Below are 57,671 nucleotides of genomic sequence, written 5' to 3' on the forward strand. Positions count from 1 at the left end.
AACTCCGAATACCTACAAGTGCCGAGCATGGGAGACACACGGCGGGTGCTAACGTCCGTCGTGAAAAGGGAAACAACCCAGACCGTCAGCTAAGGTCCCAAAATCCTGGTTAAGTGGGAAACGATGTGGGAAGGCTTAGACAGCTAGGAGGTTGGCTTAGAAGCAGCCACCCTTTAAAGAAAGCGTAATAGCTCACTAGTCGAGTCGGCCTGCGCGGAAGATGTAACGGGGCTCAAACCAGGTACCGAAGCTACGGGTATCACCTTAGGGTGATGCGGTAGAGGAGCGTTCTGTAAGCCTGTGAAGGTGAGTTGAGAAGCTTGCTGGAGGTATCAGAAGTGCGAATGCTGACATGAGTAACGACAATGGGTGTGAAAAACACCCACGCCGAAAGACCAAGGTTTCCTGCGCAACGTTAATCGACGCAGGGTTAGTCGGTCCCTAAGGCGAGGCTGAAAAGCGTAGTCGATGGAAAACAGGTTAATATTCCTGTACTTCTGGTTATTGCGATGGAGGGACGGAGAAGGCTAGGCCAGCTTGGCGTTGGTTGTCCAAGTTTAAGGTGGTAGGCTGAGATCTTAGGTAAATCCGGGATCTTAAGGCCGAGAGCTGATGACGAGTTGTCTTTCAGACGACGAAGTGGTTGATGCCATGCTTCCAAGAAAAGCTTCTAAGCTTCAGGTAACCAGGAACCGTACCCCAAACCGACACAGGTGGTTGGGTAGAGAATACCAAGGCGCTTGAGAGAACTCGGGTGAAGGAACTAGGCAAAATGGCACCGTAACTTCGGGAGAAGGTGCGCCGGTGAGGGTGAAGGACTTGCTCCGTAAGCTCATGCCGGTCGAAGATACCAGGCCGCTGCGACTGTTTATTAAAAACACAGCACTCTGCAAACACGAAAGTGGACGTATAGGGTGTGACGCCTGCCCGGTGCCGGAAGGTTAATTGATGGGGTTAGCGCAAGCGAAGCTCTTGATCGAAGCCCCGGTAAACGGCGGCCGTAACTATAACGGTCCTAAGGTAGCGAAATTCCTTGTCGGGTAAGTTCCGACCTGCACGAATGGCGTAACGATGGCGGCGCTGTCTCCACCCGAGACTCAGTGAAATTGAAATCGCTGTGAAGATGCAGTGTATCCGCGGCTAGACGGAAAGACCCCGTGAACCTTTACTATAGCTTTGCACTGGACTTTGAATTTGCTTGTGTAGGATAGGTGGGAGGCTTTGAAGCGTGGACGCCAGTCTGCGTGGAGCCAACCTTGAAATACCACCCTGGCAACTTTGAGGTTCTAACTCAGGTCCGTTATCCGGATCGAGGACAGTGTATGGTGGGTAGTTTGACTGGGGCGGTCTCCTCCTAAAGAGTAACGGAGGAGTACGAAGGTGCGCTCAGACCGGTCGGAAATCGGTCGTAGAGTATAAAGGCAAAAGCGCGCTTGACTGCGAGACAGACACGTCGAGCAGGTACGAAAGTAGGTCTTAGTGATCCGGTGGTTCTGTATGGAAGGGCCATCGCTCAACGGATAAAAGGTACTCCGGGGATAACAGGCTGATACCGCCCAAGAGTTCATATCGACGGCGGTGTTTGGCACCTCGATGTCGGCTCATCACATCCTGGGGCTGAAGCCGGTCCCAAGGGTATGGCTGTTCGCCATTTAAAGTGGTACGCGAGCTGGGTTTAGAACGTCGTGAGACAGTTCGGTCCCTATCTGCCGTGGACGTTTGAGATTTGAGAGGGGCTGCTCCTAGTACGAGAGGACCGGAGTGGACGAACCTCTGGTGTTCCGGTTGTCACGCCAGTGGCATTGCCGGGTAGCTATGTTCGGGAAAGATAACCGCTGAAAGCATCTAAGCGGGAAACTTGCCTCAAGATGAGATCTCACTGGAACCTTGAGTTCCCTGAAGGGCCGTCGAAGACTACGACGTTGATAGGTGGGGTGTGTAAGCGCTGTGAGGCGTTGAGCTAACCCATACTAATTGCCCGTGAGGCTTGACCATATAACACCCAAGCAATTTGCGTCGAACGACCAGATTGCGGTGACTGTGGAGATGACACGAACCGAAAGTTCGCAGCAAGACAACCCACAAACATCACATACCCGATTCGCTGGAGTGCCTCCCAAGGGCATCCCGGCTACAGAATTTCTTGACGACCATAGAGCATTGGAACCACCTGATCCCATCCCGAACTCAGCAGTGAAACGATGCATCGCCGATGGTAGTGTGGGGTTTCCCCATGTGAGAGTAGGTCATCGTCAAGATTCAATTCCGAAACCCCTATCTGCGTGAGCAGGTAGGGGTTTTGTCTTTTGTACGGCATTTTTTGTAAGACCCCTCCTACTTATCAATTCAACATTCAGCTGTCTCTTACAGGCGGGGCAGATCCGGCTGGCTCAACTCGCAAAGCCACATCTGATAAGGTTGACCCTTGATTCACGCTCACCTCAAGGACTTCGCCCATGTCGGCTGTGTCACCTCTTATCCCCGGTTTCATGGTCGTACACGGCAATCGTCTGGACGAACTGCGCAGCCTTGTCGTGAGCTGGATGCGCCTGTACCCACTGCGTCCTCTGGAAAATGAAATCATCCTGGTGCAGAGCAACGGTATCGCCCAGTGGCTCAAACTCGCGCTTGCCGCGGACGAAGGCCCGGATGACGAGGGCGGCGTAGGTATTTCTGCGGCGGTAGACGTGCAGTTGCCGGGTAGTTTCATGTGGCAGTTGTATCGAAGCGTACTGGGGCAGGACCAGATCCCGTCGTCCTCGCTGCTCGACAAGGCGCCGCTCACCTGGCGCTTGATGCGTCTTTTGCCGCAACTGATTGACCAGCCCCATTTCGAACCCCTGCAGCGCTTCCTGCTCGACGACAACGACCTGCGTAAGCGCTACCAGTTGTCCGAACGTCTGGCAGACCTGTTCGATCAATACCAGGTTTATCGTGCGGATTGGCTGCAGGACTGGGCGGAAGGCAAGCATCAGCTGCGCAATGGCAGGGGGCTGAGCAAACCTCTGCCGGCAGGCAATTGTTGGCAGGCGGAGTTATGGCGGGCACTGCTGCAGGATGTAGGCTCCGAAGGCATGGCGCAAAGCCGTGCAGGGGTGCATCAACGTTTCATGGAAGCTGCGGCGGCGCTCGACAAGCCGCCGGCAGCGCTACCCTCGCGGGTCATCGTGTTCGGTATCTCTTCGTTGCCTGCACAGGGTCTGGAGGCACTGGCGGCGCTGGGCAGATTCAGCCAGGTGTTGTTGTGCGTGCACAATCCCTGCAGGCACCACTGGGCAGATATCGTGGCGGACAAAGACCTTCTGCGTCATCAATACAAACGTCAGGCTCGCAAGCAGGGCATGCCAGCGGTTCTGGACACCGACAGCCTTCATCAGCATGCACACCCATTGCTAGCTGCCTGGGGCAAGCAAGGCCGTGACTACATCAATCTGCTCGACAGCTATGATGATCCCGCCAGCTATCAGTCGGCGTTTCAGGATGGTCGCATCGACCTCTTCAGCGACAGCGAGCCACAGCATTTACTGGGTCAGTTGCAAGACGACATTCTGGAGCTGCGCCCTTTGGGTGAAACTCAGTCCACCTGGCCAAGCGTGGATATCAAGACCGACAAGAGCATCCGCTTCCACATCGCTCATGGTGCACAGCGCGAAGTGGAAATCCTTCACGACCAGTTGTTGGCACGGTTCAGTGCCGATGCCGGACTGCGCCCCCGTGACGTGATCGTGATGGTGCCGGATATCGACAGCTATGCGCCGCACATTCGCGCAGTGTTTGGCCAACTGGACCGGGAAGACCGCCGATTCATTCCCTTTACGCTGACCGACCAGGGGCAGCGCGGGCGAGATCCTCTGCTCATAGCGGTCGAGCACCTGCTCAAGCTGCCGGACAGCCGCTTCCCCGTGAGCGAGATCCTCGACCTTCTGGACGTACCTGCCCTGCGGCGTCGGTTCGCGATTCAGGAGCGTGATCTGCCGACCTTGCGTCGCTGGATCGAAGGCGCAGGCATTCGCTGGGGCCTTCACGCGGCGCACCGCCAGCACCTGGGCTTGCCGATCGAGCTGGAACAGAACACCTGGCGCTTTGGGCTGCGGCGAATGTTGCTCGGCTATGCCGTCGGAACCGGTGTGGGCTGCAGTGATATCGAGCCCTACGACGAGATCGGCGGCTTGGACGCAGCGCTTATCGGCCCTCTGGCAGCGCTGCTGGATGCCCTGGAGGTAGCCTGTCAGCAACTTGATCGTGCGGCCAGCCCGGCCGAGTGGGGTGTGCGTCTGCATCAGATGCTGCAGTTGTTCTTCACTGCCGACACCGAGCATGACGAGTACCTGCTCAACCAGCTCGAAGAGCTGCGTGAAGAGTGGCTGCAAACCTGCGAAGCCGTGGGGCTGGTCGAAGCATTGCCGCTGACGGTGGTGCGTGAAGCCTGGCTCGCGGGGCTGGATCAGGGCCGCTTGAGCCAGCGTTTTCTGGCGGGCTCCGTCAACTTCTGCACCTTGATGCCGATGCGCGCGATTCCATTCAAGATCGTGTGCCTGTTGGGCATGAATGATGGCGATTACCCTCGGGCGCAACCGCCGCTCGATTTCGATCTGATGGGCAGCGATTATCGCCCGGGTGACCGTTCGCGGCGCGAGGATGATCGCTATCTGTTGCTGGAAGCGCTGCTCTCGGCGCGCGAACAGCTGTATATCAGTTGGGTGGGGCGCAGTATCAGAGACAACAGCGAACGACCGCCCTCGGTACTGGTCGGGCAATTGCGAGATCATCTGGCCAGTGGCTGGAGGCTGTCGGGCGATGAGGCGCTGGACAATTCGGCCAGCGGGGAGAAGCTGTTGCAGGCACTCACGCTGGAGCATCCTCTCCAACCTTTCAGCGCTCGGTATTTTCATCAAGGCAACCCGGCTCTTTTCAGCTTTGCCAGGGAGTGGCAGCACTTGCATGCGCAAGTAGCGGCACCCCATGCGCAGTCGCCTCTGCAGGCTCATCGTCAGGACGAGCCGCTGAGCGTGGCTCAGTTGCAGGACTTTCTGCGCAATCCTGTCAGGCATTTCTTCAGCCAGCGGCTGAAAGTCTTCTTCGAGTCGGCGGAAAAGCCTGTGGCCGACATCGAGCCTTTTGTGCTCGATGCGCTGGAGCGTTACACGCTCAGTGACAGCCTGCTCGGTGCCGGCATGGCCAGTGCCGACGCCATTGCCGAGACGCTGGAAAGCCATGCGCGCAAGTTGCAGGGCAGCGGCCTGTTGCCCATGGCCGAATTCGGCACTCGGTTGCGCGAGGAGTTGATCGAGCCACTGCCCGATCTGCTCGAGCGCTACCGTCAGTTGCTCGTCATGTGGCCGTCGCGACTGGACAGTGCCCTGCCGATCACTTTCCAGGCCCAGGGTGTCGTACTGGAGGGATGGCTGGCGGGTGTCTACCAGCGTGAAGACGGCAGCTACCTCAGCGTCTCGACGATTGCCAACGCCATTGGCGGCGTGCGCTCGCGCAAATGGCATCGGCTGGTACGCCCTTGGGTCTTGCACCTGGCATCCTGCGCCGTTGGATTGCCGCTGACCACCGCGGTAGTTGCCAGTGACGATACCCTGCTGCTCGAGCCACTGCCCCTGGACCAGGCTCGGAACGCCCTGAGCGATCTGCTGCTGGCCTGGCAAGCGGGCATGACCCGGCCCCTGCCGGTAGCCGTGAAAACGGCCGTGGCCTGGCTTTCGCACACCGATGAGGAAAAGGCTTTGTTGGCAGCACGCAAAGCGTACGAGGGCGATGGTGTGACGAGTAATGGCGAGCGTCGGGAGGCGATGGCACTGATGCGCCAGTTCGCTGATTTCGATGCCTTGATGGACGGGGAAGAATTCGAAGGCTGGGCGCAAGCCTTGTACCAGCCCATGCTGGAGGCGCCCTGGAGATCGGTCGATGACAAGGAGGCTCGCTCATGACATCGCTCGAACGTCCACTGGCATTGGCTTTTCCACTGCGTGGCAGCCAATTGATCGAAGCCAGTGCCGGCACCGGCAAGACATTCACCATTTCCGCACTCTATCTGCGTTTGATACTTGGCCATGGTGGAGACATCAACGGCTTCGGACGCGAACTGCTGCCCCCGCAGATCCTGGTAGTGACCTTTACCGATGCCGCAACCAAGGAGCTGCGCGAGCGCATTCGGATCCGTCTGGCCGAAGCCGCGCGGTTTTTCCGAAGCGAAATAACGGCACCGGATGCGCTCGTCGAGCAGTTGCGCGACGAATTCGAACTTGGCCAGTGGCCGGCCTGTGCCAGCCGACTGGATATCGCTGCCCAGTGGATGGACGAGGCTGCCGTTTCCACGATTCACAGTTGGTGCCAGCGCATGCTGCGCGAACACGCGTTCGACAGCGGCAGCCTGTTCACCCAGAGCCTGGAAACCGATCACAGCGAACTGCTGGGCGAGGTGGTGCGCGACTATTGGCGGCGGTTCTATTACCCGATGCATGGCGCTGCGCTGGATTGGGTGCGGGCTCATATTGGCGGGCCTGCGGCATTGCTTGGTCGGGTGCGGGGGCTGTTCGCGCATGTACAGCAAGATCCATCGGGCGATGAGCCCGGCCAGTTGATCGAACGCTGTCTGGCCGAGCGCGAGCGAGCGCTGGTCGAGCTCAAGACACCTTGGCCGCAGTGGGCCACCCAGTTGCGTGAAATCTGCCTGCAGGCGGTGGCGGCCAAGGCAGTCGATGGCCGCAAGATGCAGGCACGCTACTTCGAACCCTGGTTCGAAAAGATCACCGCCTGGGCTACGGATTCAGATCAGCACGACCTGGATATTGGTACCGGTTTTACCCGCTTGACCCCCGACGGCATGGCCGAAGCCTGGAAAGGCGATGCGCCGGAGCACGCCGGCTTGCACGCGATGGTCGAGCTGCCTGCGGCACTGGCGGCCTTGCCGACGCCTGAAAGCGCGGTTCTGAGGCATGCAGCGCAGTGGATCGGCGCGCGCTTCGAGGAAGAAAAGCGCCGGCGTGCCGAGATGGGCTTCGACGACATGCTGGTGCGGCTGGACCGGGCCTTGCAGGGCTCCGGTGGTGAACAGTTGGCCGAGCTGGTTCGTGAACAGTTTCCCGTGGCCCTGATCGATGAGTTTCAGGATACCGATCCGGTTCAGTACCGCATCTTCGAGCGCATTTACCACATCGAGCGAAACGAGCAGGAGACCGGCCTGTTCCTGATCGGTGACCCCAAGCAGGCGATCTACGCCTTTCGGGGTGCCGATATCCATACCTATCTGCAGGCGCGTCGGGCGACCGAGGGCAGGCTGCATACGTTGGGCACCAACTTCCGCTCTACCCAGGCCATGGTCGGCGCGGTCAACCATATGTTCATGCAGGCCGAGCAGCGTGCGCAGGGGCGAGGTGCATTCCTGTTCCGCCAAGGCGATGACAACCCTGTGCCATTTCTGGATGTGCGGGCCCAGGGGCGCAAGGAGTCCTTGATCGTGGACGGGCAGGCCGTACCGGCCTTGACGCTCTGGCATCTGCCCAGCGACCAGCCCATTTCCGGCGTCGCGTACCGCAAGGCGCTGGCCAGTGCCTGCGCGGCGGAAATCGTGCGCCTGTTGAATGCAGGGCAGGCTGGGCACGCCGGTTTTAAGGTACGGGAAGGCAGCGCCAGCGGTATTCGGCCGGCGGATATCGCCATTCTTGTGCGCGATGGCAAAGAGGCCCAGGCCGTGCGTGCAGAGTTGACCGACCGGGGGGTCCGCAGTGTGTACCTGTCGGACAAGGACTCGGTATTTGCCGCTCAGGAGGCCCATGACTTGCTCGCCTGGCTGAAGGCGTGCGCCGAGCCTGACTCGGAGCGGCAACTGCGCGCTGCCTTGGCGAGCGTCACACTGAACCGCTCTTTGCACGAGTTGGAGCAATTGAACCTGAGCGAGCTGGAATGGGAAGCGCGGGTCATGCAGTTCCGTGGCTATCGAAACATCTGGCGCACCCAGGGCGTGCTGCCGATGCTGCGCCGCCTGCTGCACGATTTCGACCTGCCACTGGCGCTGATCGGCCGTGACGATGGCGAGCGTATCCTGACCAACCTGCTGCACCTGTGCGAACTGTTGCAGCAGGCGTCCAGCGAACTGGACGGCGAGCAGGCGCTGATCCGTCATCTGAGCGAACAGCTGGCACTTTCCGGCAGCGCAGCGGAGGAGCATATCCTGCGTCTGGAAAGCGACGAGCAGTTGGTCAAGGTGGTGACTATCCACAAGTCGAAGGGGCTCGAGTACGCACTGGTCTTCCTGCCTTTCATCTGCAGTTGCAAACCGGTCGACGGCAAGCGATTGCCGTTGGTTTACCACGACGCGGCTCACCGCGTGCAATTGACGCTCAACCCTACATCCGAACAGGTGGCCTTGGCCGACGACGAACGTTTGGCCGAGGACCTGCGCTTGCTTTACGTGGCCCTGACCCGGGCTCAGCACGGCTGCTGGCTCGGCATCGCCGACCTCAAGCGCGGTACGACCAAGGAGTCGGTGTTCCATCGTTCGGCCATCGGGTACCTGCTTGGCGGCGGGCAGCCGCTTGCCGATGCAGGCCAGCTTGCGAGTTGGCTGCAGGCGTCGAGTGCAGGGTGCGCAGACATCGTGAGTGTGCCAGTGCCAGAGGTGGACGATAGCCGTTACGTACCCTTGCGCAGCGACGCCGCGCTGCTCAAGGTGCGCCTGCCAAAGCGCAGTGCGCGGGAGAACTGGTGGATAGCGTCCTACAGCGCGTTGCGCATCAGCGACACGTTGGGCGCGGATGATGACCAGGCGCCCGACAGCGCTCTCGAGCAGAAACTGATGGACGATGAGCGCCTGGACGCGCAGGTGCCGCGCGAGGTGCCGGCCACCAGTGGCGACATTCACCGTTTTCCCCGTGGCCCCGGGCCGGGCACTTTTCTGCACGGCTTGCTGGAATGGGCAGGGCGCGAAGGTTTTGCCAGCGTTGCCGCGGCCCCGGAGCGACTGGCCGACAACGTCGCGCGGCGTTGCAGTCGGCGCGGCTGGAGCGGCTGGATCCCTACCCTGGACGATTGGTTGCGGCGCTTCATCGACGAGCCATTGCAGCTTGGGTCCGAACGAGCCCCGGTACGCATGGCCGATCTCGACCAATACCAGATCGAGATGGAGTTCTGGTTCGCCAGCCATAAGGTCGATGTAAGCCGGCTCGATACCCTGGTGCGCCAGTACACGCATCCCGGCGTGCTTCGAATGCCAGCCGAAGGCGCCATGCTCAACGGCATGTTCAAGGGCTTCATCGACTTGTGTTTCGAGCACCAGGGGCAGTATTACGTTGCCGACTACAAATCCAATTGGCTGGGTCCGGATGATGCCGCCTATACCCACGCTGCGATGACCGAATGCATCCTGGCCAACCGCTACGACCTGCAATACGTGCTGTACCTGCTCGCCTTGCACCGCCAGTTGAAGGCGCGGCTGCCAGGGTACGACTACGACGAACACGTGGGCGGTGCGGCGTTCGTGTTTCTGCGCGGCCTTGGGGCGCCCAGCCAGGGTGTGTACTTCACCCGGCCACCCCGTGAGCTCATCGAGGAGCTCGATACGGTGTTCAAAGGCGGACGCCGTGATGTCCAGGCCGACCTGTTCGAGGAAAGTGCACCATGACCCGCTCGTTTGCCGACCTGCTGCCCACCCCTCTGGATGCACACAGCCTTGCTCAGCTGCAGCCCCGCACACATACGGCCGACCTGTTGGCGTTGCTCGAGCGCTGGGTGGAGCGCGGTTGGCTGCGTGCGCTGGACAAAGCCTTCGTAGCGTTTCTTGCCGACCTCGACCCACAGGGCGACCCTCTGGTACTGCTCGCTGCCGCCCTCGCCAGCCACCAGCTGGGACACGGGCATGTCTGCCTGGATCTGGCGGCGACGCTGCAGGCACCGGATTTTGCCTTGTCCCTGCCACCCGAGGGCGACTTGCAAGGAGGCGTGGCCCTGCTGCCATCGCAGTTGCTTCAGGGCCTGGGTGCCGAGGCCTGGCTGGCCAGCCTGGCGAACAGCTCCTTGGTGGGGGGCGCCGATGACCCTACAGGCAGCTCACCTCTGGTGCTTTCAAGCCAGCGCCTGTACCTGCGTCGTTACTGGGCGTACGAGCGGCGTATCGGTTATGCGCTGCGTCAGCGGCTGGACGCGCGCGAGCCGGTACCGGAGGACCTTGCACAACGGCTGACGCAATTGTTCGGGGCCACCGACGGGGCTCGGATCGACTGGCAGAAACTGGCTTGCGCGCTGGCCGTGCGGGGTGCTTTCAGTATCGTTACGGGCGGCCCGGGAACGGGCAAGACCACCACGGTGGTGCGCCTGCTGGCACTCCTGCAAGGGCCCGCAGTGGCCCAGGACAAACCGTTGCGTATCCGGCTGGCAGCACCGACCGGCAAGGCGGCGGCGCGACTGACCGAGTCGATCAGCTTGCAGGTGCAGAGCCTGCAGGTGGACGCCGCAATCAAGGCGCGTATTCCGACCGAGGTGACCACGGTTCATCGCCTGTTGGGTAGCCGTCCGGGCACGCGGCATTTTCGTCATGATGCAGCCAACCCTTTGCCCTTGGACGTACTGGTGGTGGACGAAGCCTCAATGATCGACCTCGAGATGATGGCCAACCTGCTCGATGCGCTGCCGGCCCATGCCCGACTGGTGCTGCTGGGCGACAAGGACCAGTTGGCCTCGGTCGAGGCGGGTGCGGTGCTGGGCGACCTGTGCAGCCAGGCCGAGTCCGGCTACTACAGTCCGGCGACGCGCGCCTGGTTGGAGCAGGTCAGCGGCGAGGACCTCGCACGCAGCGGGCTGCTCGAAGGCAACGAACGTGATAACGCCCTCGCGCAGCAGGTGGTCATGCTGCGGCACTCGCGCCGATTCGGCGAGGACAGCGGCATTGGCCAGCTGGCAGCCAGGGTCAATTTGCAGGACGCCGACGGCGCGCGTGCCTTGCTGCAGGAAGGCCAGTATCCCGATGTTCATTGGCTGCCGCTCAAGGGCGAGCACGATGTGGCGTTGCTGCGCCTGCTGCTGGACGGACACGGTCGCGACGCCGACGGACCACAAGGCTACCGACGTTATCTGGAGCAGATCGGTACCTCTCGGCCGCCGGCCGACACGCGTCTGGAAGATCAAGCCTGGGCCACCTGGGCCCGTGGGTTGCTTAACGCGTTCGATGAGTTCCAGTTGCTGTGCGCCGTGCGCAAGGGGCCTTGGGGTGTGGAAAGCCTGAACGCCCGCGCGACCCAGGCCTTGACCCAAGCGCGTCTCATTGAGGGTGGCCAACCCTGGTACGAGGGCAGGCCCGTATTGATGACACGCAACGACTATGGCCTGGGCTTGATGAACGGCGACATCGGCATTGCGCTGATGCTGCCCGAGGGTGGCGAGCGCGATCGAATGGTGCTGCGCGTGGCCTTTCCGCGCAACGACGGGCAGGGCGGCATCCGCTTCGTGCTGCCAAGTCGCTTGAATGACGTCGAGACGGTCTATGCGATGACGGTGCACAAATCCCAAGGGTCGGAGTTCGCGCACACGGCGCTGATCCTGCCTGATGCCTTGAATCCGGTGTTGACCAAGGAGCTGATCTATACGGGTATCACGCGGGCCAAGCATTGGTTCACCTTGATCGAAACCCGAAAGGGTGTGTTCGAAGAGGCTGTGCGGCGCAGGGTCAAGAGACTCAGTGGGCTGATGCTTGAGTGGAAGTCGTGAGACGTGTGTGACGCGGCTTGCGCCGCTGCTACAGGGGTTGCGTGGTGCGCGAGTGTCCCATCAGCAGTGCAGCGTTGCGGTCGGTGACGTCACGGATGTAATCCCACAGCAGGATGATCCGCTTGAGTTTCCTCAGGTCCTCCCGGCAGTACATCCAGAACTGCCGAGTGATATCGACTTCTTCGGGCAGGACTTCCACCAGGCGTTCGTCCTGGGCGGCGAGGAAGCACGGCAATATGACCAACCCATGCCCCTGGAGCGCTGCGGTGTACTGGGCAATCACGCTGGTGCTGCGCAGCCCGGCGTTGACGTTGGGCAGCAGTTTGTTCAGGTACAGCAGCTCGGAGCTGAAGGCCAGGTCGTCGACGTAGCTGATGAACCGGTGCTCGCTGAGTTGAGCGCTGCTTTCGATGGGGGGATGACGATCCAGATAGGTCCGCGTGGCATACAGCTTGAGCCGATAGTCGCAGAGTTTGCAGCAGACGTAGGGCCCATGTTCGGGACGCTCCAAGGCGATGACGATATCGGCTTCGCGTTTGGACAGGCTGATGAAGTGCGGCAGCGGCAGGATATCGACCGAGATGGCCGGGTAGGTGTCGACGAAATGGCTGAGCTGCGGGGTGATGAAGAAGCTGCCGAAGCCTTCGGTGCAGCCCATGCGGATATGCCCTGACAGCGCCACGCCGGACCCGGAAACCTGCTCGCAGGCCATGTGCAGGGTGCTTTCAATCGACTCGGCCGAAGCGAGCAGGCGCTGCCCTTCGGCAGTGAGGACGAAGCCTGTGGTCCGCGACTTCTCGAACAGCAGGGTACCCAAGGCATTTTCCAGCGAGCCGATGCGCCGCGATACGGTGGTGTAGTCCACGCCCAGGCGCTTGGCCGCGATGCTGGCCTTGCGCGTACGAGCCACTTCGAGAAAGAACTTGAGATCGTCCCAGTTCAGGTTGCTAAGGTCTTTTTGCATGTTGGACCGGCTTTATTGTGAGTTCTTGTTAGATGTTTGCAGCATCTATACTCCATCGCAGAACCGTCTCGCCACAACAATAAATACGCGGAGGTCATCCATGAACGTGTCCGTTCAACCGAATGCCAGCAAGATCGACGATGTAAAACTGCTGATCGATGGGCAGTGGGTCGCCTCGACCACCCAGGAATGGCGCGACATCGTCAATCCGGCCACCCAGCAAGTGCTGGCGCGGGTGCCCTTCGCCACGACCGACGAGGTCGATGCCGCAGTAGCCGCAGCGCAGCGTGCATTCAAGACCTGGCGCCTGACGCCACTGGGTGCGCGCATGCGCATCATGCTCAAGCTGCAGGCATTGATCCGGGAACATTCCAAGCGCATTGCGCAGACCTTGAGTGCCGAGCAGGGCAAGACCATTGCCGATGCCGAGGGCGATATCTTCCGCGGCCTGGAAGTGGTCGAGCATGCCTGCTCCATCGGCAGCCTGCAGATGGGCGAGTTCGCCGAGAACGTCGCCGGTGGCGTCGATACCTACACATTGCGTCAGCCCATCGGTGTGTGCGCGGGGATCACGCCGTTCAACTTCCCGGCAATGATTCCGCTGTGGATGTTCCCGATGGCGATCGTCTGCGGCAACACCTTCGTGCTCAAGCCTTCGGAGCAGGATCCGCTGTCCACGGTCCAGCTGGTGGAGCTGGCATTGGAGGCGGGCGTGCCGCCGGGTGTATTGAACGTGGTGCACGGTGGCAAGGACGTCGTCGATGCGCTGTGCACCCATGCCGACATCAAGGCGGTGTCGTTCGTCGGTTCGACCGCTGTCGGCACCCATGTGTATGACCTGGCCGGCCGGCATGGCAAGCGCGTGCAGTCGATGATGGGCGCGAAGAATCACGCCGTGATATTGCCGGACGCCAACCGCGAGCAAACGCTCAACGCCCTGGTCGGCGCCGCCTTCGGTGCAGCCGGGCAACGTTGCATGGCCACATCGGTCGCCGTGCTGGTGGGCAAGTCGCGCGAGTGGATTCCCGATATGAAGGCGCTGGCGCAAAAGCTCAAGGTCAACGCTGGCAATGAACCGGGCACCGACGTCGGCCCGGTGATTTCCCGCCGTGCGCTGGAGCGCGTGACGGCCTTGATCGACAGTGGCGTCGAGGAAGGCGCGACGCTGGAACTCGACGGTCGCGGTGTGCAGGTGCCTGGCTACGAGCAGGGCAACTTCGTTGGCCCGACCTTGTTCAGCGGTGTCACCACGGACATGCAGATCTATACCCAGGAGATTTTCGGGCCGGTGCTGATCACCCTGGAGGTGGATACCCTCGACGAAGCCATCGCTTTGGTCAATGCCAACCCGTTCGGCAACGGCGTGGGTTTGTTCACCCAGAGCGGCGCGGCGGCGCGCAAGTTCCAGAGCGAGATCGACGTGGGCCAGGTAGGCATCAACATCCCGATTCCCGTGCCGGTGCCGTCGTTCAGCTTCACCGGGTCGCGCGGTTCCAAGCTTGGCGACCTCGGGCCCTACGGCAAGCAGGTGGTGCAGTTCTACACGCAGACCAAGACGGTCACGGCGCGCTGGTTCGACGATGACAGCGTGAACGACGGCGTCAACACCACCATCAACTTGAAATAGGGCATTGCCATGAACATTGCTTTCATAGGCCTGGGCAACATGGGCGCGCCCATGGCGCGCAACCTGCTCAAGGCAGGCCACACGCTGCATGTGTTCGATCTGAACCAGGACGTACTGGCGGAATTGGCGCAGTTGGGCGGCCACGTCAGTGCTTCGCCCAAGAACGCCGCTGCCCAGGGCGAACTGGTGATCACCATGTTGCCGGCAGCGGCGCACGTGCGCAGCGTCTACCTGGGTGAGGAAGGCGTGCTTGCTGGCATTCGCGCGGGTACGCCAGCAGTGGATTGCAGCACCATCGATCCGCAGACTGCGCGCGATATCGCTGCCGCAGCCTCCAGGCAGGGCGTTGATCTGGCCGATGCGCCTGTGTCGGGCGGCACCGGTGGCGCTCAGGCGGGTACCTTGACCTTCATGGTCGGTGCGTCGGCGCAATTGTTCGGCCAGCTGCAGCCGGTGCTGGCGCAGATGGGCCGCAACATCGTCCACTGTGGCGAGGTCGGCACCGGACAGATCGCCAAGATCTGCAACAATCTGCTGCTGGGCATCTCCATGGTCGGCGTGTCGGAAGCCATGGCATTGGGCAATGCCCTGGGCATCGACACACAGGTGCTGGCGGGCATCATCAACAGCTCTACCGGGCGTTGCTGGAGTTCGGACACCTACAACCCCTGGCCAGGGGTCATTGAAACAGCGCCCGCGGCCCGCGGGTACAGTGGGGGGTTCGGCGCCGAGCTGATGTTGAAGGACCTGGGGCTGGCTACCGAAGCGGCGAAGCAGGCACGCCAGCCGGTGATTCTGGGTGCCGTAGCCCAACAGCTGTATCAGGCAATGAGCTTGCGGGGAGAGGGGCAGCTGGATTTTTCTGCGATCGTGAAGGCGTATCAGCGTCCTGCCGAGTAACACGGTCGCATAGCAAACGGGGGAGGGTGCGCGGTGCAGCGGACGCGGCTTGCGCCGCTGCTACACGCGGATTTCCAAATGGGCGCAAGGGGACTAGACTCGGCTGATAGCTGAATCGATTCACCGCATGATCCATAACTCCAAGAAAGGGCCCCCCCATGAAACTGCTTCCCCTCGCCTGTGCCATCTCCGCACTCACCCTCAGCTCCCACGCTCTGGCCTGGGACTTCGTGTTGCTGGACAGCGACAAGCCTGCGCAGAACCAGCGCATCACCAGCGAACAGTTGGGCGTCAAGGTCGACAAGCCGTTCTCCATCACGATGCGCACCCTGCACGGGGGTCGCCAGGAAGGTGTCAGCCTGATCGACATCGATAACGGCACCATGAAGCTGACGCTGGTGCCTACACGGGGCATGAACGTGCTCCACGCCCAGGTGGGCGACGCGCGCATGGGCTGGGATTCGCCCGTCAAAGAAGTGGTCAATCCGGCCTTCATCGAGCTCAACGGCCGGGGAGGCCTGGGCTGGCTGGAGGGCTTCAACGAACTGGTGACGCGCTGCGGCTACGAATGGGTCGGCCATCCGGGCATGGACAACGGTGAGCTGCTGACCCTGCACGGTCGTGCCGCGAACATTCCGGCCAGCAAGGTCACCGTACATATCGACGAGGCGCCGCCGTATGCGATTCATGTGCGTGGCGAGCTGCAGGAGCAGGCCTTCAAGAAGGTCGATTTCACCGCGCAGACCGAGCTGGTGACCGAACCCGGGACGGCCCGTTTCGTGCTCAACGACACCTTGACCAACAACGGCGACTACCCCAAGGAATACCAGGCGCTGTATCACAGCAACTTCAGCACGCCGTTCCTGGAAGAGGGCGCGCGTTTTGCGGCGGCGGTGAAGCAGGTGTCGCCTTTCAACGACAAGGCCAAGGCTGATCTGGGCGATTGGCAGACCTATCGCGCACCCACCAGGGACTATGACGAAACCGTGTACAACGTGGTGCCCTATGGCGACGCCAAGGGCGACACCCTGACCGTGCTGCACAACAAGGCCGGCAGCCTGGGCGTGGCGGTAGGTTTCAACGTCCAGCAGTTGCCGGTGTTTTCGTTGTGGAAGAACACCGACACGCAAGGCCAGGGCTATGTGACCGGGCTGGAGCCGGGCACCAGCTTTTCCTATAACCGTCGTTACCAGCGGCCTCTGAATCTGGTCCCGACCATCGAGCCCAAACAGCAGAAGCACTTCAGCATCAGCTACAGCCTGCTGGCGGACAAACCGGCCGTGGACAAGGCGCTGAAAACCATCGAGACGATTCAGGGCGAGCGTCAGACCGAAGTGCGGCAGACGCCGCTGGTGGACCTGACCAAGGAGTAGCAACAGCGTTGGCGGCAACCGAAAAACCATGTTCCGCGACGGTGGGACCAGAACCTGGTCCCGCCAATAACCACGCAACAATGGCCATTCATTCGTGACTCTCAAGCAAGAGAGATTTGCGCGCTGCCCGCTTACTCCACACGGGCAAGGCCTCTAGACTGCGGCCATCGACATTTCTCGCACAGTCAACGAGGCCACATTCATGAAAAAGATTCTCCTGCTCAACGGCGGCAAGCAGTTCGCCCACTCCGACGGTCGCTACAACCAGACCCTGCATGACGCCGCCGTGGCCTACCTGGACCGCGCCGGCTTCGACGTGAAGCAGACCTTCATCGACGGTGGCTACGACATTGCCGAGGAAGTGCAGAAATACCGCTGGGCCGACGTGGTCATCTACCAGATGCCGGGCTGGTGGATGGGTGCGCCGTGGACCGTGAAAAAATACATCGACGAGGTGTTCACCGAAGGCCATGGCAGCTTGTATGCCAATGACGGCCGGACGCGTTCCGATGCGTCGCAGCGATATGGCAGCGGTGGTTTGCTCAAGGGCAAGCAGTACATGATTTCGGCCACTTGGAACGCGCCGCAGCAGGCGTTCGACGATCCGGCCGACTTCTTCGAGGGCAAAGGCGTGGACGCAGTGTATTTTCCGTTCCACAAGGCTAACGAATTTCTCGACATGACCGCTTTGCCGACCTTCCTCAGCGTCGACGTGATGAAGATGCCGAACATCGACAACGATGTCGCGCGGTATCAGGCGCACCTGGCCAAGGTGCTGGGCTGACGGCACGCTCGCCAGGGGCAGGGATTGGTGTATGTTTCGCAGGTCCTGGTAGATCCGATGAGGCCTGCGTTGAAATCTCGATCCGATGAGCTGCAAGTCTTCGTCGCCGTCATTCAGAGCGGCTCCATTTCTGCCGCCGCCGAGCAGTTCGGTCAGACCCCTTCGGCGGTCAGCCGCACCTTGTCCAAGCTCGAGGCCAAGCTGGACACCACCTTGATCAACCGCACTACGCGGCGCATGGACCTGACCGAAGAGGGGCGGTTTTTCTTCGAGCAGGCCAAGGAGATCCTGGCGCGCATGGACGAGTTGGAAGAGCGCTTGGCGCTGCGTCACCAGACGCCGGCCGGGCGCTTGCGCATCAATGCCGCGTCACCGTTCATGCTGCACGCGATCGTGCCGTACGTGGCGGAGTTTCGTCAGCGCTACCCGGACATTCTGCTGGAGCTCAACAGCAATGATCTGATCATCGATCTGATCGAGCACAGCACCGATGTCGCCATCCGTATCGGGGTATTGGCCGACTCTACCCTGCACGCCCGGTCGCTGGGTTGCAGCCCGCTGAACATCCTCGCCAGCCCCGCCTACCTCGAGCGCCACGGCGTGCCGGAAACGGTCGAGGCCTTGAGCCAGCACGTGCTGCTGGGCTTCACCCAGACCGAAACGCTCAACCACTGGCCGTTGCGCCATGCCGAGGGCGATCGACTGCAGATCCAGCCACGCATGGCGGCATCCAGTGGCGAAACGTTACGGCAGCTGGCGCTGGAAGGGCAGGGGATCGTCTGCCTGTCGCACTTCATGACCCACGAAGACATTCGCCAGGGGCGCTTGCAGGTGGTGCTGGCCGATGCCAACAGTGGTTACCGCCAGCCGATCAATGCGGTGTACTACCGCAACTCACAGCTGGCATTGCGGATTCAGTGCTTTCTGGACTTCATCCAGGACAAGTTGGCGGCCTACGCCTGCTGAAGCGGCGGGGGATGGATTGCGCCGCTTTCGATACGCCGCTTACCATGACGCCTGATCGCCATTCCCGGGACTCATCATGAAGCGCATCGCATTGCTCGCCGCCCTCGTCACTCTGGCCAGTTGTTCCAGCAAGGGGCCTGACGACGGCAGCCTTGGCAACGAACAGGCGCAGGACATGTTCAAGGAGGCGATGTCGCAGCCGCCCGTGCCGCAGAGTGTGCTGCGCAACGGTGATCGCCTGAGCTTCATGTTGCTGCAGCCCAAGACCGACACGTCGCCGTTCGGCTTTTTGCTGCAAGTCGAGGCGGCGTGTTCCAGCCCCAGCGCCAGCCTGATCTATCTGGACGGGGTGAAACGCATCTATTTCGCCAGCCCCGATGGCAAGTATGCGCCGGCCCGTCCGATCCCGGCTGCGCAGGTAGCGGCGTTGAATGCCAATCCCGCTTTCCAGCGCGCCTGCGCCGCCACTCCCCAGCCCGATTGGCGAGTGCTGTTGGGCAAGGGCGATGAACAATGGGTGCTGATCGACCGTAACAGTTTGGCTACCGTCGAGGGGCAGTTGCAGTTCTGGGCGGCCTACGACTCGCCGACCATCGGCCACGATCAGCCACACAACGCGCCCTATGCACAGAAACGCGAGCGCTATGCCCTGGACTGCGCCAAGCAGACGTTCAGCCTGCTGGCCGGGTATGACCTGGATGAGCACAACACGGTGACCGATGGTGGGGTGTTTTTCGAGCCCAAGACTTACAACGTGAAGGACAGCGACCCGGATTATCGACGGGTGTTCGACGCTGCCTGCGGCAAGCCCGAAGGCCTGGCCGGATTGCCGGCGTTCAAGCCGCGGAGCAAGGCTCCGTTGGTGCTGGCCACCCCGCGCGTGCAGGCGCCGGCGCTGTCGGCGGTCAAGCAGTTGAACCTGCCGAAACCGGCAAAGGTGCTGAAACGGGTAGTGGAAACCGGTACGGCCCATCTCAAAGGGCAGAGCGCACCGTTCACCGAGGAAAAATCGTTCAGCCAGGACAAGGCGTCGGGGCTGCTCTCGGTGCGCACCAAAGGCAGCAATTTCGAGGGGCAGGCGGTGAGCTTTCGCGGCTTGGTCGCGTTGGCCCAGCAAACCGTCTACAGCGGCGAAGCGCCGATGGTGGACAACGTCGGTTTGAATGCCATTGCGTTCAGCGGGGACTGGAAGAACATGCCGGTGGGTGCGCAGCTGGGCTATGTGACCGATGGCAAGATGAGCAACAGCGTGGTCGGCGAGTACGGCAAGCCGCGTCAGGCGTTCGACTGCCGTGTCGAGCAGCAGTTGCCCGCGACCCAGGTCAATGGCCGCTTGAGCGGTCAGGCGAAGAAGCTGCGCTGTGCGCACCTGGAAGACAACCTCAAGCGGGTGGAGACGCTGTATTACCTGGAGGATTACGGGTACTTTTTCCGCGCGGGTGTGGACCCGAACGCGTTCTTTCATGAAGAGCGGGTGTTGAAGGAAGTGGAGTGAGCGGGTTGGGTCGTGTTGCGGCCGGACGCGGCTTGCGCCGCTGCTACAGGGGATCGGTTTCCGTAGCAGCGGCGTAAGTCGCGTCAGGATGTGAGCGTGCTTTCTTAGACGCGGAAATGGCTGACCATCATCTGCAACTGGTTGCCCAGGCGTGCCAACTCGACGCTTGAGGCGGCCGTTTCTTCACTGGCGGCGGCCGTCTGCTCCGATACATCGCGCACGTTGATGATGCTGCGGCTGATTTCCTCGGCAACCGAGCTTTGCTGTTCGGCTGCAGCTGCAATCTGCTGGTTCATCGCCTGGATGCTGGACACCGTGCGGGTAATGTTCGCAAGCGAAGTGCCGGCGCGGCGTGTCAGCTCGACACTGCTGTCAGTCAGGCCACGGCTGCTCAACATCACACTGGCCACCTGTTGCGTGCCCATCTGCAGACCGGCCACCAGACCTTCGATTTCCTCGGTGGATTTCTGCGTACGCTGGGCCAGGCCGCGAACCTCATCGGCCACCACGGCAAAGCCACGTCCGGCCTCGCCTGCGCGGGCCGCCTCGATGGCTGCGTTGAGGGCCAGCAGGTTGGTCTGCTCGGCGACTGCCTTGATCACGTCCATGACGCTGCCGATCTTGTCGCTTTCCTTCTGCAGGGCGTTCATCGCTTCGGTGGAGCGACGGACTTCGTCGGCCAGTTTCTCGATCTGCGCGATGGCTTCGCCTACCACCTTGTCACCTTCACGCGCTTCGTCGTCAGCGGTGGTGGCGGCCACCGAGGCCTGTTCGGCGTTGCGCGCCACTTCCTGAACGGTCGCGGTCATCTCGTGCATGGCGGTGGCGACCTGATCGGTTTCGACTTTTTGGTTGTTGACCCCGGCACTGGTCTGTTCGGTGACGGCGGATAATTCTTCGGCAGCGCTGGCGATCTGGGTGACGCTGTCGCGGATGCCGCCGATCAGCTCGCGCAGGGTTGCGCCCATGCGCTGAATGCCTTGTTGCAGCACGCCCAGCTCGTCCTTGCGGGTGACTTGCAGGTTCTGACTCAGGTCGCCGCCGGCAATGCGCTCGACAACTTCCAGGGTCTGCTGCAGTGGGCGGGTGATCTGGCGGGTAATGATCCACGCGGCAAGGATCCCGAAGATCAGGGCCAGCAGCGCGGCGCCGATCTGATAGCTGCGCGCTTCGGCGCTTTCGGCATCGCGCCGCTGGATCTGGATCTTGTACAGCTCGTCGCTCAGGCGGACGATTTCAGCGCCTTCCACGGTCATCTCGGCACGCGCCGTAGCGATGTTGGCGATTGCCGCCTTGAAGCCGGCGACTGCAGTGCGGTAGTTACCCAGCGCGGCGTTGAGTTGCTGGAAGCGGGACTGCTCGGTGGGCAGGCGGGCGGACAGCTGCTGCAGCTCGGCCACGGCGCGGTCCATCTGGGCGAAGGCGGCCTGTTCGGATTTTTCATTGACGTTGCTGGTATAGGCGAGCACGTCGTAGCGCGTCTGCTGGATCAGTTCACGGACGCGGGTGATGGCCTGGAATTCGTCGAAGCGCAGGTCGCCGTCGGGCACTGCAAGCACTGCCTGATTGATCTGGTTGACCAGCTCGGTGGCAGCCGTCGCCGTGGCGGTCATGTTCTGCCGCGCGACATTGCTGGCCTTGTAGCCGTCGCGCATCTGGTTCAACGACTTCTGATACGCGTCGATCTGCTCGGACTGGGCCTTGAGGCGCTGCAGGTTCTCGGGGCTCTTGAAGCCGTCGATCAGTTTCTTCTGCTGGGTCTCGAAAGCGTCCAGTTGGGTCTGCACGGTTTGCGCAGACGCATCATCGCCGTTGGCCAGCATGTACTGCAGGCGCACGATGCGCAGCTTGGTCAGGCTGTTGTTCAGTTCGGAAATGTCGCTCATCCAGTTGCTGCGCTGGATCAGGCTGCTCAAGCTGGTCCAGCCGGTCAGCGCCAGCAGCGCGGTCAATACCAGCACCAGGCCAAAGCCCAGCGCAAGTTTTCGGGTAACGCTGATATTGCCGAACCAGCCGTTCATAAATGTGCTCCTGACAGTAAAGGATCAGACCTGGACGACCGTCGTTGTGGTTATGGGTGGTCGCCATGAAAAGGTCTTCTTGATCCCCCCATATCGGCACCTTGTCGCAGAGCTGAAACAAAAAATCGGATCACCGAGGCAAAAAAAAACGGCGCGATCGAGATCGCGCCGTCTGGCTGTTGCGGCCGTTGCATCAAGCGATCGGCTGCGAACTCCACTCACCGTTCACCAGGCGTTGCAGGCCCAACGGGTTGGCATTGCGCAGCGCTTCGGGCAGCAGCGCGTCCGGGTAGTTCTGGTAGCAGACCGGACGCAGGAAGCGGTCGATCGCCAGGGTGCCGACAGAGGTACCGCGCGCATCCGAGGTGGCTGGGTAAGGGCCGCCGTGGACCATGGCGTCGGACACTTCCACACCGGTCGGGTAACCGTTGACCAGAATGCGGCCGACTTTCTGTTCCAGCACCGGCACCAGCCATTGGTACTTGACCAGGTCGGTGGCCGGTTCGCCGATCAGGGTGGCGGTCAGCTGTCCGCGCAGCGATTGCAGCGCGGTCTTGAGCTCGGCATCGTCGGCGACTTCGATCACCACGGTGGCCGGGCCGAACACTTCTTCCTGCAGCAGTTCGTCGCCATTGAGCAGCAGGCTTACATCAGCCTTGAACAGCTGCGCCTGAGCCTGTTGGCCTTCCTGCGGGTTACCGGCCAGGTGCGTGATGCCTTCATGGGCCAGCAGGTGTTCGACACCTTTGCTGTAGCTGCGCAGACCACCGGCATTGAGCATGGTTTGCGGCGCCTGGGCAGCCATTTGCGTTTGCAGCTGCTCGAGGAAAGCGCTGAAGGCCGGCGAGCGAACGCCGATCACCAAGCCCGGGTTGGTGCAGAACTGGCCACCGCCCATCACCACGGACGCCGCCAGTTCCTTGGCCACGGTTTCGCCGCGGGTGGCCAAGGCGTCCGGCAGCAGGACGACCGGGTTGATACTGGACATTTCAGCGAACACCGGGATCGGCTGGGCACGCTCGGCGGCCATTTTGCACAGCGCATTGCCGCCGTTCAGCGAGCCGGTGAAGCCGACCGCTTGAATGGCCGGATGCTTGACCAGCGGCTCGCCGACGCCGGCACCGAAGATCATGTTGAACACGCCCTTGGGCATGCCGGTCTTTTCTGCAGCACGGATGATGGCGGTGCCGACCAGATCGGCTGTCGCCATGTGCCCGCTGTGGGCCTTGAATACAACCGGGCAACCCGAGGCCAGCGCGGCGGCGGTGTCGCCACCGGCCGTGGAGAACGCCAGGGGGAAGTTGCTGGCGCCGAACACGGCAACCGGGCCGACGCCGATGCGGTACTGGCGCAGGTCGACGCGCGGCAGCGGCTTGCGGTCGGGCAGGGCGAGGTCGATCCGGGCACCAAGGAAGTCTCCACGGCGCAGCACTTTGGCAAACAGGCGCATCTGGCCGCTGGTGCGACCGCGTTCGCCTTGGATGCGGCCGGCAGGCAGGGCGGTTTCCTGGCAGACGACTGCTACGAAATCATCACCCAGCGCATCGAGTTCGTCAGCGATGGCATCGAGGAATTCAGCGCGGCGAGCGGGGCTCAGCTGGCGATATTCCAGGAAAGCGTCGTCGGCGGCCTGGCAGGCGGCGTCGACTTCGGCATCGGTGGCTTGGTAGAAGCTATAAGGAAGCGCCTCGCCAGTGGTGGCGTCGACACTCTTGAGTTTGGGCTCGCCACTGGCGCTGCGGTTGCCGCCGATGAAGTTGTGACCGAGGATGTTAGGCATTGTTGTCTCCGTGTCCTGTGGGCGGGTTGTTAACAGACATCATACAACTTGAGCATATACCGGGCAAGTTGCCCCCCGAACCCCCTACTGTAGCCGCCTCGGCCGCAGATGTGGTGAATCAGGCAGACCGCGGTGAGCCCGGACGCGGCTTGCGCCGCTGCTACAGAGGCCTGTCGTGGTCGATTCGCAACCCCTGTAGCAGCGGCGCAAGCCGCGTCGGCGGTCTATGCGGTGAATCAGGCAGACCGCGGTAAGCCACATCGGCATTCGCGCCGAAAGAAAGCAAATAGCCAGCACGCAAGGTAGCGGCGAACAGGGCCTTGGAGGTAAGGTGAGCAATGGTGCATCAATGGCGATGACGCGCGTCGCCCCATGAAGAGAACGAGAGGCCATGCCGCCCATTCCCCTGCTGATCTGCGATGACTCGAACATGGCCCGCAAGCAGCTGCTGCGCGCCCTGCCAGCGGATTGGGACACCACCATCACCCAAGCGGTGAACGGCCGCCAGGCGCTCGAGGCGATTCGCGAGGGCAAGGGCGATGTCATGTTGCTCGACCTGACCATGCCCGACATGGACGGCTACCAGGTCTTGGCAGCACTGCGTGAGCACGGTTTGCGCTGCAAGGTCATCGTCGTCTCCGGCGACGTGCAGGATCAGGCTCTGCGCCGGGTACGCGAACTCGGTGCGCTGGCCTTCATCAAGAAGCCGGCCGAGCCCGACGAGTTGCGCCGAGTCCTGCTCCAGGCCGGCCTGCTGGAAAAGACTACCGGCGGCCCCTTGCGCGGCGGCAGCGACAGCACCATCCACATCGGCTTCATCGACGCTCTGCGCGAGGCCATCAACGTTGCCATGGGCCAGGCTGCTGCCATGCTGGCCAAGGTGCTCGGCGTGTTCATCCACTTGCCCGTACCCAACGTCAACCTGCTCGAAGCCAGCGAGTTGCACATGGTCCTGGCCGACGTGCAGAGTACACAGCCGATCACGGCAATCTGCCAAGGCTTCATCGGCGGCGGCATCGCCGGTGAAGCGATGCTGATCTTCCACGACTGCGACATCGCCGACCTGGCTCGACTGATGAACCGCAGTGCGCTGGACTACTCCGACCAGGAAATGCTTCTGGACCTCTCGTCGGTCATCATCGGCGCCTGCCTCAGCGGCCTGGCCCAGCAGTTGGACGTGATGTTCTCCCAGAGCCATCCGCACCTTCTCGGCGACCACGGCGCGATCGACGACCTGATCGAAGTCGGCAGGCACCGCTGGAAAAAGACCCTGACTGTCGAAATCAGCTACGCGCTGGAAGGCCACTGCATTCATTTCGACTTGCTGTTGCTGTTCACCGAAGACTCGGTGCAGTTGCTGCGCGACAAGCTCGACTACCTGATGAACTGAGCCATGAACAGACCTATCGAACTGGACGAATTTCACTGGCTCCTGGCGATCACGCAGAGCATCGACGTTGGCGTGGTGGTGCTCGACAGCGACTACCAGGTGCAGGTCTGGAACACCTTCATGGAAAACCGCTCCGGCGTGCAACCCAGGGACGCCATCGGCCAGGCCTTCTTCAGCCTGTTCCCGGAGATCGACCGCGAGTGGTTCCGCAAGAAGGTCAGCAGCGTGGTCACCCTCGGCACGCCGGCCTTCACCATCTGGGAACAACGCCCGTACCTGGTGCGCTTCAAGAACTATCAGCCGATCACCGGGCACGAAGCGTTCATGTACCAGAACACCACCATCCTGCCGTTGCGCTCCACCAACAGCGAGATCAAGCACATCTGCGTGGTCATCTACGACGTGACCGACGTGGCCACCAACCGCCGTCAGCTGCAGGCGTCGAACCTGCAACTGCAGAAGCTTTCCAGCACCGATCGCCTAACCGGGTTGTACAACCGTGGTCACTGGGAGGAAGCACTCAAGGTCGAGTACGCACGACACGGGCGCTACGGCCACGCGACCTCGTTGATCATGTTCGACATCGACCACTTCAAACGGGTCAACGACACCTATGGCCACCAGGTGGGCGACCAGGTCATCCAGCGCGTGGCGCAGGTGCTGCGCGCGATGGTCCGTGACTCGGACATTGCCGGACGCTACGGCGGCGAAGAGTTCGCCGTGCTGCTGCCGGACACCGACAAGGCGGGCGGTGCCATATTGGCCGATCGCCTGCGGTTGGCTATCGAAGCCGAAGTGGTCGAGCACGAAAGCGGCCCGGTGCGGTTCACCATCAGCCTGGGCGTCGCCGACCTGGGCTACCCCAGCAACGAGCACCAGCAACTGATCGAATGGGCCGACCAGGCGCTGTATGCCTCCAAGCGCGCCGGCCGCAACCGGGTGACGGTCTACGAGCGGCCCTGACGGCGCCGATCAGTCCTTGGTGGCATGCGCCCAGCGATAATCCAGGCGTGGCGCGCGCACCTTGATCCGGCGCTGAGCCTTGCTGAAAAACGGCTCGTGCACCGGCTCCGGATCCTTCAGGAACACCGTCAGCACCGCACTTAACGCGTACAGGCCGGTAAACGCCCACACCACACCTTCCAGGCCGAAGCTTTCGTTGAAGATCGCCACCACCGCAGGCCCCACCCAGGTGGAAGCGCCCGCGCCCAGGCTCAGCACCGACAGCGCCGCTGCCTTGTTGTGCGGCGCCAGTGCCGGAGCCAGTGCCGACAGCGGCACGAAGCACGCCAGTGTCAGGCCATACAGCGCGCCGAACACCGAGGCCAGCAGGAAGTTATCCGGGAAGGCTTGCGGCATGAAGAAGAACAGCGGCGTGGTGATCGTGCTGCCCACCGCGCCCAGCCAGAGGATGGTATTGCGGTAGCCGATGCGCGTGCTGATGACGCTGGAACCCATGTTGCCGATGATGTTGAACACGAAGACGATGGTCAGCAGCTGCAGCCATTGCTCCAGGGTGAAACCCACCGTGTCCATGAAGAACCCCGGCAGCACCACGAGAAAGCCGAACATCGACGAGGTATTGATGATGCGCACCACGCCGGCGAGCGTGACCTTGGGGTGCGACCACATGATGGTGACGTTCTTGGCCATCGACACCAGCGGCTTTTCACCTTCGGGTGCCAGGCGCCGCAGGCCGTGCGCCTCACGCATGCCGACCAGGCCGATCACGCCGCCAACCACCACCAGCGCGAACGACAGCCAGAACGTCTGCAGCGCACCGATCAATGGAATGCTCACGCTCGCCACCAATGAACCCAGGGTCGGCAGACCGGCTGCATAGGCCACCCAGAACCAGCCCACGGCCAGGCCCATCTTGCGCGACGGCGTCGCCGCGGCGATCCACACCAGAAATCCGTAGGCGAACAGCGGATAGCCAAAGCCGCGCAGGCCATAGGTCAGCAAGATCATCTGGTAGCTCAGGGTTTCCAGGCCGTAGATCAGGAACAGCACTTCGAACACGCTCCAGATCAACAGCCCGAGCATCATCACCCGTTTCGGGCCCCATATATTGGACAGGGCACCGGCCAGCCATGACGAGATACCCACGGTGACGCCATACAGCGTGAACACCATGGCGATTTCACCGTCGGGCATGCCGCGGTCGCTGAGAAAAGGGGAGAGGTAGCCGAGTTCGACACCGTCGCCGATCATGAAAATCAGCAGGCCGACGAAGCCCCAGAACAGGGGATAGGGAATGCCGATCTTGTCGCACAGGCGAGAGAGGGGGTGTTCGGAGTGGATTGATTGCTCAATGGTCCGTTCCTTGTGTGCAGCACGGCGCTTGGGCGCGCCGAATGAATGGCCTCGATGAGGTTGAAAGGCAGGCTCGGTCAGGAGCAGGAGAACGCCACGAAGGCGTGGCACAAACGGCGAAGGCGGGCACATGAGGATCGCCGATGTACGGCGTGCATGGGCCCTTTAATCTGCTTTATTCGAGATTTTCGTGCCGTTTGCCTATTTGTTATCGCATCTGAAACGATTCAGCGCAACCGCTTGGACTGGCCTTGCCTGCGACAACGTGCCCGGTGGTAATGGCCGCAGGCCACGTCTCATGGCGGCTAAGGTGTTGCAAAAAATGACTGAAAAAAAATCGCAGAATCAGCCCGGGTCATGCCTTCGTCTCAGCATGTGAGAGCATGGCCGCATCCCTGCCAGAAGGGTTGCCGTTGGCCGTGCCAGAGCGTAAACCTCGGGTATCGACATTGGCAGGAAGTCCTATGTACCCGCTCATTTCCCACGTCGACAGCGACACCTCACTGCCCGACAGCGCCGATGTGGTGATCATCGGTGGCGGCATCGTCGGTGTGTGCACCGCGTTCTTCCTGGCCGAACGAGGCGTGTCGGTGGTACTGGTGGAAAAAAGCGGCATCGCCCACGAGCAGTCGTCGCGCAACTGGGGCTGGGTGCGCACCATGGGCCGCGATGTCGCCGAAGTGCCTTTGGCGATTGCCAGTCTGAAACTGTGGGACGGCTGGGCCGCCAAGCTGCGCCACGACACCGGCTTTACCCGCTCAGGCATTCTCTACGCCTGCGAGTCCGCCGCGGAGCTGGCGGCCAAGGTCGCCTGGCTGGATCAGGCGAAACCGCTGGGCATCGAGGCGCGGCTGCTCGACACCGCGCAGATTCAAGCCCGCCTCCAGGCCAAGGTGCCGTCCTCCTGGACCGGCGCGCTGTTCACCGAGAGCGACGGCCGCGCCGAGCCGGACATCGCCACCGCGGCCATCGCCGAAGGCGCCCGAGTACGCGGCGCGAAGCTGTTCGTGCGCTGCGCCGCGCGCAGTGTCGAAACCTCGGGCGGCAAGATCAGCTCCGTAGTTACCGAGCTGGGCGAAATCAGATGCAACAGCGTGGTGCTGGCGGCCGGTGCCTGGTCGAGCCTGTTCTGCGGCAACCTGGGTATCCGCCTGCCACAGCTGCGGGTGCTGGGGTCGGTGATGCGCACCGCACCTTTGCCAGGCGGCCCGGAGTGCGCGGTGGCGACCGAGAAGGTCTCGTTCAGAAAGCGTGCCGACGGCGGCTACACCGTCGCCCTGCGCAACGCCAACGTCGCGGCGCTGGTACCGGACAGCTTTCGCTACCTGCCCGATTTTCTTCCGATGGTCAGGGCTCACCACCCTGAATACCGCCTGCGCGTGACCCGCCAGAGCTGGCAGGAGCTCAACACGCCCCGGCGTTGGAGCAATGCCCAGGCTTCACCGTTCGAGACACAGCGCCTGTATGACCCCAAGCCGGTGGATGCCTACCTCGACCAGGCTTTGAGCATGCTTGCCGAGCAGTTTCCGATCTTCGCCCAGGCCCGGATCGAGCAGCGCTGGGCCGGCTTGATCGATGTCACGCCCGATATCGTGCCGGTGATGGACCAGGTGCAGAGCCTGCCCGGTTTCTACCTGGCCACGGGCTTCTCGGGGCACGGTTTCGGTATCGGGCCGGGCGCTGGGCATTTGATGGCGGACCTGATTACCGGCAGCGCGCCTTTGGTCGATCCCGCGCCGTTTCGTTTCGCTCGGTTCGCCCGATGACACGCTCATATTCAAGCCCCGAGCCGTTGCGCGATGCGGTCCGCTTCCTGGCGCATGGCTTGCACCAGCCGCTGCTGATAAAGCGGGGTCATGCGCACACTCGGCAGGGCGCAGCTCAGCGCGCCCACGGGGGCCGCGTCGGCGTCCAGAATCGGCACCGCCACGCCGGTGTGCAGCGGCAGCACGCGATCGGCCAGGCCACAGGCATAGCCCTGCTGGCGCACCTGCTTGAAGGTGGAGCGCAGTGCGCTGTCGCTGATGGCGTATTCGCGCAGCAGGCGCGGTGCGTTGTGTTCCAGAATCTGCGCGCGTGCCGCAGTGGGCAGGTGGCTGAGCAATGCCAGCGAGCCCTGGCCGACGCCGCTGAGCACGCGCGCGCCCACGCAATCGGCAAAGCTCTGGGTAGGGTTGGCGCCCTCATGCAGTTCCAGGCACAAGGCGTAGTAGCCATCCTGAACGAACAGAAAGAAGCTGTCCTGGAAGGTTTCGCACAGGCGCAGCAGGGCTGGGCGGGCGAGCTCGCGCACGCCGCCGGTGTTGCCGGCCTGGGCACCCAGGCTGAGCAACTGGTAACCCAGGAAGTAAGGCCCGCGCAGCCGTGGCAGGCGCACGAAGCCGTAGGATTTCATCGCCTTGAGCAGCCGATACAGGGTCGCGCGGCTAAGCTGGGTATCGGCGCTGAGTTCTTCGATGGTCGCGCCCGGCGCGCCGCGCGCGGCAATCGCCTGAAGAATGTCGCAGGAGCGGTCCAGCGTTTGCGTGCCCTGGGTCGTGCAGCGCGGCAGACGAGCTGGGGATGAGTCGGTTTGGGGCATGTGTAGCTCTCCCTGGAAACGACAATGGCCGAACCCGCATCGAGCACAAGGCTGGGTCTGGCAGGCACGGCAAGTGCAGTGCAATATCCGGGCCCTCACGGCCCTTCTCACCACGATCCATAGGGATGACAGCAACCGATGCCTGGACCTCGCGTAGTACCTGTACAGGGCGATGAACACCTGCCGGACCGAGTCGATGTGGTGGTGATCGGCGGCGGCATCGTCGGTGCATCCACCGCCTTGGAGCTGGCCGAACGCGGCTTGAAAGTGGCCTTGTGCGAAAAAGGCGGCATTGGCCACGAACAGTCGAGCCGCAACTGGGGCTGGGTGCGCATCTCGCGCCGCGATCCGCGCGAGCTGCCGTTGATGGCCCATGCGCTGAACATCTGGAACGACCTGGCCGCGCGCATCGGCAAGGACGTCGGCTACACCCGCGCCGGCATTCTCTTCACCTGCGCGGATGATCAAAGCTACGCCGAACACGAGCGCTGGAAGGCCAACCTGGACGAGTACCCGGTGCGTGCGCGGATGGTCTCGGGCACCGACCTGGCCGGCTTGCTGCCCGGTGTCGCGCGGCTAGCGATCAAGGGCGCGCTGTACACCCCCGACGACGGTCGTGCCGAGCCGCAGCAGGCGGCCCCGGCGATTGCCGAAGCGGCCCGGGCCAGGGGCGCGGTGATCCTCACCGAATGCGCGGTGCGCGGCATCGAGCGCGCGGCGGGCCGGGTCAGTGGCGTCATCACCGAGCGTGGCCCGATCGCCTGCACGTCCGTGGTGCTGGCCGGCGGCGCCTGGTCGAGCCTGTTTTGCTCGCCATTGAAGGTGCACCTGCCCCAGCTCAAGGTACTCAATTCAGTGATCCGCACCACACCGCTGCAGGGCGGTCCGGAAGCCGCCATCTGGGCGATGGATTTTGCCGTGCGCAAGCGTCAGGACGGTGGCTACACGGTTGCCTCTGGCCACGAGAACATTGCTGACATCGTACCCGACTCCTTTCGCTACGCGCGGCCGTTCTGGCCTGCTCTGCAGCAGGAACACAAGTCCCTGTCGTTTCGCCTGGGCCAGCGTTTCTTCCAGGAAGCGGTGCTGCCCAAGCGTTGGGCGCTGGACGAAGCCAGCCCCTTCGAATACCGCCGCGTGCTCGACCCGGTGCCGTCGATCCGCCAATCCAACCGCGCCCTGGCCAGCCTCACCCGCGCCTTTCCGGTGTTCGCCAACGTACGGATCGCGCAGCGCTGGGGCGGCATGATCGATGTCACGCCCGATGCCGTGCCGGTGATCTCGGCCGTGGAGGGCGTACCTGGCTTTTTCATCGCCACCGGATTCTCCGGTCATGGCTTCGGCATCGGCCCGGCGGCCGGGCGGCTGATGGCCAACCTGGTCACCGGCGAAACCCCGATCGTCGACCCGCAAGCGTTCTGTCTCTCGCGCTTCACCGACGGCTCCAACCCACGGCCCATTTCCGGATTCTAGAGCCACCCGTTCACCCGGCAATACCCTTCAGAAGCTCGTCCGAACGAGCCCGGGTCCAGCGTCCCTGACGCTTTCCAGCGCCTGCCACCTGCCCTTTCTTCCTCACAGTGGGAGCTTCAGCATGTCGCAACGCGATGACTCGGATAAAAGCAACGCTCTGTTGAACCCAACCCGCCGCCAGGCGCTGGCCATGGCCCTCATCGGTGCAGCGGGGACGTTGCTGCCGTTGGGCCGCAGCAGCCAATCGTTCGCGGCCATGGCCGCGCCGCCGTCCGGGCAGGTGATCATCGGCCTGTCCCAGGAGCCCACGGTGTTCAACCCGCACATGCCGCACATCGAGGTGGATGACGGCATCCACTGGAACGTGTTCGACCCGCTGTTCGGCATTGCGCCCACGGGCGAATTCGTCCCGGCCCTGGCCACTGAAGTGCCGACCGTGGCCAATGGCGGCATCTCCGCCGACGGCCTGCAGTGGAAGATCAAACTGCGCAGCGACGCCAAATGGCACGACGGTCGGCCTTTCACCGCCGAAGACGTGAAGTACACCCTGGAACTGATCGTTTCGCCGAATTTCCGCAGCGGCCGCCGCGCGGGGCATGACCTGCTGCGCGACATCACCGTGGTGTCGCCCACCGAAATCCACTGGCGCATGGAGAAATCCTACGCGCCCTACGCGTCGATTCTGTCGTCCACGTTCATGCTGCCCAAGCACATCCTCTCGGCTGCCGCCGACGTCAACACCGCGCCGTTCAACAATGCGCCGATCGGCACCGGCCCGTTCAAGTGGGGCACGCGGGTGGCGGGCGACCATATCCAGCTCAAGGCCAATCCGGACTATTACGGCACCAAACCGCAGCTTGAAAGCGTGATCTTCAAGTACATCCCCGACCTCACCGTGCTCTACACCCAGTTCAAGACCGGCGACATCGACGTCACCGCGATGCAGGGCATCACCCCCGACCATTACGAGGAAGCCAAGGACCTGGCCGGACGCACCGTGGTGATCCTGCCGGTGGCCACCATCGAATCGGTAACGCTGAACATGGAGCGCCCGCAGTTCAAGGACCCCGTCGTGCGCCAGGCGCTGTACATGGCCATCGACAAGAAGACCATCATCGACGAGCTGTATTTCGGCCTGGTGCTGCCCACCGAAACCTACATGCCGCAGCAGTCGGCCTACTACAACCCCAACCTGCCCAAGCAAAGCTTCAACATCGAAGCAGCCAGCAAACTGCTCGATGACGCGGGCTGGAAACCGGGCGCTGGCGGCATTCGCGAGAAGGGCGGGGTGCGCCTGTCGTTCACCAACTCCACCACCGCTGGCAACCAGATCCGTGAACAGGCGCAGCAGTTCATCCAGCAGACCTGGCTGGCCATCGGCGTGGAAATGAAAATCTCCAACCTGCCGCCCGCCGTGATGTGGGGCGAGTACTGGGTGCAGTCCAAATTCGACTCGGTGATCGTCGGCAACAACTTCCTCACCGGGGCCGACCCCGACACCCGCGACTACTTCGGTTCACAGTCGACCAATGCCAAGGGTGGCGCCGGGCAGAACAACTCGCAGTACGTCAACGCCAAGGTCGACGAACTGCTGGCCCAGGGCGCCTCTATGCAGGACGTCGCCCAGCGCAAGGCGGTGTACGTGCAGGTGCAGGACCTCATCCGTCAGGACCTGCCGATTCTGCCGCTGTTCCAGTACACCTACGTGCGCGGCTACAAATCGGGCCTCAAGGGCTTCACCGGCAACATCAACCTGCGCATCGAACCCTGGAACGTGAACACCTGGTCCTGGACCTGAATGCACGCCCACGCCTGGCCGCACGGCCGGGCGTCGTTCGTACCGCAGAGGATCTGACGCATGCCCAACTACATTCTCAACCGCCTGGGGCAGAGCGCCGTGGTGCTGGTGCTGGTTTCGCTGATCGGCTTCATGGTGCTAAACCTGGCCCCCGGCGGGCCCATGTCGCAATTCGCCCTCAACCCCGGCATGAGCCAGGCCGAGCTGGACCGCATCGCCGAGCAACTGGGCCTGAAGCGGCCGCTGCTGGTGCAGTACATCGACTGGTTCAGCCACCTGTTCGTCGGCGACTGGGGCCACTCGTTTCGCGACGGCCGCCCGGTGCTCAGCGTGATTGCCGGACACCTGCCCGCGACGTTGCTGCTGATGGGCACCTCGACCGTGCTGTCGATCGTCATCGGCACCTGGGTTGGCGTGCTTGGCGCGGTGCGTCGCTATTCGGTGTTCGACACCCTGGCCACGGTGGGTGCGATGGTGGCGCTGTCGATTCCCACCTTCTGGTTCGGCCTGGTGGCGATCTTCTTTTTCTCCCTGCACCTGGGCTGGCTGCCGGCCGGCAACATGTACACCATCGGTGACCAATCCCTGGGTGACTACGCCATTCACCTGGTGCTGCCGGTGCTGGTGCTGGCCTTGGTCAACGTGGCGATCTGGAGCCGCTACATGCGCTCCGCCACCCTGGACGTGATCGACCAGGATTTCGTCCGCACCGCCCGCGCCAAGGGCGTGCCCTATCGCCGGGTGCTCACCCACCACGTCATCCGCAACGCGCTGCTGCCGATGATCACCCTGGCCGGGCTGCAGATCCCGACCATTCTCGGTGGCGCGCTGGTCACCGAAACGGTGTTCACCTGGCCCGGCATGGGCCGGCTGTTTCTCGACAGCCTGGGCTACAGCGACTACCCGGTGATCATGGGCATCCTGATGTTTTCGGCGGTGCTGGTGCTGTTGGGCAACCTGCTTGCCGACCTGTTGATAGGCGTCGCCGACCCCCGCGTGCGGCTGGCCTGAAGGAGTATTGCCGATGACCACTGCCACTCGTTACCTGCCTGCTTCGCCCCGTTGGGCATGGCTGGCCAACCCGACGTTGCGCCGTTTCATGCGCCACAAACTGGCCGTGCTCGGCGTGGTGATGATAACCGTGCTGGTGCTGGCCTGCGTGTTCGGCCCCTACCTGCTGCACTACAACGACCTGACCATCGACATCCGCAACCGCTTTGCGCCACCGCTCACGGGCAATCACTACCTGGGCACCGACGCCCTGGGCCGCGACACCGCCGCGCGCCTGCTCAACGCCGGACGCATCTCGCTGATGGTGGGTTTCTGCGCCATGCTCATCAGCATCGTCATCGGCACCCTGATCGGCGTCATCGCCGGTTACTACCGCGGCTGGGTCGGCGCCGGCCTGATGCGCTTCGTCGATGCCTTCCTGTCCTTTCCCAGCGTGTTTCTGGTGCTGGTGCTGGCAGCGTTCACCAAGCCCAGCCCGATGATGATCACCCTGATCATCGCCGTGACCAGCTGGATGGAAATCTCGCGCATCGTCGAGGCTGAAATCCGTTCGCTGCGCGAGCGCGACTTCACCTTGGCCGCACGCATGATCGGCGCCAGCAACCGCTGGATCATGTTCCGCGAACTGATGCCCAACGCCATCGGCCCGATCATCGTCGCGGCCACCCTGACCATCGCCAACGCCATCCTGCTGGAGGCCTACATCAGCTTCCTCGGCTACGGCATCCAGCCACCGTTGCCCAGCTGGGGCAACATGCTCAACGCCGCCCAACAGTACCTGGGCAAGGCGCCCTGGCTGGCGATCATTCCCGGGCTGGCCATCACCCTGGCGGTGACCAGCTTCAACTTCATCGGCGACGGCCTGCGCGACGCGCTGGACGGCAGGAGCGACCTTAAATGAACGCAGATGAAAAGATCGCCGTGGCGCACCTCAACGTCGCCTTCCGCAAGGGTGTCGGCTACGTCCCCGTAGTCCACGACATCAACTTCACCATCGGCGCCGGCGAAACCCTCGCCTTGGTAGGCGAAAGTGGTTCAGGCAAGAGCGTCACCAGCCTGGCCATCATGAAGCTGCTCGCCGAGGCGCCGAAAACCCGTATCGACGGCAGCGCCATCGTCGCCGACCACCACGGCAAACCCATCGACCTGGTAGCCATGGACGAGCAGCAGATGCGCCACGTGCGCGGCAATCGGGTGGCGATGATCTTCCAGGAACCGCTCACCTCGCTGAACCCGGTGCACCGCGTGGGCGACCAGATCGCCGAGGCGATCCGCTTCCACCAATCGCTGAGCAAGGCCGACGCCCGTGCGCGTGCGCTGGCACTGCTGGAGCAGGTAGGCATTCCCGAGCCGGTCAAGCGCCTGGATTGTTACCCGCACGAGCTGTCCGGCGGCATGCGCCAGCGGGTGATGATCGCCATCGCCCTGGCCATGGAGCCGGACGTGCTGATCGCCGACGAGCCCACCACGGCGCTGGACGTCACCGTACAGGCGCAGATTCTCGACCTGCTGCGCAGCCTGCAGAAGAAGAACGGCATGGCCATCCTGTTCATCACCCACAACTTCGGCGTGGTGGCGGAAATCGCCGACCGGGTCATGGTGATCTACGCCGGGCGTATCGTCGAACAGGGCAGCGTCAGCCAGGTGCTGTCCTCGCCGCGCATGCCCTACACCCGCGGCCTGCTGGCCGCCGTGCCGCGTTTCGAACAGGCCGGGCTGGCGCAGGGTGAGCTGGGCACCATCGCCGGCTTCGTCCCCGATCCCAGCTCGCCGCCCAGCGGCTGCGCTTTCCACCCGCGCTGCGCCTACAGCATCGCCGGCCGCTGCGACAGCCAGGCGCCCGAACTCGAAGAAATCGAACTGGGCCATGACCTGCGCTGCGTGCGCTGGCGCGAACTGCCCGTCGAACACGGAGGTGCACGATGAAAGAACGTCCCCTGATCGACGTCGTCGGCCTGAAAAAACACTTCCCCGTGCGCAAGACGTTTCTCGCCAGCCGCCGCGACCGCGACGACAACCTGGTGCGCGCCGTGGATGGCGTCGACCTGAGCATCGCCCGTGGCGAAGTGCTCGGCCTGGTCGGCGAGAGCGGCTCGGGCAAGAGCACCTTGGGCCGCAGCCTGATGATGCTCGACCCACCCACCGACGGGCACATCGTCTTCGACAACACCGAGATCACGCCCTTCAACGACCGCCTGCTCAAACCCTATCGCAAGCGCATGCAGATGATCTTCCAGGACCCCTACGGCTCCCTCAACCCGCGCATGAGCGTTGGTGAAATCCTCGCCATGCCCCTGCGTTTCCACAACCCTGAACTGGATGCCGCCGGGCGCCGCGAAAAGGCCGGGCAGGCCCTGGAAACCGTCGGCCTCGCGGCGCAGTACCTGGACCGCTACCCCCACGAATTTTCCGGCGGCCAGCGCCAGCGCATCGGCATCGCCCGCGCCCTGACCCTGGAACCCGAATTCATCATGGCCGACGAACCGGTGTCCGCCCTCGACGTGTCGGTCCAGGCCCAGATGCTCAACCTGTTCGCGCGCATTCGCCGGCAGATGAACCTGACCATGCTGTTCGTCACCCACGACCTGGCCGTGGTCGGCCACATCGCCGACCGCGTTGCCGTGATGTACCTGGGCCGCATTGTCGAAATCGCGCCCACCCGCGAGCTGTTCAGCAATCCGCGCCATCCGTACACAGAAGCACTCATGTCTGCGATCCCCATGCCCGAACCGGGGCAGCGGCGGCAGCGGATCGTGCTGCAGGGCGATATCCCGAGCCCTATTTCACCGCCTTCGGGATGTGCGTTTCGCACCCGCTGCCCGTACGTGCTGCCCGCCTGCGCGCAGGAGCGGCCGCTGTTGAGGGAGGTGGGGGTGGCGCATGGGGTAGCGTGTATTCGGGATGATTTGGAGTTGGTTTCGCCGCTCCACGAACAGCGCGAAATCATGCAGCAGTCACATCAGCGCCAAGCCGGAAACTGACATCGGCCGCCCCGCGATCTGCTTCTAGTCCCCCACCCCTCCCATACAAGCCCTGGTCTCAATGTGGGAGCGGGTTCTACCCGCGATGAGGCCAGCCGCCTTACCGTCGCCCCAAAGATCCCAAAAGCGACTTGAGCCAACATAAAATAGCTGAAGATGTAGCAGAGAAAGATTCGCATTCGCTACAATGCCATCAGTTTGCCAATTCTCTTTAGTCGCTCCATCCCCAGCAGGATCCGTCATGCCTACCCCACAGTTTCCACGTAAAGCCGCGGTCAGTTCCGTTTGGTTACCCATCTGCCTGATCGCCAGCTTTTCGCCGATTGTCGCCCATGCGCAAACGACGCTCGAGCTGCCTGTGGAAGCAACGCAGGCGGAAGATCCCGCCGCAAGCCAGGGCACAGCGCTGGAATTGGGCGAGACGGCCATCTCTGCCAGCGCGGACGCTTCCCGCGAAGGCCTGGTGCCCGAATACGAGGGTGGTCAGGTCGCACGGGGCGGCCGGGTAGGCATCCTGGGCAACAAGGACTACATGGAGACGCCGTTCACTTCAACGTCCTACACGAACCAACTCATTCAGGATCAGCAGGCGCGCAGTGTCGCAGACATTCTGCAGAACGACCCTTCGGTTCGCATCGCTCGTGGATTCGGCAACTTCCAAGAGTTGTACGTAATGCGCGGTTTCCCGCTGTACTCCGATGACATTGCCTACAACGGCCTGTATGGCCTGTTGCCCCGGCAGTACGTGGCCTCCGAATTCATCGAACGCGTTGAAGTGTTCCGCGGCGCCAACGCCTTCCTCAACGGCGCAGCGCCAGGCGGCACCGGGATTGGTGGTGCCATTAACATCTTGCCCAAGCGCGCGCCGAACGAGCCGCTTACACGCCTCACCGTAGGTGCCGAGAACAACGGCTTCGGCACGGTCGCCGCCGACGTCGCCCGTCGCTTCGGCGAAGATGACCGCTTCGGTGTTCGAATCAACGCGGCCAAGCGCGGCGGCGAAACCTCGGTGGATGACCAGGACCGCAACCTGGACATGTTCGCCCTGGGCCTCGATTACCAAGGCGACCGACTGCGCCTGTCTGCCGACGTCGGCCATCAGTATCACTTCATCGATACGCCCCAGCCGAGCGTTACCCCGGTAGGCGGTATTCCTAGCGCGCCCAACGCGCGGGACAACTACGGACAGTCCTGGACCTACTCGAAAGAGAAGCAGACCTTCGGCACCTTCCGCGCAGAATATGACCTGACCGACTCGCTCACCACCTGGGCCGCCGCGGGTATGCGCAAGGGCGAGGAAAAGAACGTCCTCGCCAATCCATCATCAACCCCCTCCGGCGTGACCTCCGCCTCGCGCTTCGACAACTACCGCGAAGAGACCGTGACCACGGGTGAAGTGGGTATGCGTTTCAACCTGCAGACTGGCCCGGTATCCCATGAATGGGTCGTTTCAGGTTCGATGTACGACACCAAGGACAAGAACGCCTGGGCCGGCAATTTCTCCAACCCGATAGTGGGCGATCTGTACGGCTCCAATAACGCAGCACAGCCCGAGAACGTATTGTTCAACGGTTCCATGTCCGATCCGGAAATCACCGCGCGTACGCACACACAAAGTTTGGCCATTGCCGACACCCTGGGTTTCTTCGACGATCAACTGCTGGTCACCCTCGGCGCTCGTCGTCAGGGCCTGGATGTCACCGAATACAACTACATCAGCGGCGATCGCACTTCGCAGTACAAACGATACGAAACCACGCCCGTGGCAGGCATCGTGTATCAGCTGAACGGCCAGTTCTCCGTGTACGCGAACTACATCGAAGGCCTGACCAAAGGCGATACCGCAGGCGCTACCACCACCTTGCCTGACGGCTCGACCGCGCCGGTCCTGAACTCCGGCGAATCCCTGGCTCCTTATGTTGCCAAGCAGACCGAAGTCGGCATCAAGTACGACAGCGGCAACCTGGGTGGCAGCCTGGCGGTATTTCAGACCGAGAAACCGGTGGGCATCGTCGAGAACCAGGTGTTCAAAGACGGCGGCGAGCAGCGCAACCGTGGTATCGAACTGTCGGTATTCGGCCAGCCCGCACAGGGCGTGCGCCTGTTGGGCGGCGTCACCTTGCTCGATGCCGAGCTGACCAAAACCCAGAACGGCCAAGACGACGGCAACGAGCCTATCGGCGTGCCCAAGACACAGGCCAACATCGGCGGTGAATGGGACGTGCCTGGGCTCAACGGCGTGACCCTGACCAGCCGCGTCATCTACACCGCCAGCCAGTACGCCAATAACGCCAACAGCCTCGAGATTCCTTCGTGGACACGTCTGGACCTAGGCGCCCGCTACGGCTTCAAAGTAGACGAGCGCGACGTGACCCTACGCGCCCGAGTGGACAACGTGACAGGTCGCGATTACTGGGCATCCACCGGTGGCTATCCGGGCTCGAACTATCTGGTACTCGGCGCGCCGCGCACGTTCTCGGTCAGTGCTTCGGTCGATTTCTGAGTACGGTTGAGTAGTGATGTAAATGAAAGAAACGGGAGCTGAGGCTCCCGTTTCTTTTGTGATGTTTCACAGGTTTCGCGAGTTATGTGGGAGCGGATTCTACCCGCGATGAGGCCAGCCCCCTAACCCAAGCGCCTCGACCACATCCCGCGCCAGCACTACCTCGGCATACTCACTCCCCAGTATCGCCAACGTCAGATCATGAACGGTTTCAGCATCCCAGACGGTGCCATCCGCTGCGGTGACCGGCACCGCCGTCGTGGCATCCGATGGAAGAATGATGCTGTAACCCAAGGCTTTCCCCACCCGAACCGTGGCGTCCATGCTGTTGTGGATAACCACGCCCGTCAGCACAAAGCGCGTTACCTGCATCTGCTTGAGCACGGCATCCAGATCGGTACCGATGAACGCGCAGTTCTGCTGTTTGGTAATGACCGGTTCACTGTCCAAGGGGGCAACTTCTTGCTTGATGCCATTCCATGGACCGTGGGTGTGGTAGGTCGACGTGTGTGTGGGCTCATCGTGCTTTACGTGAAGCACCGGCCAGTGATTCGAGCGCCACAGTTGGAGAAGGCGCTGAATGGTTTCCAGGTAGCCGGGGTTGCTCTTGCCATTCCACTTCGGCTGGTCGATGGCGTCTTGCACGTCGAGGATGATGAGAGGGATGGGGTTGGGCTGGTCGCTCATGGGAGGCCGTTTTATCGGAAAAGAATGGGGTCAGTGTGCGGTAACAAGTAAGTCCGTTCAATGGGCGATAGGCAGTGTGGGATGCATGGCAGGCGTACCTGAAACGGCTATGATCTTCAGCAGCGTAGGCCTGTGTACGCGCGAGTGATCTTCATTACGTGGGACTGTCAGATTTTTTGTGTGCGGGGCGTTAACGGCCTGCCGCCAGGCAGGCCGTGCTTTTACCAGGTCGGCCTGATAAATCGATCTCCGTACAGAATCGCGAATTGATTCATCGCACTCTTCCAATCATGGGCCGCTGAGCCCCAGTTTGCCGTGATGTTGCGTAGCCCAAGCCAGATCAGTTTCGTCGCCGCATCATCGGTCGGGAAGTGGCCGCGGGTCTTGATGATCTTGCGCAGCTGAGCGTTGATGCTCTCGATGGCGTTGGTCGTGTAGATCACTTTTCGGATCGCTGGCGGGAAAACAAAGAACGGAATCACTCGATCCCAAGCCCGACGCCAAGCCGCCACTACTGTTGGATACTGCTTGCCCCATGGCCCGTTTTCAAACGCATCGAGGGCTTGCTCAGCCGCTTCAGCGGTGACCGCCTGATAGATCGGTTTGAGCGCTTTCGCCAGTTCGCGACGTTTATCCCAAGCCGCGTAATCAAGGCTGTTGCGGATCAAATGAACGATACAGGTCTGCAATGTCGTATTCGGGAACACGGCTCCAAGGGCTTCCGCCATGCCTTTGAGGCCATCGGTGACGGCAATTAGTACGTCTTCGACGCCGCGTGTCTTGAGGTCGTTAAAAACCTTCATCCAGAACTTCGCGCCTTCGGTATTTTCTATCCAGATGCCGAGGATATCGCGCGTTCCGTCGGGCAAAACGCCTAAGGCCAAGTAGATCGCCTTGTTGCGAACTAGCCCTTCTTCACGGATCTTGACCCGCAGGGCATCGAAGAAAATCACCGGATACATCGGCTCTAGAGGCCGCTGCTGCCATGCGCCGATCTCGGCCATGACCTCGTCGGTTACCGAGCTAATGAAGTCGGGCGAAACGTCCGTACCGTACTGCTCGGAGAGGAATGCACGGATTTCTCTGACCGTCATTCCACGGGCATACATGGCGATGATCTTGTCGTCAAAACCGGTATAACGGCGCTCGTGTTTGGGGATCAGGATGGGCGCGAAACTGCCGTCCCGGTCGCGCGGAATATCCAGTCGGATGGGGCCATCTCCGGTCAGAACCGTCTTGCCACTTTTGCCATTGCGCTGGTTGGTCTCATCCTCGGGGCGCTGCGCGCCCGGCGGATAGCCCAGGTGATGGCCGAGTTCGGCACCCAGAGCTCGCTCGATCAAAGCCTTCTTGAACGCCGCAGAGGCGTCCTCGATGGCTTCCGCGGTCATCATCCCTTCGCTGAACTGCTCAAGCAGTTCTTTTGGGATTTTCGGTAGCTTCCGTAACTCGGGTTTCTTTTTGATTGGCATACATGCACCTCTTACTCATGTTATGCCCGAACACAAAATTTCTGACACCCCCGAAGGTGTGCATGTGTAACTGACCCTAGCGTCACCTTCCAAAAATCACTCCAACTCAATCGCGGCACTCTCGACCTTCACCGCCAAGCTCGCAAAAAAAATGCACCCGATCAACCGGGCAAAAATCTCGAGCGTTTCGCACACATCGGGATCTTCGAACAGCACAGGCCGCGAATCGATCGCACAAAGCGCCCCATACAGCCGGCCGTCAGGCAGGAAAATGGGCACGCCTACGTAACTGTCCAGATCATAGGTCTTGACGATGAGTCGTGAGGCGAAGCTCTGATCATGGCTCACTCTCGGAATCAGCAACGGCGCCGGATCCCGCTGAAACTCGCTGCAGATCGTGTCTTCCAGCGGAAAGGCCTCACCTGCGCCGATTCCCAGGTCGGCGGAATCGTGCACAGAGCAGATCACCAGTTCGGCGTCACCGAACTTGGTGATCGCGGCGAAGTGCATGTTGGTGAGCCGGGTCACCAGCCGCAGGATGTTGGTGGTGGCTTCGATTTCAGCAATGGCTGAGCGTTCTTCCTGGGACAGGAGGCTGGGCGGGTAGTCGAGTGCCATGGTGTACCTCGTCGTTTGGTGCAGTTTCGACCTGTGAGGGAGGTTCTGCAAGGGGGGAGATGGAGCGATGTTTTGCCGCTGGCGCTAGGCGGCCGAAACCGATCATTCAGGTACGAAAAACGGTAGTTGCGAGCTACCCGAGGTGGTTGGTTTGTGGCGCCGAAATTAGTGAGCCGGGGTAATTTGAAACAAGTCGGTATCTATCTGTTTTTCTAGTTAATCATTTTTTGGTCTACTTGCTTGGAATACCAGTTGGAACGCAGCGTGGTCTGGATTCCGATGGAAGGTGCTGTTTGAGCACTTTTCTGTGCGCCAGCTAACAGATTGGCACCGGAAAACATCCAACGCGGTAATCCTTGCGCCCTTGGCGCCAATAGGACAGCTAGCTGAAGACATACAGGCCTTCGGCACATCTTGGGAAATACCGTCCGGTCATCCTGTCAATGAGCTTTTTCTGAAAATTCCCGTTAAGATTCCGCGCAACAATAGCCTTTTGGCATTACCTATCTCTTAGGATCCTCACGATCCTTTGCGCGGAGCTTCAGGGAAGAATGCGGTTCAGCCCATGGACAGTTGTGCTGCTAGTCACCGTGACCTTCAAGGCGTTGGCCGACGATGTAGAGTGCCGCGTGGTGGCCATCAGTGACGGCGACACCTTCACCTGCCTAACGGAATCCAACCAACAGGTAAAGGTCAGGATGGCCAACATCGACACTCCCGAAAGTGGCCAGCCCTACGGTCGTCAGGCGAAGGATCAACTCGCCAAGTTGATCTTTGGTCGAGTCATCCAGCTCACCTTAAGTGGCGAAGACAAGTACGGCCGGCACATCGGCGAAGCCTCTGTCGACGGGGTTAGCGTCAACCGAGAAATGGTTAGCCGTGGCGCCGCCTGGGTCTTTGATCGCTACAACCGCGATACCACCTTGCCTGCTCTGCAAGGAACTGCCCGAGCAGCACGCCTGGGCCTTTGGGCGCTTCCCGAGTCCGACATTATTCCCCCTTGGGAATGGAGGAGTACAGGGCGTTCTCTCAACTCTCTGGTAGCCGAGCGCAAAACTCGGGACGCCACGTCTGCCGACTATGTCTGTGGCGCCAAGCGCTACTGCGGACAGATGAGCAACTGCCAAGAAGCCAATTTCTACCTGCAGCAATGCGGAGTTTCCAGCCTGGATCGGGATCGTGATGGCGTTCCCTGTGAAAGCCTCTGCCGTTGACGCAATGCTCTCAAGGAAGTTTCGATGAAGCTATTTAAGATGCTGTTTGGTTGGTTGAGGGCTCCGCGCCGGCAGAGTGATCCCGAGCATCCAGACCTGCATGTCCTCGACAAGGATGAGCTGCTCAAAGAGTTGGATATTGAAGCTCAAGCACAGCGTCTCGGTGCCGCTGGCGCACCTGCTCCCGACGAAACTCACCTATCCGGCATTGAAGAGTCGATCTGCCAGAAACTGGAAGGTTTTCGCCTCAGCTACCAAAACTGGGCAACGACCCATGTTCAACGCATTCAAGAGCGCCTGGTGACCTATGACATCACCAAGACGGTAAATCGCACCGCCAATCTGGCCGATGAATTTGAGCGCGAGGCGAATCGCCGAGTTTCCGATCGTGAAATCGAGTTGCGCAATCTGCGGAGCTCGGCGCACCAACGTGAACAAGAGCTACTCAAATTCCGCGAGGAGAATCAGCTCACCCGCCATGCGCGGGTGATTTCCGGCACTCGTAAAGCTATCTATATCCTGCTGGCGATATTCACCGTGGCAGTCGAAGGCATTCTAAACGCCGGCTTTTTTGCTGCCGGTTTAGATGGCGGATTGTTCCAGGGCTTCTTTTTTGCCGGAGCTTTGGCGGCGACAAACGTCGGCATTGCCGTTGCGCTCGGTCGATTCCTTGTGCCGAACATCAATCACATCAGCCCCATCCGCCGCCTTGCCGGGTACCTGGGCGTGATCGTGGCGGGGGTAATCATGGGAGTACTCGGTCTGATAATCGCGCATTTCCGCGATGCGCTTGGACAGGCTGGCGATGTGGGTATTAGTGTCATGGCAGCTGCCGCGCTCCAAGCTCTGCAAAGCAACCCGCTCGGATTCCATGACGTCTTCTCAATAATTCTGTGTGTCGTGAGCGTGGTGTTCGCGCTTGCCGGACTCTGTGAAGGCTACAAGCTATCAGATCCCTACCCAGGATATGCCAGCGTCCAGAGAGTCGCCGATGAAGCAAAAGCCTTCTACGACCATGAGATTGCTCAGATTCGGGACGAGTTGGAGCACCTGAAAGAAGAGTATGTCGGCAAGCTGGAGCAGGGCCTTGAGCAAGCTAAAGTTGACGTTGTCGCCTTTCGTGCAGAAGTCGATAAGAAGCGCATCGCGCCCGAGCGCCTACAACGAGCGCTGGACAAGGCTGAGCACATGATGAGTGCACTGGTAAAAATCTTCCGAACCGAAAACGAGATATCTCGAAAGGTCACGGGTGTCCCGGTTCCCGCTTACTTCCGCCAGCCCGTACCGGTACGGCAATTGACCTTGCCTGACTTCAACACAACTGCGGATGAGCGAGCTCTGCAGGAGCAGGAAGGACTGCTAGGTGACCTCCTGAACCAAATCGAAGACATCCGTCGCCGAATTCAATCGTCCTACGACGTCAAATTCAGTCAACTTGAACCCATCCGCCAACAGATCTGACACAGGAACCCTAGAATGCGCAAGACGAGCATGGCGGAAAAAAAGCGCCGTCAGGAACTCCGTACGATTGCACTATTGGTGATTGCCCTCCTGTCGATGGCAGGCGCAATAGGCTGGTATTTCCTCCATAGGCCCACAGCCACAGATAAACTCACGTTGTGCCCCACGTCTGGCCCGTTAGGCCACTATGTTGTGCTGGTCGACAATACCGACCCTTACAACTTCATCCAGCGCCAAGCCTTCGCTCAAGGCTTAAAAGCCCTGGCAGACAATGTCGTGCCTGAAGGTTATCTACTGTCGGTGTATGCCCTCGGTGAGGACTTTACTCAGACCGCCAAACCGCTCTTTGAGAAGTGCAACCCGGGTACCGCTGCGGGAAAATCAGAATTTGATTCCAACCCCGCGCGCATTCAAGAGCGCTTCGAGCGTGAGTTTCGCGAGCCGGTGACTCAGCTGGAAAACGTCCTGATGCAGGAAAAGCCAGCTGACAAATCACCAATTTTTGAGATGCTTCAGTTGGTCGCGATCAATAGCTTTCAAGCGGAAAACATCAAAGGCCCTAAGACCCTCATTGTCTATTCAGACATGCTGGTCAATACCGCCGACTTCAGCATGTTCAAAGGGCAAGCTGACTTCGATGGCTTCGCTACCAGTGCTTATGGGCAGAAAACACAGACCCGTCTAAAAGGCGTTCAGGTCAAGCTGAACTACCTAATGAACTACCCCAAATTACAGACACGGAAGCAGCTGACCTTCTGGGAACGCTATTTCGAGAAAGCGGGCGCCCGGCTCATTGCTGTTACGCCAATGGAGGGCTGAGTCATGCCAATAAAGATCTCCCTGAAGAGACTGTTCGTCCTTACTTGCGCCTTAAAAGTCGGTAGCTCGTTTGTTGGCTGGTATCTGCATGAGCCCTGGATCTTCGGCCTTCTGCTGCCCTTGTGCTTCATGGCAGCGTACATGATCATTGGTTATCGGCTGCGTGATAGCGACATTTCGGCAGAGAAGTTCGCGGACTCATGTTACTACCTGGGCTTCATCTTCACTATCGCCTCAATCATCTTCTCGCTCTTCGACCTGCCGAATATCGGTACCGACCTGACCGCCATTGCCGTGCGCTTCGGCGCAGCCATGGTGAGTACCGTGCTGGGCTTAGCCGTGCGCGTGACCCTGGTGAGCTTCCGGCCGAGTACTGACGATGCTTTAAGCAATGTTGAAGATCAGGTGATCGATGCCTCGCGGAAGTTAGCTGATGAGTTTCAGAAGTCTCTTAAGCGGCTGGTCGACTTCCGCGCAGATGTCATGCGCGCCACCGACGAGACGGTGACAGCGGTTAAGGAGCAGATCCTCGCGATGTCGGAGGCGCATCAGGCCAAAACCACGGAATTCTTTGCAACCATAACTCAGCACAACAAGGAAATGATGCTGGGGTTGATGCAAGATGTCCGCACTACTGCACTGGGCATGACTCAGATCATCACGGAATATGAAGCAGTCGCGAAAGACGCGACTGAACGAATCGATCAGTCGGTAGTGACTTTTGTTGATGGGCTGGTAACCCGTCTGGATGAGGTACAGTTCCCGGATGACCTGTTCTCCAATCGACTGGAGGGCGCCGTGACGCAGCTGGGCGTAGTCACCGAAACTGCAACCGACAGCCTCAAGTCGGTGACTCTCGATGTGCAAGGCTCTGCGCGCTTGGTCAACAACTCCATCAAGCGCATCAACGAAAAGCTGGAAAGCATGGGCAGCGTGCTGGACGACGTGCACCAGGTCGGTGCCAGCTTGGAGGTACTGACCAAGTTGCTGCAAACCCAGCAAGAAGCTGTGCTTCAGGAGATGGGCCAGCAATCCCAGTCCCTGATCGCCGTCGTGGATGCGCAACAAGAGTCGCTAAATGCCCAATTGGGCTCGCAACTGGGGGCCACCACGCAACTCACCAGTTCCATTCAAGTGCTCGCTGAGGCGATGGGCCAGACCGTGGCATCGGTTGCCAAGATCCACCAGGTAGCCGAGCAGCAAGGCAGTAGTACTGAAGAGATCAAAAAGGCCAGCCAGGAACTGGTGGCAACTCTCCAACACAGCGTCCCGCAACTGCTGACGGTGGTCAGTCAATCGAGCCAGCACGCCGAGTTAGCGAATCAGGAGCACCAACAGGTCAAGGCTATGGGCCAGCAGGTTCTTCAAAGTCTTAGCCGGCTGGTGGAGCTCAGTTCCTCTCACCTTGAGTCCAATAGTGGTCTGGCCCGACTTGAGCAACTGGATAATGTACAGCGCAGGCTGGACGTCATCAGTGATCACCTCGAGAAAACGCCGCTGGGCGGCGAGAACGTGGTGCCATTCAGCCCGCCAGCAGGCGGAACTGATGATCGGCAGATTCAACCGGAATCAAGCAGCAGCTGACACTGAGTCCTGGAGCAGCCTGAAATGGCATCGAACAATGACCAGATCTTCCAGCTATCGCTGACGGAGATCGCCCTGACCCTCATCTTTATGCTGATGCTTCTGCTCGGCTTCATGGTGTTTCAAAAGACTCAGGAGAACCAGAAGCTGCAAGAGCAGCTCCACGCCATCGATGGGATCGATACCAAGATGGCGCAGCTGGACAAGGCCAAGACTCAGCTCATCGATGAGATCAAAGCCCACAGCTCGCGCAATCCTGACGAGGTGATCAGCCAGTTACTCGAAGCGGGCCAGGCAAAGCAAGACGTCGTGCGATTGAAGCAGCTACTGGACGAGCAGGAACAGCAGATCACCGCCCTTAGTGAGCTACAGAAAATGGTGGAGGCGGCGGGCGGCGACGGCGGTCAGCTCGTGAAGAAACGGGTCGAAGATGCTCTGGCCTTAGCAACATCGTTAAAAGAGGCGGTGCAGAAGTCGCTGAAGGATCCTCAGGACGTCGACAAAGCCAATGACGTCAAGTTTCTCAAGGAGCAAGTCGAGGCCTCACTTGGCAAGCTCGACGCCCTGGAGCAATTACTGGATAAATCCCCGGCCCTCGTCAGCCTTGAAGGCAAGAGCAGCCTCGAGAAGATGCAGAAACTGGCGGAGGAGTACCAGCACTTCACGGCAATGCAAGCTGATCCGGGCAACCCTATCGCCGTGAAGAAAGAAAACGCTGACCTTAAAGGCCAGTTGCTCTACCTCAAGCACCGCTTGGAGGCTAATGGTGGCATGGACTTCCCCCCGTGCTGGGCGGACGAAAAGACTGGGAAGGTGCAAATGCTCTTCACGCTGGAGCTGCGAGAGAGCGACTTGAGCCTTGAGTCTGCATGGCCTGAAAGCCGGCAGGCAGATGCCAAAGCCCTGCCTAACATCGATCAGGTAATGAGTCGGCCAGTGAGCAGTTATAACGAGTTCCTGCGAGCGGTAAAGCCTATTGCCGATCTCAGTCGTACTCAGAACTGCCGACACTACGTTCGACTTAAAAACGCGATCAACGATGCAATTACCTCGGATCGCCGGCGCCTGAGCATCGAAGATTATTTCTACAAAATCGAGGTGCGTCGGTAACGACGCCGTCGTTTGGGCCAGGCTGGCCATGTGGTCTCCTGCCCCGGCCGTCCTCCGGGCGGTCGCTCATCCCCCCTATTTGGACACTGCACGATTGCACGATGGAGGGCGGTAACTCGAGCGTTTCGAAATCATCCGCCCTCGGCAGTACGCAACCGCCTCCAGCGGGTTCAGCATCGTTGAGGTGCAAACCCTCGACCTGCCAGAGTTTGGCTATCTCTCCCAGGCCAGCAAGGAAGCACTACCGACACAGCGGGCCAGCGAGATCGGGCAATTGCTGTCGCATCGGTGGGTGCCGACCTGACTTACGTAAGGTGAGTTGGGTGGACGCTTACGATTGTCGCCCCTGCGCGTACGATGTCCCCACTCGCATGAATAGGGGCTCTAGCAAACGATAGCGTCAATGATTGCTGTGTTGGCTAAGCCGACTATCAAAGTATTGCGCAGTCTCTTTGTCGGTGCAGTACAGGTAGCAACCCTTCATCCCGCGTGTCATCAGGGTTCGGTATGTATTCTTGATGATCAGGTCTGTTTCATTTTTCGCGAGGGTAGGTTGCTCTTTCATCATTTTTTTCCAGCCGCGAATCGATTTATCGTGCTTGTCGCGCTCATCCGGGGATGTCACTACCTTACCGTCACGTACGACTAGGTCTGGCCCGATGATCACCCCGATATAGTCGACTTCCAAACCTTGGCAGGTATGAATGCAGCCAACTTGCTCGATAGAGTTCTCAGCGATGATCCATAGGCTGCCATCCTGATCCAGGTTCCATTGGCGTTTGTAGTCACCAATGACGATATCAGCAGCGGTGGGGTCTTTCTTGCTCAACCAAGGCCAGCAATAGCCCGCGACCACACGAGCTTTGTTTCCGTAGTTTTTCTCGTTGATCGCTTCATGCATCGCCTGAGGTGAGTCGAACACCTTAAATTCGTACTCCTGAATCTCAAGCGTCGGATTTGCCGTCGAGCGAATGCCTAGCGTGTCATCCAGCCATGCCAGGTAACCGTCAGAACCACTGCAGCGAAACTGCGAAGACAGCACGTGCTCTTCAACCACAGCACCCTTGGCTTTTGCAAAGGCGCGTATCGCCTGCTTGCTGCCGATATCGCTTAAGGTTACACGCTGGTCTTCATCAATGAAGAAAATTGAGCATTTCGCTGAGTCAATCAGCTCCTTGATCTGGTTTTCCCCAAGGTTTCCATAAAGCCCGCTTTTCTCATTCAGCCGGTGAGCTTCGTCTACGATAAGCGCATCGAATGTGTTGGGCTCAGTGTCGATGAATGCCCCAGAGCCTGAAAAGAAATTCGAGAAATGGCTGCGCTTCATGGTGCCAACCAGCTTGCTCTCGTAGACCTTGCGCGGGGCTGCGTTCTTGGAGACGTATTTGCTCATCAGCTTCAATTCGGTGAGCCTCACCAGCAGATTGATAGCCAGAACGGTCTTCCCGGTGCCCGGTCCACCTTCAATGATCATCACCTTGGGGGCTTGGCCCGAGGCCTCGCTTGCCGCCGCCAGCGCCGACTCAAAAATTGCTTTTTGATCGTCAATCAATACGAACTCGGGTTTGCCTTTCATCAACCCACCGAGCGCTTCGGCTAGCGCCTTGGACGGGCGAATTTTTCCTTCGGACAGCTCGTAAAGAACCTCTTTGTTGTCGCCATGACTTATATGCTTTTTCAGAAAGCTCCTGAGTTTACTGAGCTCTTCCGGGCCTTTCAGAAACAGCGGAGCCTTGCTGATGTGGGGCTCATAGTGAGCTGAATCTATGACGCCGTCGCTGACGTAGTTATGGAGGTAGGCACACGGACGGATTTCGATTCTTTTGTCATACACCGCCTCATTGAAGCCTTCCAGCAGCGCTGCATAGGACCATACCTGATAGGAGGGGTGAATGGTCTCAACGAGGCCTCCACCCAGTGCCGTTTTGACGATTGCGTCTTTGGTTGTGGCGTTGGCCTTGCTCCATTGCTTCAGCTCGATCAGTACGGCCTTTTTTGCGTGATTTTCGTCGCGACCGGTGAGTAGAAAGTCGATTCGCTTCGACGACTGTGGAATGTGCAATTCGATGGCCAGGCCTGCATCGCTCGGGAGGCCCTCATCTCTAAGGACCTTGGCCATGTATGTCAGAGACCCTTGCCACGACCTGATTTCCGAGGAGCCAACGTTCTTGCCAGTAGCTTCCTTGTAATGCCTAAGAATCACCTCCTCAATGTCATCGTTATCGTTGTCTTTAAGAAATTGCTGTTTGGTCGCAGCGTAAACGATCACAAGTTGTCCTTAGGTGCGTGTTGGTCAGAGTCTGTCGTACTTTTTGCTGGTGCTTCTGGCTTTATCTACGGGGTACTTCTAGCCATTCGAGGCGAGTTTTTGTGTCACGGCCTCGTTGAGGTCAATGCCAAGTATGCTGCTCAGGCGAACTAGGTACAGCAGTACGTCCGCGACCTCACTCTTGATGGCTTGGCCGATATCGAGATCCTCCGCAGCGGAGATCGAATCGGCATCGCTCAGCCATTGGCAAATCTCGCATAGCTCACCTACCTCTCCCGTGAGGGCTAGAATGAGATTCTAGGGGGAGTGGAATCGCTGCCAGTCGCGATCATCCGCGAAACGCTGAAGGGCGGCGGCTAGCTGCGTTGTGTCGACCAGCGGCGCGGCTGGGCAATCTGGTTCACTCACTGGGTTATCTCTTGCCTATCATTGAAGGGTAGACGGCCCGTAGGAATTCATACCTCGGATTGTAAGGTTTTTCAGGGCTGAGCGGGCTTCGTTTTACAAAAGACCATTTGCCGATCTTATTTCCGGTCTGTACTCGCTTTTTTATTAGCTTATATTCTGGGCCCATGCGCGCGGGTGCGTTATCGCAGACAAGGGGCGTTAGTTGTTGGTATAAAAACCTAATCGTGCTTTTCATACTCTGCAACTAGTGATTATGAGGTCATACGAGGGCTTTATTTTCTAGCTTATTAAGCGGTGTATGAGTGCCCTTGAATAGATGAATGGTTTCCTAAAATCTTGCCTATCGTTAAGTTCAATATTTCTATTCTGTGCGTGCACTTTTCTATAGTGTCATATGGGTTTCATAAGGCGGGTTTGAATGTTTCTCATTCAGCTGGTTATGGGTGTTTTGGGGAACTAAATGCTTGATATTTATTTAGCTGTGGTATAGAATATTTTTTACAGTTTTAAAATATTTTACTGCGAAAATTTTACTATTTTTGAGGAGGTGTTGGTGGGGGAGAAGGAAATGAAATCGCTGGTGCTTAGACATTTGATTTCTAGCGGAGGTTTAACTAGGGAAGGGCTGGTTTTTAGTGAGATGAGCCTGGCGAAAAAGGTTAGACGACTAGATCTTGGGTATGTATGCGAAGGTAAAATGATTGCAGTAGAAATCAAAAGCGAAAAGGATACTTTGGCTCGTTTGATTGGGCAGGTTGATGAGTACTGCAAATATTTTGACAAGGTTGTCGTTGCGGTCGCTCCGAAGTTCGTAAGGAAAGTGGAAGAGCTGTTGGTCGATAAACGCGTAGGAGTGTGGGAGGTTTCGAAGGATAGTTTGAAAGTGGTGCGAAAGGAAAAGATAATAAAAGGAGCCTGTAAAGAAAACTATCTTGATCTCATGACGCGACGTGAGCTTTCAATGTTAGCTAAGAAGGTTGGTGTGGTACCAGCTGAGTTAGGAATCTACGACCTGAAGGTTGCTGTTAGGGGGCGTATTTCACGCCTATCGAAGTCGGATATTAAATCTGTTTTAGCAGACGGGCTACATGATAGGTTTTTGATGGCGTCTGAGCGATTTATGAAAAAGGCCTTCTTGGAAGGAAGAGTGTCCCCGTTAGACGTAGACCTGTTAAGTCCTTACAGAGTAATTGTCTAGTTGGGGACCTGGGATCTCAGTCTGTCCATTCTTCGTCGGTATCAATCTCTGAAGTTTCCGTGTCGTAGTGAAGTTGGTTGAATAGGTGGATGTTTATCCTCACAGCAGTTGAACGCATTGGGCTACTTATTCCAAATTCGCTTCCTTCCGCAGTTATTTCAATCTGCTGAGTTCCCCATAGTCTGAGCTCAGGAATCCAATATGTATTTGTGGTTATTTCCTTGGCTATCTCTATATAAGCTGAGCGACGTCTCTCTTGGGCATTCGGTGCGTCATCATCTACCTCTCGCCGAACAAATTTCCAGTCCTTTTTTAACGGGTAATCAATTCTTGGAGGTGGAGTTCCTGCGCCACCATCTTGTTTGTCGGCCCTGGCGCTCCCTCTGTCCGAGTATATAATTGGCTTTAAATCGGCGCGCTCGGATATTTGGTTGTAAAGCATTCGTTCATATATTGAGTTTTCTCCTTGTTTTTGCCCCGCAAAACCATAAGGGAAAGATGATGCGCTTACAGCTATTTCTAGGCTGCTGGCATGGGCCCGAGCTGAAGTTATGAACGAGGCTAAGGTATTGATTCTTTCACTGAATTTTGCATCTATTTGTCCTAAGTCGTATATCATAAGAGTTTTTTCTAGAACTTCTGCGCCCAGTGCTTTAAGTATTAGCTCTTGCCTTTCGTAGTTTTCGGGCATTGGATTTAGTCTAATAACCAGTCCGCGGGCTAATGCACATAACTTGATTGCCTGCTCGTGTAGCTTCTTTAGGTCCTCTAGGTTTTCCAGTCGGAGACAGGGAATAGCGTCTTCATGGTATTTAATGAACTCACACCAATTATTAAAAGCGTCGTGAGGATCGAGAAGCTTCTGTAGCTCGTGAAAAACTGGGCGCTCAGGAAAAGAGCCAGTAAATAAAAAGGTTTTATTGGAAGAAAGAAATTTGGTGTCGATGTCAGCAATCCAAGGCCTGGAGCCAGTAGCCTCCCTGATTTTTTTGATAGAGCTCGAAAGTTTGTGGGCGCTTGCCCATCCTTTAAGCGGAAATAGTGGGAGTATCATATCTCTGTCTTTATCTGGAAGCTGTTCCATCGCAGTTATTTCTGCAATGCTTATAGCCAGTAAAGGGATGTATTTCCAATTATTGAAGTTTTTATGCATGACAGTTACTTTCCAAGCCTGATTCTAACCGCTGCCAAGGAAACTTGCGCAAGCTCTGATATGTTTTTGAGTTTCTCTTCGGCTTTTAAAGAGTTTAAATTTGCTAGTGCAACTTGTATGAGGTTATATGGCATTATTATGTCTGCAGCTAATCGATTAGCTTGTCTTTCCAAATCATCCGTTAGTCCCGAACGATAAAGGACGTCGTCGGTAATTCCGTTCGCCAATCGGTCACGATGCAATAAAAAGTGAGCAATTTCATGGGCGATTGTGAAACGCTGGCGCTCCTTCACATCATGCCTATTGACTTTTATTGTTACTTGCCCTTCTTTCTCTCTTATTTCACCCGAAATTGAGCCGGGCATTGTTGACTTCATTACAGTTATTCCGAAATCTTTCGCAATTGCACCTACCGCCACAGGGAAGGAGGCTTGGTGCTGGAGAATAATCTGACGTTGAGAATCGTTCAGAGAGTTCCATTCCCAAGAATATTTCAATTGGTGTCTCCATTTTCTGAGGCTTCATCTGCAATGGAAATGCCCCTATACATCACATTTTCAACTGCATTTTGAATTATATTATCAAATCGCTTATTTTCCATCAGCGCTATGATGTTTTTTTCTGTTTCAGCAGGTAGCTCTTCTTTTGTTATTTTCTCGACAGTTTCTTTTGCAGCTGTTTTTGCGCTTCTGGCAGCTTCTTCGCGTATGTTTGTATATCCAAAAATAGATAGTATCGCGAATACTACTCCAAGTATAGTTATCAATACAGATACGCATGTGAGTACAATAGTTATAGTGTTAGTATCGCCAGGCTTTTCGAGATTTTCTATCTGTTTACGAAGCGCTTTTATTTCTTCTTGCTGGCTGCTGATTTTTACTGCCAGTCTGCTGATTTCTTTTGTCGTTATTAGTGCATTTTCTGCGACTGCAGTGCGTACTACCATTTCTGTGTCTGAATCACTAGATGTTGTCGCGTTTGAATTCTTTTCAACTACGTGCTTTCTTGAGGTTTCAGGGTTTGAAGCACTGGCTGGAAGAACAAACACAAATATGGTCAGTAATATGAGAACGGCAGCTAATAGAAGCGATCTTGGAGCGTATCCTCGGGTGTTGGGGATGTATTTTTTTGAAAATTTCCCTATTATCATTTCCTAATCCAAATCTCACAGCCGCTAGCTTTCAGAAGTTATGGAAATACATCGCTTTGTAGCCGATTCGGTACAGCTGATGGCGAGTCCATAGCGCTTTGTCAGTGTGCCATCATCAGGTGAGGATTTTCAATGCCTAAACCGTGATTGCTGGTGTAAGATGCCTACCTGCTAGCTCACATTCTCGCGTGAGAGCTAGGTCGTCCAAAAAACGTAAAGCGCAGCCCATAGTGCTAGATCACGTTTTCCATGTGAAACGATCGCAGCCAGTGTCAGTGGTCGACGTGTCAACGGAAAAAGACGCGGTTCAGTCCTCGAAACCCTGGCCTTTGCCTAACCTCACGGTTATGAGCTGAACCGTGAGGCGGTAGTAATGGCGAGTTGCATGACTATGGTGATTGAGGCGATGGCGTAGAAACCAGTACAAATGCTTCCTCTGCCATTTCCAGGGGGTATCCCGCCCCCACCGCTCTTCGGCGGCGAATTGAATAAATCTAGCCTGACGTACATGGCGTTGCCGCGTTGCATACGATCCACTCAACACGCCAGCTATGAAGAGCTCCATATTGAATGATTTACTCATCCCGAGCCTCCGATATACGCAGAGATAATATCAATTCGACCTTGTCCCAGCTCATGGGAGATTTGTATTCTGGCTTTAGCGTCTGAATAACGATCATACCGGTAAAGAGCTCCATCGTTAACGGGTGCCATATTTCGAGTGACGTGCTCATAACGTTCACACTCGTACGCCGCACGCAGCTCGTGGAGCCCTTTGATGCGGTGAGCGTGCAAGATCTTCCGAGCGGGTCGCGCTATTTTTTGCAGGACACTCTTATAGGTTTGTTTCGGCGCAATCATGTTGCAACTACCTGCTGGCGATGCTTTCGTTGCGAACGCCAACGCATCTAGGCTCTGTACGAAAAGAGATGTCGCAAACACCGCATGGAGCAAGCCAGTGAGGCCATCGCGGCATAACTTTGCGCGAGCTTGTCGAAGCGGGTCACTATCCGGCGGTTCTCTTTCAGCCAGCCAAACATGCGCTCGATGATGTTGCGCTGTCGGTATTTGGGCCGGCCAAACAGTCTTGGTAAGCCAGGCTTGGGCTTGCGCTTCATCGAGCGCAACGGGATGACGGGCTGCATTCGATATTGATCGCAGTAGCGGCGTAGTGCTTCGGCGTCGTAACCCTTGTCGGCGAGCAGCCATTTGCAGCGCTTGCGCGGGCGGCCACGTTGGGTCGATGGAATGCTGACCTCGTCCAACAGTGGTTGTGCGTAGCTGATGTCACTGGCTTGACCGCCCGAGAGGATAAAGCGCAGCGGTGTTCCGTTGGCGTCGCAAAGCATGTGGATTTTGGTAGTCAGGCCGCCGCGACTGCGACCTAGAGCATGATCGGCAGGCTCGTCAGGCCCCCTTTTTTCCCGGCGCTAGATGAGGCTCGGGTTGCGCGTACTGCGGTTGAGTCGATCATCCAGGTTTGCAGATCAATCAAGCCTTGCTCATTCAATCTCAGGTGAAGACGTTTGAGCATCTGCTCGAAAGTCCCTTGGTTTCGCCATCCCCGAAACCGTTGATACACCGTTGACCATGGGCCGAAGCGCTCAGGCATATCTCGCCATGCAGCACCCGACCAGAGCACCCACAGCACGCCATCGAGCATCAGGCGGTCGCTTAGTCGAGGCCGGCCTCGGCCATGGGTTTCGATGAAGAGATCGGAGATCACATCCCAGGCCTCGTCCGTGAGTTCGTAGCGCCTTGCCATCACAGAATTCCTTTCCGTTAATGGCGCGTGACTCTACAAAATCTCAGCGCTGGAGGAGCGACGATTAGGTTTCTCGGGATTTCGTACAGAGCCTAGAGGGTTGTGCAACACAGCCAGGATCCAGCGCTCAACACTTGGAGCGTCTGCTTTGGGTCGGAAGCGGGCGCCTCACAAGGCAGCCTACCTCTTGCTCCTCAGTTGCTGCCGTTGCGTTTCAGGGTCATCTTGAATGAGAACTTTCCATTCACATCGGGCTTTTCGTCAGTGGTAGTGACTTTGCCATTGGCGCCGCCATCGATCGAAAGCGCGTAGTCCTTATGCATGACCATTGCCGCCAATCCAAGCACGCCGACGGTGGCAAGCGCAGCAACGGCAACCGCAGCTGCGCCGCCGCTGATACCGGTAGCACCTACCGCACCCGCAGCAGCTCCGAAGGTCACCAGACCGCTTGCTCCGGCAACACCACCAGAAATAGCCCCCACCGGGTTCCAGAAGCTGACCGCGGCTACCCCTGCTCCGCCTGCTATCAATGCAAGCTTCGTGTACGTCACGGACTTGATCACACGTACCGCCAAAGCAAGCTTGCGATCGGTGATTACGATGCTGTCTGCCTTGTCGTTAAGGGCGCTTTTCAGCTCTTTAGCATTCGCTACGAATCGCGTACTGCTCACTTCGGTAGTCCTTGGAGATGATGGTCAAAGGTGGCAACGGTGCATCATTTTACGGCAAAAGGCTATCATCTTCTTAGAACACCGATCCAAGGCTGCCAACGGCCAAGAGCGGACAATCTAAGGACGCGGCAAGGGCGTGCCTAAATTTCGTACCACACTTGATAGGGCGTCATATGGAACTGATTCTGCTTCCGAAAAAATCCGAGAATCTCAGCCTCGATGGAATTTACCACCGCGCACTGAGCCGCTCGAAAGAGCTATACATCGTAAGTGCTTACCTTACCGAGTGGGGTATTAAAGAGTCGCTTGGCGACCAATGTGAGTCTTTCCTTTTCATCGTCGGAAAAGATTTTGGCATCACCCGCAAGAGCGCCTGTCGGGCCGTCATGGAATGGCTCCCAGCCGACCGCCATCAAGATTTCA

40 protein-coding genes, 2 rRNA genes and 1 pseudogene (2 of these 43 cut by a window edge) are annotated in these 57,671 nt (G+C 59.4%); 28 read left to right on the top strand and 15 right to left on the bottom strand.

Translation table 11 applies throughout. The annotated features are described in order from the left end of the window. The 5 genes from ONG87_RS02775 to recD all read left to right on the top strand — a co-directional run. Nucleotides 1-1,995 (top strand): 23S ribosomal RNA (locus ONG87_RS02775) (it extends 899 nt beyond the left edge of the window). Between the two features lie 147 nt (nt 1,996-2,142). Beyond that, nucleotides 2,143-2,258, top strand: a 5S ribosomal RNA gene (gene rrf / locus ONG87_RS02780). 198 nt (nt 2,259-2,456) lie between these two features. Continuing rightward, the gene (gene recC, locus ONG87_RS02785; RefSeq protein ID WP_264382169.1) at nt 2,457-5,936 is read left to right on the top strand and encodes an exodeoxyribonuclease V subunit gamma; all 3,480 of its coding nucleotides are present in this window, start codon (nt 2,457-2,459) and stop codon (nt 5,934-5,936) included. Beyond that, a complete protein-coding gene (gene recB, locus ONG87_RS02790; protein WP_264382170.1) occupies nt 5,933-9,628 on the top strand; it encodes an exodeoxyribonuclease V subunit beta in 3,696 nt (1,231 codons plus the stop codon). The genes recC and recB overlap by 4 nt, the downstream gene beginning before the upstream one ends. Then, complete coding sequence (gene recD, locus ONG87_RS02795; protein WP_264382171.1) at nt 9,625-11,706, top strand: exodeoxyribonuclease V subunit alpha; 2,082 nt, start codon at nt 9,625-9,627, stop codon at nt 11,704-11,706. Before recB ends, recD begins: the two co-directional genes overlap by 4 nt. 28 nt (nt 11,707-11,734) lie before the next feature. Here recD and ONG87_RS02800 read toward each other — a convergent pair whose 3' ends face one another. Next, nucleotides 11,735-12,670 carry a LysR family transcriptional regulator gene (locus ONG87_RS02800; protein ID WP_264382172.1) on the bottom strand — a complete coding sequence of 312 codons (936 nt, stop codon included), beginning with the start codon at nt 12,668-12,670 and terminating at the stop codon, nt 11,735-11,737. Between the two features lie 100 nt (nt 12,671-12,770). Here ONG87_RS02800 and ONG87_RS02805 point away from each other — a divergent pair, with 100 nt between their 5' ends. The 6 genes from ONG87_RS02805 (at nt 12,771) to ONG87_RS02830 (ending at nt 19,815) form a co-directional block, all read left to right on the top strand. Beyond that, complete coding sequence (locus tag ONG87_RS02805; RefSeq protein WP_122480250.1) at nt 12,771-14,297, top strand: CoA-acylating methylmalonate-semialdehyde dehydrogenase; 1,527 nt, start codon at nt 12,771-12,773, stop codon at nt 14,295-14,297. 9 nt (nt 14,298-14,306) lie between these two features. Beyond that, the gene (mmsB, locus tag ONG87_RS02810) at nt 14,307-15,197 is read left to right on the top strand and encodes a 3-hydroxyisobutyrate dehydrogenase (RefSeq protein ID WP_122480249.1); all 891 of its coding nucleotides are present in this window, start codon (nt 14,307-14,309) and stop codon (nt 15,195-15,197) included. Nucleotides 15,198-15,355: 158 nt separating this feature from the next. Continuing rightward, entirely contained in the window at nt 15,356-16,570 is a 1,215-nt protein-coding gene (locus ONG87_RS02815) for an aldose 1-epimerase family protein (protein WP_264382173.1), read from the top strand. Between the two features lie 202 nt (nt 16,571-16,772). Next, the gene (locus ONG87_RS02820) at nt 16,773-17,354 is read left to right on the top strand and encodes an NAD(P)H-dependent oxidoreductase (RefSeq protein WP_264382174.1); all 582 of its coding nucleotides are present in this window, start codon (nt 16,773-16,775) and stop codon (nt 17,352-17,354) included. Nucleotides 17,355-17,423: 69 nt separating this feature from the next. Continuing rightward, entirely contained in the window at nt 17,424-18,320 is an 897-nt protein-coding gene (locus ONG87_RS02825) for a LysR family transcriptional regulator (RefSeq protein ID WP_192138155.1), read from the top strand. Between the two features lie 76 nt (nt 18,321-18,396). Continuing rightward, complete coding sequence (locus ONG87_RS02830; RefSeq protein WP_264382175.1) at nt 18,397-19,815, top strand: hypothetical protein; 1,419 nt, start codon at nt 18,397-18,399, stop codon at nt 19,813-19,815. Between the two features lie 104 nt (nt 19,816-19,919). On the opposite strand, the gene ONG87_RS02835 is transcribed toward ONG87_RS02830, so the two are convergent. Beyond that, complete coding sequence (locus ONG87_RS02835; RefSeq protein WP_192056340.1) at nt 19,920-21,836, bottom strand: methyl-accepting chemotaxis protein; 1,917 nt, start codon at nt 21,834-21,836, stop codon at nt 19,920-19,922. Nucleotides 21,837-22,029: 193 nt separating this feature from the next. Next, complete coding sequence (locus tag ONG87_RS02840) at nt 22,030-23,616, bottom strand: aldehyde dehydrogenase (NADP(+)) (RefSeq protein WP_192056342.1); 1,587 nt, start codon at nt 23,614-23,616, stop codon at nt 22,030-22,032. A gap of 391 nt (nt 23,617-24,007) precedes the next feature. Between ONG87_RS02840 and ONG87_RS02845 the strand changes: the two genes are divergently transcribed. After that, nucleotides 24,008-25,006, top strand: a complete 999-nt coding sequence (locus tag ONG87_RS02845; protein ID WP_122480242.1) for a response regulator — start codon at nt 24,008-24,010, stop codon at nt 25,004-25,006. A 3-nt stretch (nt 25,007-25,009) separates the two neighbouring features. After that, nucleotides 25,010-25,969 carry a diguanylate cyclase gene (locus ONG87_RS02850; protein ID WP_192104372.1) on the top strand — a complete coding sequence of 320 codons (960 nt, stop codon included), beginning with the start codon at nt 25,010-25,012 and terminating at the stop codon, nt 25,967-25,969. Nucleotides 25,970-25,978: 9 nt separating this feature from the next. On the opposite strand, the gene ONG87_RS02855 is transcribed toward ONG87_RS02850, so the two are convergent. Beyond that, nucleotides 25,979-27,454 (bottom strand): MFS transporter, encoded by a 1,476-nt coding sequence (locus ONG87_RS02855; protein WP_264382176.1) that lies wholly within the window; start codon nt 27,452-27,454, stop codon nt 25,979-25,981. A gap of 332 nt (nt 27,455-27,786) precedes the next feature. Here ONG87_RS02855 and ONG87_RS02860 point away from each other — a divergent pair, with 332 nt between their 5' ends. Beyond that, nucleotides 27,787-29,088 (top strand): FAD-binding oxidoreductase, encoded by a 1,302-nt coding sequence (locus ONG87_RS02860; RefSeq protein WP_264382177.1) that lies wholly within the window; start codon nt 27,787-27,789, stop codon nt 29,086-29,088. 11 nt (nt 29,089-29,099) lie between these two features. Here the strand turns inward: ONG87_RS02860 and ONG87_RS02865 are convergent, their stop codons facing one another. Continuing rightward, entirely contained in the window at nt 29,100-29,903 is an 804-nt protein-coding gene (locus ONG87_RS02865) for an IclR family transcriptional regulator (RefSeq protein WP_264382178.1), read from the bottom strand. 138 nt (nt 29,904-30,041) lie between these two features. Here ONG87_RS02865 and ONG87_RS02870 point away from each other — a divergent pair, with 138 nt between their 5' ends. The 7 genes from ONG87_RS02870 (at nt 30,042) to ONG87_RS02900 (ending at nt 39,669) form a co-directional block, all read left to right on the top strand. Further along, complete coding sequence (locus ONG87_RS02870; protein ID WP_264382179.1) at nt 30,042-31,376, top strand: FAD-binding oxidoreductase; 1,335 nt, start codon at nt 30,042-30,044, stop codon at nt 31,374-31,376. A 121-nt stretch (nt 31,377-31,497) separates the two neighbouring features. Beyond that, nucleotides 31,498-33,174, top strand: a complete 1,677-nt coding sequence (locus ONG87_RS02875; RefSeq protein ID WP_264382180.1) for a peptide ABC transporter substrate-binding protein — start codon at nt 31,498-31,500, stop codon at nt 33,172-33,174. Nucleotides 33,175-33,234: 60 nt separating this feature from the next. Further along, on the top strand, nt 33,235-34,185 hold the full coding sequence (locus ONG87_RS02880) for an ABC transporter permease (protein ID WP_122480235.1): 951 nt from the start codon (nt 33,235-33,237) through the stop codon (nt 34,183-34,185). A gap of 13 nt (nt 34,186-34,198) precedes the next feature. Then, nucleotides 34,199-35,086, top strand: coding sequence for an ABC transporter permease (locus ONG87_RS02885; RefSeq protein ID WP_122714788.1), 888 nt, complete (start codon nt 34,199-34,201; stop codon nt 35,084-35,086). Continuing rightward, on the top strand, nt 35,083-36,111 hold the full coding sequence (locus tag ONG87_RS02890; protein WP_264382181.1) for an ABC transporter ATP-binding protein: 1,029 nt from the start codon (nt 35,083-35,085) through the stop codon (nt 36,109-36,111). The genes ONG87_RS02885 and ONG87_RS02890 overlap by 4 nt, the downstream gene beginning before the upstream one ends. After that, complete coding sequence (locus tag ONG87_RS02895) at nt 36,108-37,166, top strand: ABC transporter ATP-binding protein (RefSeq protein ID WP_264382182.1); 1,059 nt, start codon at nt 36,108-36,110, stop codon at nt 37,164-37,166. The genes ONG87_RS02890 and ONG87_RS02895 overlap by 4 nt, the downstream gene beginning before the upstream one ends. 241 nt (nt 37,167-37,407) lie before the next feature. Beyond that, a complete protein-coding gene (locus ONG87_RS02900) occupies nt 37,408-39,669 on the top strand; it encodes a TonB-dependent siderophore receptor (protein ID WP_264382183.1) in 2,262 nt (753 codons plus the stop codon). 99 nt (nt 39,670-39,768) lie between these two features. Here ONG87_RS02900 and ONG87_RS02905 read toward each other — a convergent pair whose 3' ends face one another. From ONG87_RS02905 to ONG87_RS02915, 3 genes are all read right to left on the bottom strand, one after another. Further along, nucleotides 39,769-40,356, bottom strand: coding sequence for an isochorismatase family protein (locus ONG87_RS02905; RefSeq protein ID WP_264382184.1), 588 nt, complete (start codon nt 40,354-40,356; stop codon nt 39,769-39,771). A 221-nt stretch (nt 40,357-40,577) separates the two neighbouring features. Further along, nucleotides 40,578-41,828, bottom strand: coding sequence for an IS256 family transposase (locus ONG87_RS02910; RefSeq protein ID WP_264382185.1), 1,251 nt, complete (start codon nt 41,826-41,828; stop codon nt 40,578-40,580). Nucleotides 41,829-41,924: 96 nt separating this feature from the next. Beyond that, nucleotides 41,925-42,446, bottom strand: coding sequence for a GAF domain-containing protein (locus ONG87_RS02915; protein ID WP_264382186.1), 522 nt, complete (start codon nt 42,444-42,446; stop codon nt 41,925-41,927). A 575-nt stretch (nt 42,447-43,021) separates the two neighbouring features. Between ONG87_RS02915 and ONG87_RS02920 the strand changes: the two genes are divergently transcribed. From ONG87_RS02920 to ONG87_RS02940, 5 genes are read left to right on the top strand one after another with little or no spacing between them, the layout of a single operon-like run. Continuing rightward, entirely contained in the window at nt 43,022-43,660 is a 639-nt protein-coding gene (locus ONG87_RS02920; RefSeq protein WP_264382187.1) for a thermonuclease family protein, read from the top strand. A 24-nt stretch (nt 43,661-43,684) separates the two neighbouring features. After that, a complete protein-coding gene (locus ONG87_RS02925; RefSeq protein WP_264382188.1) occupies nt 43,685-45,121 on the top strand; it encodes a hypothetical protein in 1,437 nt (478 codons plus the stop codon). Nucleotides 45,122-45,136: 15 nt separating this feature from the next. Further along, nucleotides 45,137-45,940, top strand: coding sequence for a hypothetical protein (locus ONG87_RS02930; RefSeq protein WP_264382189.1), 804 nt, complete (start codon nt 45,137-45,139; stop codon nt 45,938-45,940). A 3-nt stretch (nt 45,941-45,943) separates the two neighbouring features. Beyond that, complete coding sequence (locus ONG87_RS02935; RefSeq protein ID WP_264382190.1) at nt 45,944-47,524, top strand: hypothetical protein; 1,581 nt, start codon at nt 45,944-45,946, stop codon at nt 47,522-47,524. A gap of 24 nt (nt 47,525-47,548) precedes the next feature. Continuing rightward, nucleotides 47,549-48,634: a hypothetical protein gene (locus tag ONG87_RS02940; protein WP_264382191.1), complete on the top strand. Its 1,086-nt coding sequence runs from the start codon at nt 47,549-47,551 to the stop codon at nt 48,632-48,634. A gap of 400 nt (nt 48,635-49,034) precedes the next feature. On the opposite strand, the gene ONG87_RS02945 is transcribed toward ONG87_RS02940, so the two are convergent. Beyond that, nucleotides 49,035-50,903: a DUF2075 domain-containing protein gene (locus tag ONG87_RS02945; protein WP_264382192.1), complete on the bottom strand. Its 1,869-nt coding sequence runs from the start codon at nt 50,901-50,903 to the stop codon at nt 49,035-49,037. 78 nt (nt 50,904-50,981) lie between these two features. Beyond that, nucleotides 50,982-51,311 (bottom strand): annotated as a pseudogene (locus ONG87_RS02950) (nucleotide pyrophosphohydrolase). A 568-nt stretch (nt 51,312-51,879) separates the two neighbouring features. Here ONG87_RS02950 and ONG87_RS02955 point away from each other — a divergent pair. After that, on the top strand, nt 51,880-52,509 hold the full coding sequence (locus ONG87_RS02955) for a sce7726 family protein (RefSeq protein WP_264382193.1): 630 nt from the start codon (nt 51,880-51,882) through the stop codon (nt 52,507-52,509). Between the two features lie 16 nt (nt 52,510-52,525). On the opposite strand, the gene ONG87_RS02960 is transcribed toward ONG87_RS02955, so the two are convergent. The 5 genes from ONG87_RS02960 to ONG87_RS02985 form a co-directional block, all read right to left on the bottom strand. Further along, nucleotides 52,526-53,662, bottom strand: a complete 1,137-nt coding sequence (locus ONG87_RS02960; RefSeq protein WP_264382194.1) for a beta family protein — start codon at nt 53,660-53,662, stop codon at nt 52,526-52,528. 5 nt (nt 53,663-53,667) lie between these two features. Further along, the gene (locus tag ONG87_RS02965) at nt 53,668-54,159 is read right to left on the bottom strand and encodes an ImmA/IrrE family metallo-endopeptidase (RefSeq protein WP_264382195.1); all 492 of its coding nucleotides are present in this window, start codon (nt 54,157-54,159) and stop codon (nt 53,668-53,670) included. Continuing rightward, nucleotides 54,156-54,812, bottom strand: a complete 657-nt coding sequence (locus tag ONG87_RS02970; RefSeq protein ID WP_264382196.1) for a hypothetical protein — start codon at nt 54,810-54,812, stop codon at nt 54,156-54,158. Before ONG87_RS02970 ends, ONG87_RS02965 begins: the two co-directional genes overlap by 4 nt. Nucleotides 54,813-55,720: 908 nt before the next feature. Further along, nucleotides 55,721-56,577 (bottom strand): IS5 family transposase gene (locus tag ONG87_RS02980; protein WP_264382198.1). Its coding sequence is split into 2 segments (ribosomal slippage): nt 55,721-56,233 and nt 56,236-56,577, totalling 855 coding nucleotides; the frame shifts between segments, so codons are not numbered across the junction. Nucleotides 56,578-56,771: 194 nt separating this feature from the next. After that, nucleotides 56,772-57,248, bottom strand: a complete 477-nt coding sequence (locus tag ONG87_RS02985) for a hypothetical protein (protein WP_264382199.1) — start codon at nt 57,246-57,248, stop codon at nt 56,772-56,774. Nucleotides 57,249-57,421: 173 nt separating this feature from the next. Here ONG87_RS02985 and ONG87_RS02990 point away from each other — a divergent pair, with 173 nt between their 5' ends. Continuing rightward, nucleotides 57,422-57,671: the 5' portion of a phospholipase D family protein gene (locus ONG87_RS02990; protein WP_264382200.1), read on the top strand. Its footprint extends 923 nt past the window's final position; only the first 250 of its 1,173 coding nucleotides appear in the window; it begins with the start codon at nt 57,422-57,424; its stop codon lies off the right edge, out of view.

This window comes from Pseudomonas sp. MM227 (assembly GCF_947090715.1).
GTDB classification, from domain to species: Bacteria; Pseudomonadota; Gammaproteobacteria; order Pseudomonadales; family Pseudomonadaceae; genus Aquipseudomonas; species Aquipseudomonas baltica.

Bases quoted from the DNA above. Each gene is read 5' to 3' on its own strand.
- ONG87_RS02805 (WP_122480250.1), top strand. From the start codon at position 12,771: ATGAACGTGTCCGTTCAACCGAATGCCAGCAAGATCGACGATGTAAAA.
- ONG87_RS02960 (WP_264382194.1), bottom strand. From the start codon at position 53,662: ATGCATAAAAACTTCAATAATTGGAAATACATCCCTTTACTGGCTATA.
- ONG87_RS02815 (WP_264382173.1), top strand. From the start codon at position 15,356: ATGAAACTGCTTCCCCTCGCCTGTGCCATCTCCGCACTCACCCTCAGC.
- ONG87_RS02915 (WP_264382186.1), bottom strand. From the start codon at position 42,446: ATGGCACTCGACTACCCGCCCAGCCTCCTGTCCCAGGAAGAACGCTCA.
- ONG87_RS02870 (WP_264382179.1), top strand. From the start codon at position 30,042: ATGCCTGGACCTCGCGTAGTACCTGTACAGGGCGATGAACACCTGCCG.
- ONG87_RS02880 (WP_122480235.1), top strand. From the start codon at position 33,235: ATGCCCAACTACATTCTCAACCGCCTGGGGCAGAGCGCCGTGGTGCTG.
- ONG87_RS02875 (WP_264382180.1), top strand. From the start codon at position 31,498: ATGTCGCAACGCGATGACTCGGATAAAAGCAACGCTCTGTTGAACCCA.
- ONG87_RS02865 (WP_264382178.1), bottom strand. From the start codon at position 29,903: ATGCCCCAAACCGACTCATCCCCAGCTCGTCTGCCGCGCTGCACGACC.
- recC (WP_264382169.1), top strand. From the start codon at position 2,457: ATGTCGGCTGTGTCACCTCTTATCCCCGGTTTCATGGTCGTACACGGC.
- ONG87_RS02905 (WP_264382184.1), bottom strand. From the start codon at position 40,356: ATGAGCGACCAGCCCAACCCCATCCCTCTCATCATCCTCGACGTGCAA.
- ONG87_RS02900 (WP_264382183.1), top strand. From the start codon at position 37,408: ATGCCTACCCCACAGTTTCCACGTAAAGCCGCGGTCAGTTCCGTTTGG.
- ONG87_RS02925 (WP_264382188.1), top strand. From the start codon at position 43,685: ATGAAGCTATTTAAGATGCTGTTTGGTTGGTTGAGGGCTCCGCGCCGG.
- recB (WP_264382170.1), top strand. From the start codon at position 5,933: ATGACATCGCTCGAACGTCCACTGGCATTGGCTTTTCCACTGCGTGGC.
- ONG87_RS02855 (WP_264382176.1), bottom strand. From the start codon at position 27,454: ATGTGCCCGCCTTCGCCGTTTGTGCCACGCCTTCGTGGCGTTCTCCTG.
- ONG87_RS02820 (WP_264382174.1), top strand. From the start codon at position 16,773: ATGAAAAAGATTCTCCTGCTCAACGGCGGCAAGCAGTTCGCCCACTCC.
- recD (WP_264382171.1), top strand. From the start codon at position 9,625: ATGACCCGCTCGTTTGCCGACCTGCTGCCCACCCCTCTGGATGCACAC.
- ONG87_RS02890 (WP_264382181.1), top strand. From the start codon at position 35,083: ATGAACGCAGATGAAAAGATCGCCGTGGCGCACCTCAACGTCGCCTTC.
- ONG87_RS02895 (WP_264382182.1), top strand. From the start codon at position 36,108: ATGAAAGAACGTCCCCTGATCGACGTCGTCGGCCTGAAAAAACACTTC.
- ONG87_RS02860 (WP_264382177.1), top strand. From the start codon at position 27,787: ATGTACCCGCTCATTTCCCACGTCGACAGCGACACCTCACTGCCCGAC.
- ONG87_RS02850 (WP_192104372.1), top strand. From the start codon at position 25,010: ATGAACAGACCTATCGAACTGGACGAATTTCACTGGCTCCTGGCGATC.
- ONG87_RS02970 (WP_264382196.1), bottom strand. From the start codon at position 54,812: ATGATAATAGGGAAATTTTCAAAAAAATACATCCCCAACACCCGAGGA.
- ONG87_RS02935 (WP_264382190.1), top strand. From the start codon at position 45,944: ATGCCAATAAAGATCTCCCTGAAGAGACTGTTCGTCCTTACTTGCGCC.
- ONG87_RS02800 (WP_264382172.1), bottom strand. From the start codon at position 12,670: ATGCAAAAAGACCTTAGCAACCTGAACTGGGACGATCTCAAGTTCTTT.
- ONG87_RS02930 (WP_264382189.1), top strand. From the start codon at position 45,137: ATGCGCAAGACGAGCATGGCGGAAAAAAAGCGCCGTCAGGAACTCCGT.
- ONG87_RS02835 (WP_192056340.1), bottom strand. From the start codon at position 21,836: ATGAACGGCTGGTTCGGCAATATCAGCGTTACCCGAAAACTTGCGCTG.
- ONG87_RS02830 (WP_264382175.1), top strand. From the start codon at position 18,397: ATGAAGCGCATCGCATTGCTCGCCGCCCTCGTCACTCTGGCCAGTTGT.
- mmsB (WP_122480249.1), top strand. From the start codon at position 14,307: ATGAACATTGCTTTCATAGGCCTGGGCAACATGGGCGCGCCCATGGCG.
- ONG87_RS02940 (WP_264382191.1), top strand. From the start codon at position 47,549: ATGGCATCGAACAATGACCAGATCTTCCAGCTATCGCTGACGGAGATC.
- ONG87_RS02955 (WP_264382193.1), top strand. From the start codon at position 51,880: ATGAAATCGCTGGTGCTTAGACATTTGATTTCTAGCGGAGGTTTAACT.
- ONG87_RS02885 (WP_122714788.1), top strand. From the start codon at position 34,199: ATGACCACTGCCACTCGTTACCTGCCTGCTTCGCCCCGTTGGGCATGG.
- ONG87_RS02845 (WP_122480242.1), top strand. From the start codon at position 24,008: ATGCCGCCCATTCCCCTGCTGATCTGCGATGACTCGAACATGGCCCGC.
- ONG87_RS02910 (WP_264382185.1), bottom strand. From the start codon at position 41,828: ATGCCAATCAAAAAGAAACCCGAGTTACGGAAGCTACCGAAAATCCCA.
- ONG87_RS02840 (WP_192056342.1), bottom strand. From the start codon at position 23,616: ATGCCTAACATCCTCGGTCACAACTTCATCGGCGGCAACCGCAGCGCC.